Genomic DNA, 57671 nt, shown 5'->3' on the forward strand with positions numbered 1-57671 from the left:
CGCAAGCGCCACTAATTACAAACGAGAGCACCCTCCCACCAAGCTCGCCCGATCAGGGCGCTGGCGGAAGGGTGCCATTAGTGCGGCTTGGCAGTGGCCGCTAGGTGAAGCTTTCGGCTTTACTTGCCGAGCTTACGACGCTGAACGCGGGTACGGCGCAGCATCTTGCGGTGCTTCTTCTTGGACATACGCTTGCGGCGCTTCTTAATAACAGAACCCATTAGGTTTCCTCACTTTTCGTCTGTCGTACGTACAGTTCCTGCCGTGTCCGCCGCTTTTCAGAGGCGCGCCCGGGGTGCACTCCCGGATCGGAATCGAGTAAAACTCGACGCACGGCACGAATACTGAAAAAATTCTACCGACGTGACAAGGCGAAACAAAAACTGCCCCAGACAAAAAGAAAGCAGCAGCCAAAAAAGGCTGGAGACTTATCCCACGTCGTAGACGGAGGACTCCAGGTATTCGCTGACAGCCGTCTCGTTCACGCGGAACGAACGACCCACGCGCACTGCCGGCAGCTCACCGGAGTGGACGAGGCGGTAAACCGTCATCTTGGAAACACGCATGATTTCCGCAACTTCGGCCACGGTCAGGAACTTGCCTTTATCTTCATTTGCCATGTGTTAATCAACCTCCAGCACTGTGGCGCGCTGTAGGCTTCCCCTCCCACAGGACGTACACGCACGTGCCTTGAACAGCCTAGCGTGAAACCAGTGTCACATGCGACTCAAAAGCTGGAAAACTTTAACATTCTTCACAGAGATCTCTCGGCCCCCTGCCGTCGCTAGTTCCCCTGCCAGCACAAATGCCGTCTTAGGTCCCGTCAGATTTTTTGGGGATTATTTGCCCATTTCTGCCGCACGCGACGCAGCAGCCTCGGTCGCACGGTAGAACGCACCGCGCAGACCGGACTCCTCAAGTTCGCGGATCGCCCGCACCGTGGTGCCCGCCGGCGAGCTAACACCAGCACGCAATTCAACCGGGGACTTGCCCGAGTGCGCAAGCATCGCCCCAGCACCCTCAGCAGTGCCGGAGGCAAGCAACTGTGCCACATCGCGTGGCAGGCCAAGACTCACACCAGCATCCACGAGTGCTTCGGCCATGAGGAAGAAATAGGCGGGGCCGGAACCAGAGATGGCGGAGGCTGCGTCGATAAGCGACTCAGGCACGACGACAACCTGGCCGGCCGCTCCCAGCAGATCAGTCACGAGCTCTTGCTGGTCTTCCTCCACGAAGCGACCGAAGGAAACCACACATACGCCCTTGCCCACCTGCATCGGCGTATTCGGCATGACGCGCGCCACCGGAGTACCCGCGCTATGCGACGCATCGGACATTGCCTCCAGCGTCACCCCCGCTGCCATGGAGACGAGCACAGTCGACGTGTCATTGCTAGCGACCGCCTCAGACAACTCTTCGATCATCTCGCCGATCGCATACGGCTTCACGCACAAGAAGCACACGTCGGCGTCCGTCACCGCCTCGATATTGTCATCGGTGGTGATCACGCCATAACGCTGCGCAAGCTCCTCACGACGCGATTCCGTACGGTTCGTCGCCGTGATCATTTCTGGATTGACACCAGAAGAAACAAGGCCGGAAATCAGGGCTTCCCCGATATTTCCGGCACCGATAACTGCAATAGAGGTGCTCATGCACCTAAGAGTGCCACAGCAGCCCTCGTGCGGGCCACTGTGGCGAGACGTTTATTACGCCAGCGCGATGAGCGCCGGACCAAATGTCATGGCTGCGCCCGCGATCGCGGCAAGCGTCATCGTCAAAGCATCGCGGCCCGTCTTCATTGCGCGAACGAGCAGCACCGCACCGCCAGTTGCCACAAGCGCGAGCACACCAACGAGGATCGGGTTGAACTGGCCCCACAGGTACTGGAAGCCCAGGAAGACCAGCACGCCGACGGCCAGGCCAGCGAAGACGAGCAGCACCAGCAGGATCGGGTTGACGCTGACGTCCTCCTCGTACTCCTCAACGGAGCCATCGTATGCAGGCTCATCAGCAACAACAGGGTGCTCCTGTGTCGCTTCCAGGTCAGCATCAGTGCCAGGCTTATCGACGACCGGGATCTCCCCCGTCTCCTCCACCTGCTTCTGCTTCGCATCATCCAGCGACACGACCCGCGAGATCGGCCCAGTCTGCTCCGTCTGCTTCGGCTGCGGAGCAACTGCCTTGAAGCTGGAGCGGCTCAGCGCCTCTTCCTTCTTGGCTGCCGGCTTCTGATCGGCGGGCTTTGCTACCTCCGGCTTCGGCTGTGCCGGCTTCTTTACCTCAGGCTTCTTCACCTCAGGCTTTGCCGGCTCAGCCTTCTTTTCCGCAGGCTTCGGGGTAGTCTGCTTCGGCGCAGGAGCTTCCTTCTTGTCCTGCTTCGGCTTCTGCGGTGCCTTGGGCTTCTCGTTTTCAGCATCGATCGGGACAGAGGAGTGCTTCACCTCGGCCGGACGCGCATCCACAGCCTTGAGTGAACCGGTCAGCTCAGCGACGGAAATACCGCCCTCGTCCAAGCTGCGGCGGCGACGGCGCCGTGGCTGAGCATCCGGGTTCTCCTTCTGAGCCCGGGCCATCAACTCGGCAACGGTTAGTTGCTTATCGGCCATCTCGTCGTCTTCTCCTTAGTTCTGCCCTTTATCGATCTGCCTCAGAATCACGCCTTCACGCAATGCCCAGGGGCAGATCTCTAACTTATCAAGATTAAGGGCTCGCATCGCTGCTTCAGCCACTAGGGCCCCCGCAACGATCTGGTGGGAACGATCAGAACTGACTCCCTCAAGCTCCGCACGGTCCGAAGCAGTCATGCGTGTAATGAAGGCAATGAGCTGACGCAGACCCGGCGCAGTCAACGTTCGCTTCACGTACGGGCCAGCCGAAGAGGGGGCCGAACCAGTCAGTCGTGCCAGGGTACGCAGCGTTTTTGAAGTGCCCACTGCAAGACCAGCCTCGCCCTCATCAAGGAAGTCATCGGCAACCGCGGCGAGCTCCGCGTCGATGTAATCGCGCAGAGTATTCACAGTCTTCTTCTCTGGCGGGTCGGTGTCGAACCACTCGTGGGTCAAGCGACCAGCGCCAAGATCAAGCGAGACTGCGACATCCGGAACTTCGTCGGTACCAGTGGACATCTCCAAAGAGCCACCGCCGATATCCAAGTTGGTGATCTTGCCCGCAGACCAGCCGTACCAACGGCGGGCAGCGAGAAATGTCAGACGGGCTTCATCTTCACCGGAGAGGACCTGCAGCTTCACACCGGTCTTCTTCTCCACATGGTTCAAAACCTCTTCAGAGTTCGTGGCAGAACGCACTGCAGAGGTAGCGAAGCCGAGTAATTCCTCGCACTTCAAATTGTCAGCCAGGGCCGCTGCTTCTTGGACAGCTTCTACGAGCTTCTTGACACCTTTATCGTCAATCGCACCCTTTTTATCCAACATCTCCACGAGCCGAAGCGACTGTTTCCAGTCACTCATGGGGGTCGGACGTCCACCACTACGGGCATCTACTGCCACGAGGTGGACAGTGTTGCTGCCCACGTCCAATACACCTAGTCGCACAGGTTCAACCCTAGACCGTCTACCGTGTTTCAGTGTGAACCAACCTGTATTTCTCGGGTTTCCAAAAAACTCGCCCGCTGGAAAATCAATCCGCGCCGGTCATGAATTGCCACCGGATTTTCCGCGTGAATGGTTCGAATTCACGCATCCAGATGACCCGCACCACTACTTCAGCATCGACCTGACCTGGCTGGAATCTACCTGGTCATGCCGTTTTGGCACCTCGCAGTGCCGTGGCATCTCGGAAGATCTGCCCGTCGTCGGCTGCTGCATTCACGGCGCGTACCTCTCGGATGAGACCGACCGCGATGACCTCTACAACGCGGTCGCTGAAATGCCTGCAAAATTCTGGCAGCTTCGCCCCGATGATGTGGACAGTTACATTGCGGCCGCTGATCCAGTCGAGCTCGAACCGTGGCTCGAATGGGACGACGATGAAGAAGAACCGTCATTGAAAACAACAGTCGTCGACGGGGCCTGCATCTTCGCTAACCGCCACGGCCACCCCACCGGCCCTGGCTGCGCACTGCACCAGTGGGCAATGGCGGAAGGACGCAACATCATCGGCTCTAAGCCCGAAGTGTGCTGGCAGGTGCCTTTCTCACGCGAAGATGAATGGCAAGAGCGTAGCGACGGCCAGGAGATCCTCCGCACCACCATCGGCGAATACGACCGCCGCCAGTGGGGCGACGGTGGCGAAGACTTCGACTGGTGGTGCACAAACGACCCGACCTGCCACTCCGGAAACAGCACCCCGGTGTGGAAGTCCATGCGCGATGAGCTGATTCAGCTGATCGGCGAGAAGCCCTACGCGATCGTCGAAAAGCACTGCGAAGCGCGAGCAAAGATGCCCGCGGACGCGAAATCCGTGCACCCGGCAACCCGGGCAGCTAATTCGTGATCTCGCGTCTAGGTCGGAAGAATTAAGCCTCGAATTTGTAGCCCAGGCCACGGACAGTGATCAGCTGCTCTGGGCGGGACGGCTCCTGCTCAATCTTGGTGCGCAGACGCTTCACGTGAACATCAAGGGTCTTGGTGTCGCCGACATAATCCGAGCCCCAAATGCGATCAATGAGCTGGCCACGAGTGAGCACGCGCCCAGCATTGCGCATCAGATACTCCAGCAGGTCAAATTCCTTGAGAGGCATCGGCACAGGCGTGCCATCGACGAAGACCGTGTGGCGCTCTACGTCAAGGCGAACGCGGCCACCCTCAAGCACGTTTTCAGATGCCGCCTCTTCCGCGGAATCCCCCGACCCGGTACGGCGACGCAACACCGCGCGGATACGAGCAATGAGCTCGCGCGTTGAATACGGCTTAGTCACATAATCATCCGCGCCGAGCTCAAGGCCGACGACCTTGTCAATCTCCGAATCACGCGCGGTGACCATGATGATCGGCACATCAGAGGTCGCGCGCAGTTTCTTGCACACATCCGTGCCGGACATGCCCGGAAGCATGAGGTCCAACAGAACCAAGTCAATGTCATTGGCCGCGAAATCCTTCAGAGCAGTCTGCCCATCAGGCGCGATGAGGGCCTCGAAACCTTCCTTTTGCAGGAGGTAAGCAAGTGGATCGGCCAGCGATTCCTCATCCTCAACAATCAGGATGGTCGTTGTCATTGCGTTTCCTTAAACCCTCTCTAATCTTCTTTGCCCTCAGCACGCCCCACTAAACGGCCCGCCAAAGAGATCATTTTCGGCTGCGACTCGGCGGACTCCCCACTGGCTAACTCGGCGATTTCTGCCGGCACGACAGTGGAAGCCTCCTTATCCGGCGCGAATACCGGCAACTCGATCGTGAACGTCGAGCCAGTACCCAGCCGCGACCACAACTTAATATTACCGCCATGGTTTGCCACCACATGCTTAACGATGGCCAAACCAAGACCCGTTCCACCTGTTTGTCGCGAACGTGCCTTATCCACCCGGAAGAAGCGCTCAAAGACTCGCTTCTGGTCCTCCGGAGCAATCCCCATTCCGCGGTCCGTAACGCGAATGAGCACCACAGAATCACGCACGATCTTCTGGGTCACGCTTACCGGGCGGCCCTTCGGTGAGTAATTGATCGCATTCGAGATCAGATTCGACACAGCGGTGACCAGCATTGACCTATCGCCGACCACATAGGTATCGGACCGTTCGCCCCGAGTCAGCTCAATCTCGTGCCCTTCCGCTGCGAGCTGATTGCGTTCCACGGCCTCGTCGATAATGTCATCAACGCGCACCGGCGCCATTTCCGGAAGAGCCTCCGCGCCCTGCAGCTTGGACAGGTTGATCAGATCCGCGATCATCGCGCCCATTCTGTGAGCTTCACCGAGAAGCTTCTCGCCGAAGTACACCACGGTCTCCGGATCGTCAGGATCTTCCAGCAGTGCTTCTGCCAAGAGCGACATGCCACCCACAGGTGTTTTCAGCTCGTGCGAAACATTAGCGACGAAATCGCGCCGTGCGGATTCCATGCGTGCGTTTTCGGACTCATCCGTCGAGTACACAATGATGTGCTCGGTTTCAGACATCGTCAACGGCTGCACGACAGCACGAACATTGTTCACTCGGCTACCCGTGGAACGGTGCTTGAGATTCATCTCCAGCACTCGAGTCTCCTGGTCCTCGAAGACCTCTTTACCCACGCCCCACACCTCAGGGTTCAGCGTGCGGTCATGCACGATCGACATCTGGTGCGATGCCGCATTCGACAAGATCACCTCACCCCGGCGACCGATAACGGTGATTCCTGTCGGTGAACCCTGGATGACCAAATGCAGGATGTGGCTAACCGTGCGGGCTTGATTCTCTTCTGAAGAATCGTGCGCACGACTGTGCCCCCGCCACTGCCGAAATCGTTCAATTCCAGCGGCAGCGAGGGCCGCTACCAACGCTCCCGCAAGGAAGACGTAAATGGTGCTCACGGAAGGGACTACTTATTCCCCTGGTTTGCCACAGCAGCAGCACCAGCCGCAGCTGCCTCCGGGTCAAGGTAGGTGCCACCTGGGTTGGTCACCTTGCCGTCAGCATCGAATTCGTAGACCAGCGGCATGCCCGTCGGAATGTTCAGGCCAGCGATCTCCTCATCCGAAATATTGTCCAGGTACTTCACCAGCGCGCGCAGGGAGTTGCCGTGCGCAGCCAGCATGACAGTCTTGCCAGCGAGCACCTCCGGCAGCACGCAATCGATGTAGTACGGAGTGAAGCGCTCCACAACATCCTTCAGGCACTCGGTGCGCGGCACCTCCGGCAGGAAGGAATAGCGGGCATCATCGGTCTGCGCGTACTCGTTGGCCGGATCGATCTCTGGTGGCGGAGTGTCGTAGGAACGACGCCATTGCATGAACTGCTCTTCGCCGAACTGTTCGCGGATCTCAGCCTTGTTCAGGCCCTGCAGTTTGCCGTAGTGACGCTCGTTGAGGCGCCAGTTGCGCACAACAGGGATCCAGTGCCGGTCAGCGGCGTTCAGGGAGATATTCGCAGTGCGGATGGCACGGCGCAGCAAAGAAGTGAACACGATGTCGGGAAGGATGCCCTTCTCCTTCATCAGCTTGCCGGCATTCACCGCTTCAGCTTCGCCCTTTTCGGTCAGGTCGACATCGACCCAACCGGTGAATTGGTTGGATTCGTTCCACTGGCTCTGTCCGTGACGGACAAGAATTAGCTTTCCGTTGCTCATGGTCCCCAGCATGCCATTTTCGGTGAGATTCTGCCGTAAAACTTGCATGAGAAGCAGCGACGCAGATTCACAGCTATTCACTGCCACATATGGGGTCAATGTGGTCTACATTGACTTGTGTGATTGTGCGTCGAATTGTGTCCCCTGTTGCCCTCCTCAGCCTCGCGCTGAGCATCCTCCCAGCTGCCCTGCCTGTGGCTCAGGCAGCTCCGACCACGGGCCCCGCCCAATCACAGGGGGCACTAGCCGCACCTGGCGCACCTTTGCGCGTCCGCCCGTTTGATCCGGAGCGTCCGTTCGGCCCGGATCAGCCGACGACAGAAGAACTGACGGGCCTTAAGACCCACCCCGAGACGTACAGCACGGCGTGTTCGCAGGGCCCGGTTGGCGATGTCGCACTTGGCAACGGCAAGACGCAGCGCATCATGCTCACTTCCGGTCACTGCGTCGTGGGTATGTCCGACCAGGGCGTGCTAATGGGCCAGGACGTATACACCCCGGCGCGCGGTGGCTACGAACGCATCGGAAACGTGGGCATCGTGCGCACGGTCAACGTTCCAGGTGGCTATGACGGCTTATCGACGTCCCTACGCAAAGCCCGCAACTCCACCGACTGGGGTGTCGTAGTGCTGGATCCTTCTACTCCCGTCGATGGCGCTGCAGCATCCCGCGATAAATTCGGTGGCCAGCCGAGCCGCCCAATCCCCCTGACTGGCGTGGAGGACTTCCGTACCTTGGCTCCTGGCCAGGTCCGCCTGGACAATTTTGGCAAACCAATTTGCAAGGACGGTTCGATCGGTGCCCGCAAGTGCGGCATCCAGCTCCTCTACACATCCGACACCGTGTGGAACTGGGGCTTGGACTACGCCCCGGGGGATTCCGGCGGAGTGAATTTCGACCCGAAGACTGGTCACATCATCGGTATGACATCCATGGGCATTGGCCCGCTCGGTGCTGCACAGCGCGCTGACCGAGCACTGGAAGAGGGCTACGGCATTGCCGACGGCAAGGTCAACGAGAATTTCACTCCGGCATCGGCTTCCGGAAAGCGCGCTGATGTCGTGCCCGCCGCTGAAGAAGAAGCTGAAATCAAGCAGTACCTCGTGGACAACAACCCATCTGTCACACCGGAAGACTTGGTTGAGCCGACGCCGAAGCAGCAATTCGATTCTGCAGTCCACGCAGCCCAATCTGATGCAGCTGTGATTGCCGGAGACACCCGCGTCTTCGCTGCATCTGCGGCAGTGGCCCTCGCCACCGGTGCTACTACGCCTGGCGAAGTCGGCGCCGCTGCGAACACCTTCGGCAATGCCGTGGGCAGCTACGCTGCGGCACACGCAGACAATGTCGCCGGCGCTGGCTTGAACTGGGCCCTGGCAGAACTCGGCTACTAACCCTTTTAACAGCGGGAGTCTCAGTCCCCTGTTGCGTGCCTGCGTTGGATCGCAGGCACGAATTCTTTTTGTGCCTCTTCATAGACCTGCGTCAGCGCCGCAGCTGATTCAGACCAGCTGAACTTCGCCGCTCGCTTCACGGCAGCCTCGGCCATGGAGATGCGCAGTGCGTCGTCATCAAGCAGCTCCATGATTGCATCGGCCCAGGCTTGCGGCTCATGCCCGTCGACAAGCCGTCCTGTCTCTCCATCCGCGACAGCCAACGGCAACCCACCCACGCGTGCTGCGATCACCGGGGTGCCCGTCGCCTGCGCCTCAACCGCAACGAGCCCAAAAGACTCGTTATAGCTGGGCACCGCAACAAGATCGGCTGCCTGGTAAATCGCCACGAGCTCCTCCGGCGGGCGCGGCCCCAAAAAACGCACCTTGCGGCTCAATCCCAGTTTGTGGGCAAGCGCGCGGTAATAATCCACCGACGCATCGCTTCCCGACGCCCCACCGCACATGATCACCCGCAGATTCCTCCCCGGATCCCGGTCAACCAGCTCAGCCACCGCCCGCAGGAGCACCTGCGGACCCTTGAATTCCTGCATGCGTCCCACAAATGCCACCACCTGGCTATCCACCGGGATGCCCAGATGGCGTCGCGCCAATTCCGTATTCCGGTTCGTGCCGGGGGTGTACATCCGCGTATCTGCACCAGGCGTGACTACACGAATCCGCGATGGATCAACGTCATAATGTCTACTCAGCTGATCAATCTCATCATCAGTATTGACCACCAGTACATCAGCATTATCCACGAGCTGCTGCTCACAGATCCGGCGCGCCTCCGTCTCCGGCGAATCACCGCCCGCATCCTTGTGCGCCGCATTCTTCACTGCTGCCCACGTATGACCAGTGTGAATCAATGGCACACGCGCCAGATCACGCAACAACCAGCCCACCTGGCCCGACAACCAGTAATGCGAATGGATCACGTCATACGAAAGATCTTCACATCGCACGAACTGCACAATTCCACCAGCGAATGCGGCCAACTGAGTCGACAGCTCTTCCTTCGCCAATCCCTCATACGGGCCAGCCACGATATTGATCACCCGCAGCCGGTCACCAACCTGCACGACCTCGCCCTGGCTGGGACGGGTCGCACGAGTGAACACGTCGACTTCTACTCCCGCAGCAGCGAGCTCCCGCGCAGTATTGAGGACATAAACATTCATTCCACCGGCATCACCGGACCCCGGCTGTTCAAGCGGGGAGGTGTGCATGGAGATCATCGCAACGCGCATGCACCCAGTCTAGAAAGAATCAACAGTTCACTGCGCGCCTAAGACGTGGAGGAAAAATCCGCAGCGATCGTCGCAGCCAAATTCCGGTAGCACCGCAGCGTATTGTTTCGCAGTCGATCTATATCCACCACTGCCCCTTCCGCGAGGTGTGGATCATAAGGAATGACATGCACAGCACGGGTGCGGGCCGCGAAGTGCGCGATCACACTATCCATATCCACCGTGGGCTTTGGCGAAGACGAATCTGAAATGACCACCACAGCATTGGCCGCCAAACGGCCATAGCCGTGCAATTCCAACCAGTCCAAGGTGGCGGAAGCGGATTGCGCACCATCCAATGCCGGGGAACTGACCAGCACCAACGTGTGCGCCAGATCCAGCACGCCCGCCATCGCCGAGTGCATTAACCCGGTGCCACAGTCCGTCAGAATCAGGTTGTAATGGTGCTGCAAAATATCCACAGCACGCCGGTAGTCCTCCTCGCTAAAAGCTTCTGAGACCGCCGGGTCACGCTCACTTCCAATCACATCCAAACGCGAATTCCCCTGAGTGGTGAACGCCTTCACCTGCGCATACCGCGTCGTGTCTTCCGCGGTGAGCAAATCACGGATCGTCCCCGGCCCCGGTGTTGCCACCCGCTGCGCCAACGTTCCGAAGTCCGGGTTTGCATCAATCGCGATCACCCGGTCCCCACGTGTTTGTGCGAGCACAGAACCGAGCGCCACCGTCGTCGTGGTCTTACCCACTCCACCCTTGAGCGACATCACCGCGATCCGGTAATCCCCATGCAAAGGCGTCCGAATCGCTTCCGTCACCCGCGCGCGCTGTTCCTCCCGTCGCGACTGCCCCGGATTGAATTTTCCACCTGTTGCTTCATGCACGAGCTTTCGCCACCCCTGCCGCGGCCGCGCCTTCACTGACCGCACTACATCGATCTGCTCAAGCGGGAGCGCAGCCTGGTTGCTCGGCACTGGTTGCGCCTGCGTCGGTGGTGCACTCGGCGCAGGCGGCGCGGATGGAGCAACTGGCACCGACTGTGCAGCTGGATTTACCGGAGTTACCGGAGCTAGCGGCGCTTCCGGAACTACCTGAGCTGCCGGTGCCGGTGAAATCGAAGCAGTCGCCGGCCCTGCAGTATCAGGTCGGTGCCGCGCCATCCCCATTTCAGGCACCCACTCCCCCAAGCCTGTATTGGCATACCTGCGGTACTGCATATCCGTCATGTGTTTAAACCCCCCAAAGGCATCGTGGTCATCACTTTTCGTGATGAGAGTCCTCGTGGGAGCGACTTTACGTGGATAAGCAAGCGCGGTGGGGGTAAGAATGTCCACTTTAGTGAGCATCACAAACACGTTTCCGTGACCAAGATCATAAATTATCTGACAAGCCGCTCAAATCACTTATATACTTAGCCAAGGTAAATCAATCGGGGATTTACTTATGACCGAAAAACAACCAGACACATAATCTAAACGGAGGGCAGAATATTGTCGGCATTCGAAGAAAAAGCCTGGCTGTCAAGCTACGCAGAGTGGACCCCGCCCGAGGTCGAGCTGGGCAACGACACGCTCCTGGACCTTTATGAGGAAACTCTGTCCAAGCGTTCCTACAAGAACGCAATGTGGTTCTTCGGCCGCACAATGACCTACTCCGAACTGGACAAGCAGGTCCGCAGCTGTGCCGCAGGCCTGAAGGCATTCGGCGTCCGCCCCGGCGACCGCGTCGCGCTCGTTATGCCGAACTGCCCCCAGTTCGTTATTTCCTTCCTGGCAGTGCTGCGTCTTGGTGCTTCCGTCGTCGCGCACAACCCGCTGTACACCGCACACGAGCTGCGCGGCCAGTTCAACGACCACGGTGCACGTGTGGCCATCATCTGGGACAAGGCAGTTGAAAACCTGGCTGTCCTGCGCGGTGACACCCCGCTGGAGACCATTGTCTCCGTCGACATGACCAAGGCCATGCCGAAGTACATGGAGCTGGCCCTGAAGTACGTGCCGCTGAAGAAGCTGCGTGAATCCCGCAAGAAGCTCACCGGCCCGGCCCCGGATACCATCCCCTTCGAGAACCTGCTGTCCGCCGCGATCGGCGGCGAAGGCCACAACCTCGAGCAGCCGGACATCGACCAGGACACCACCGCTGTCATCCTGTACACCTCCGGCACTACCGGTGAGCCGAAGGGCGCACAGATCACCCACGGCAACTTCAACCACCAGATGAAGGCCGGCAGCGCCTGGATGAAGGACCTGGGCAAGGAAGACGAGAAAGTCCTGGCGGTTCTGCCGCTGTTCCACGTCTACGGTCTCGCACTCAACCTGGGCCTCGGCCTGCTGGTCGGTGCAGAAATCACCCTGCTGCCAGCTCCGGAGCCGGACCTGATCCAGGATGCGCTCAAGCGCAACCCGCCGACCTTCGTGCCGGGCGTGCCTACGCTATACCAGCGCATCGCTGCTTCGGCAGCTGAGAGTGGCAAGAAGCTGTCCTCGATTCGCAACTCCTTCTCCGGCGCTTCCACCCTGCCGGTCACCACGATCGAGTCCTGGGAGAAGATCACCGGCGGCAAGCTCGTCGAAGGCTACGGCCTGACCGAGACCGCCCCGATCGTCACCGCGAACCCGATGGACGGCAGCCGCCGCCCGGGCTACATCGGTGTCCCATTCCCGAATACCCTGGTGCGCATCGTCGACCCGGATAACCCAACCGAGCTGCGCCCCGATGGCGAGCCAGGCGAGCTGCTGGTCAAGGGCCCGCAGGTGATGAAGGGCTACCTGAACAAGCCTGAGGCCAACGAGAAGGCATTCGTTGATGGCTACTTCCGCACTGGTGACATGGGTGTCATGGAGGAAGACGGCTGGATCCGCCTGGTCTCCCGCATCAAGGAAATGATCATTACCGGTGGCTTCAACGTCTATCCGGACGAGGTCGAAGGTGTCATGCGTGAGCACCGCGATATCGCAGACATCGCCGTCGTTGGTCGCCCGCGTAAGGACGGTTCCGAGGACGTTGTCGCGTGTGTCACCCTCGAGGAGGGCGCCGCGCTGGACCCAGATGGCCTGCAGGCTTACGCCCGCGAGCGCCTCACGCCGTACAAGGTGCCACGCACCTTCTACCACTTCGAGGAGCTCAACCGAGACATGACGGGCAAGATCCGTCGCCGCGAGGTGCAGCAGTCCCTGATCGATCGCCTGAATGCAGGCACCGCTGCCGACGGTGAGAATTCCGCTGGCACTCCGGAAGCGCCGTCACCGGAGAAGGTCGAGCAAGGCGAAAAGGAAAACGGCTGGTCCCTGGATAAGTCGCCTGATGCTGGTGCGAAGGGTGACGACGCTGGCCGCCACCGCCTCGACGAGGACAACTAGTCCAGTGACAGCCCGATCCACACAGGTTCGGGCACAAGCTCGACACCGAAGCGGTCGCGCACCCCATCACGGACGGTGCGCGTCAGCTTAACGACGTCACCGGCCCCCGCCCCTCCCCTGTTCGTCAACGCCAACGTGTGTTTGGTGGACAGGCGGGCGGGGGCTTTGTCGTCTGGGAAACCCTTGTGGAACCCGGCGCGCTCAATCAGCCACGCTGCAGACAGTTTCACCTTGCCGCCGGGCTGCGGGTAGCGGGGCATGCTGTCGCCTTCGCCGGGGCGTGAGGTTTCGACGGTGCGCGCGATCTCGTCGGCAAGCTCAGGCGCGACGACGGGGTTGGTGAAGAACGATCCGGCCGACCATGTGTCGTGATCATCCGGGTTGAGCACCATGCCCTTTAAGGCACGCACGCGCAGAATCTCTTCTCGTGCTTTCGCGAGCGGAAGCTGCTTGCCGTCCAGATGGCGTAGCGGAATGGAAAGCTCGGCAGGAGTGAGCTGCAATTCGATGTCCAGGACTACCGCACGGCCAGTGAATTTCAGGTTGGAATAGCGGTACGCCAAGTCCAAGTCACTGGCTGGCACCCACGCGGTTTCACCGGTCTTGCGGTTGTACAGGTGAACGCGAGTGAGCACGTCACCGACCTCGGCACCATACGCACCGACATTCTGTACCGGTGTCGCACCTGCGGAACCGGGGATGCCGGACAGAGTCTCAATGCCAGACAGGCCCGCTTCAACAGCAGCTGCGACCACGTCATCCCACACAGCACCGGCGCCGGCACGCACCAAACCGTCGGCGCGCACCTCAATGTCATCATTGCCTGCGACCACAACGGTCAAGTCCAAATCACCGTCGGCGACCACGAGGTTCGAGCCGCCGCCAACGATGAGGAGGGGGTCACCGGCGGCGTCGAGAAGCGAAACTGCTTGCGCAAGTTCCTCCGCCGTACGTGCGCGCCACACTGCGCGCGGCGCACCGCCAATGCGCAACGTCGTCAAATCCTTCAGACACACACCGTCCAAAGGCTCCAAATCCAGATGAGTCGCAGATGTTTCAGCCACGACAACAACGGTAGTCTGTGACACATGGCTACTCATAGCGAAAACACCGTTACCATCAACCAGCCCGCCGACAAGGTGCACAAGGCGTACTCCACCCGCGAATACTGGGAGTACATTGCACAGCACCTTTCCCCTGAGCCGGGCGAGGTCAACGAATTCACCGACAACTCCGTGACCCTGTTCGAGGTTCTCCCGCAGACTCTTCTGCCTGAGGCTGTGCGCGCCATGGTTTCCCAGGCGCTGAAGGTCAAGCGCGTCATCAACATCGGCGCACTCGAGGGCGATGCTGCCGAGCTTTCTTTCACCGCTGATGTGAAGGGCACCCCGGTCGACTTTGGCGGCTCCATCAAGCTCGCCGGCGAGGGTGAAACCACCAAGCTGAATTACGAGACTGAGACCACCGTGAACATCCCGTTCATGGGCCCTGCCATCGAGCCGAAGGTCGCCGAGGCACTCGAGGATCTGTTCAACCAGGAAGGCGAGCTCACTGAAAAGTGGATCGCTGAAAACCTGTAATTCCAGATACTTTCACTATGGCCGATCATGCCCACAACCTGCGCGCGCAGGGCGGGAATGGTCGGCCATACGGCGTTATTACCCGAGGAACAACCGGGTATAACCGCTTGCGTCGCTCCGACCGGTGGACACGTTTCAACCCGGATGTGCAGTCGCTTCTGCGCAGTGAGCCCGAACCGTTAGCCATTGATGTCGGCTACGGCGCATCCCACACCACCACCGTCGAATGGGCAGGCTGGCTGCGCCAAATCAACCCGGCAACGCGTGTCATCGGGCTCGAAATCCACCCGGACCGGGTTCTGCCGCCACGCGATGGCGTCACCTTTGAGCTCGGCGGTTTTGAGCTCGCTGGCTACCGTCCGCACCTTGTCCGCGCTTTCAATGTGCTGCGCCAATACGATGTCAGCGAAGTCAGCGCTGCATGGGAAACGGTCGCCTCCCGCCTCGCGCCCGGCGGATTATTCATCGAAGGGACCTGCGATGAGCTTGGCCGCCGCGCCGCATGGCTGCTCATCGACACCACCGCCCGCCCCCGCTCCCTCACTCTCGCTTGGGCACCCGACGATGTCGAGAAACCCAGCGACGTCGCCGAACGCCTCCCCAAAGCACTCATTCACCGCAACGTACCCGGCGAACGCATCCACGCTCTGCTCACCGCCGCCGACGAAGCATGGGAGCGCTCCTCCGGCTGGGCACCTCACGGCCCACGCGTCCGTTGGCGCGAAGCACGCCAGATGCTTATCGACGCCGGATGGCCCCTCGAACCTGTGCGTCGCCGTATACGCGACAACACATTGACTGTGGATTGGTCTGCGGTAGCCCCGAACAGCTGATTTCCTGCGCGTTTTCGCACCACACGGAGCCAAGAAAGCTTGTCAAACGTGCAAAGACTCACGCACAATAGACGTTTATGACCCGTACTTCTTCTGGCCGGGGTTGGAAAATCGCCCTGGGGATCATCGCTGGCATTCTCGTGCTGCTTTTCATCGCCGAGATCGCCGTCCGTGGGCTGATCGCGCAGCAGTTGCGTTCGTCGTTAAGCGATACTGCCCCCGACTACGCCGCGATGCAGGAGGACGCATCGGTCCATTTCGGTGCCTCCCCTGTGCTCTTAGGGCTTGCCCGTGGGAAGCTCCAGCATTTGAACATCGATATCCCCTCGACGCTCATTCCGGACAGTGACGAGATCGTGGGCAATCCGCCCGCCATCATTGATGCGACTGGTTTCACTCTCGACCAGGATGACCCGCATGCAGACGAACTCATTCTTCACACCGAGCTGCCGCAGGCATTGATGCGCGACATGCTGCAACAAGAGCTGCGTCGCTCGCTGAACGAGTCGCAGGATGGGCGCTTCGCGGAATACGACGAGATTCTCACCGTCTCCGATGTGAGCACCAACCCGGCCGCGGGCACTTTCACGGTGACATTTTCCAATGGCGCATTTGCTGTCGAGCTGCGCCCTGAGATCAAGGACGATCAGCTGTCTTTCGCCGCGGAATCCACTCAGATTTTGGGCCGCAATTTGCCGGACTTCTTCTCCGAGGCCGTGAGTAATGCGCTCAGCAATGGCCTGAATGAAGACGTCGTGGGGCCGCTGCAGGTTCAGCAATTCGAGATCATCGACAATGGCTTCCGCATCATTGTTGGTGGCCACGATGTGCACCTCAACGAGTTGCCTTAAGCAACCGGGTACACGCGCGAAGCGCCAGATAAGAGGGCATCTGCTGCCTCATCAAGAGATGACACGCCTCCGTGCACCGCAATCTCACACGTGACATCCGGCAGTGCAAGATGCCCTTCTCGCTTTTCGACGCCCACCACGTCCACCCCCGCCTTCTGTGCCCCCTCGGCAACCTCTTGCAGGGAGGCTGCATCCAGCCAACCGGGCAGCGTGATACCGAAACGAGTAGGGCTTTCAATCACTTGGCTAACCGCGATGACATCAGCGAGCACCGCATTGAGGTCATAGGTGCCGTTGTGGCGGATATCAGCGGCGACCCACACTTCCCCGGCGCCGTCATCAACTGCCAATCGTGCCTCTGCTGCCTTGATCAGGCTATGGTGCCGCCCTGTCGGCCAACCTATCAACGCGATCACATGAGAGTGCGAGTTCTTCATGTGCGCCACTGCTGTGGGTTCGCATACGACGCCAGCACCTGATTGCTCAACGAGCCCGTTCAACGGCTCCTCTAACGCAGGCGCTGGTGCTTCATAGGAAGCCCTGCCGATGCGTCCGGCCAGCCAGGTGAGGTCGTCTTGTTCAGACAATGCTCGTTACCAGCCGTAGTTTCCACGCAGAATATTGTTCAAATGCGGGCGCACATCGAAGAAGTACAGGCCGATGAAGATGCAACCAACCAGGCCCAACAAGCCGAAACCGCTGACGCATGCAAGACCACTGACAAGCAAAATCGCCGCCCATGCCCACTTGGGCATGCGGTCGCCCGCGTCGAAAGCATCCGGGCGGGTCAGTCCCACCATGACAGCGCCCACAAAGCCGGCGATACCAACGAGCAGCATGACGAGCATGCGCAGGATCGTCGGCGCGAGCATGATCCAGTTCTGCAGGGAGAGATCTGTCAACTGCAACAGCGTCATCGGTGAATCGAACCTGCCTTAAAGATGTGAAAGATGTGCTTAATTATCCTCGACTACTTCGCCGTCGATGATATCGGAGGGGCCTTCGTCCTCAGAGTCGAAGGTCGATCCGAGGCGGTTCAACAAATCATCAAGACGCGAGCGCATATCTGCGATGGTGGACTCAGCCGAAGAATCCTCGCCCTTTTCATCACCACGGTTACGCACCTGGTTGACCGCGACGTTGAATGTTTCGCGCACCTCACCCGCGGCATCGCGGAAGGCAGACTTCATCTGGTCAGCCTGATCAGACTCACGAGCAGTATCCGCCGCACGGGTAACGCTGCCGGCGAAATCACGGAAGATCGACTCCGCATCACCGGCCAAAGAGGCAGTTGCGGCGCGGAAATCACGGTCATTCTCTGCACCCTCGTATGCCTGGCGAGCATTCGCAATAGCTGCCTTGAACTGGTCCGTGAACCCGGCGTGATCGTCAGTCAGGTCCTCCGTATCAGCAGCATGCGCGCCTGTGGAAACATCCGCGTCACGGTCAGCGCGGAAATTCCGGCCGAATTCCCCAGCCAAATCCCCCAAACGGGACCACGCAGCTAACGACGCCTCCCCCGCGCCTTTCAGCGTATTCAGCAAGCTGTCGTCATTATTGTCAGCATTATTTTCAGCGGATTTATCGGTCATTGTGCTCTCCCGTAACTAAAACAGCATCTGCGTCACAGTGTAAATAACCAGGCCCGCAAGCGCACCGACGATCGTGCCATTCACGCGGATGTACTGCAGGTCCTTGCCCACCATCAGCTCGATTTTCTCCGCGGCCTCCTGGCCGTCCCACCGCTCAATCGTGTCGGAGATAATCGCGGTGATATCCGATGCGTAATTATCAGCAATAAAGCGGGCTGCACCCTGAATGCGCTCATCCAAAGCGGCACGCAATTCTGGTTCCGCGACAATGCGCCCGCCCCATTCCTGCGCCAGTTCGGCGACGCGGCGGCGAAGGTGGGAGGAGGGGTCAAAGGAGGCGTCGATAAGCGATTGCGAGACAGTGCCCCACATCTCTCCCGCGACTGACTTGGCGGCCGTGGAACCCATGATGTCGCGCTTGATGCCCTCTACGCGCATGATCATCTCACCATCAAACTGCAGGTCAGCGGCAAACTGCGAAATCCCGCGACGGATCGCCTGGCGCGCCGCATGGTTCGGATCCCGGTCGATCTCCTCCATAAAGCTCACCAGCTCGCGGTACACCCGCTCGCCCACGAGATCCTTCGCAAATTTCGGCGCCCACGCAGGCATCCGCTCATCAATCATGGTCACGACGGATTCCTCCATCGTGCCCACCTTCACACGCCCCCACGCGATGATGTCTTCGACGACCGGCTCCGCCTTGCCGTCCGCGACCAAACCATCAATCATGCGGCCCAACGGTGGCCCCCACGCAGGTTCCGCCAACCGATCCAGCACCTGATTGTTGATCAACGCCTCCGCGTCTTTCGGATCAATCGCTGCGATCGCATTGCCTGTGAAACGCCCCGCTTGCTCCGAAACCTTCTCCGCATTCTCCGGCCGCGACAACCACGCGCCAGCACGCTCCGGGAGCTTCGCCTCCGCCACTTTCTCGGTGATCAGCTCCGCATTGAGGAAGTTCTCTCCCACGAATTCGCTCAAGGCCTCACCGATCTGATCCTTCTTCCGCGGCACCAGAGCCGTATGCGGAATCGGGATCCCCAACGGGTAACGGAACAACGCCGTCACAGCGAACCAATCCGCCAGACCACCGACCATGCCGGCCTCAGACGCCGCACGCACATACGGCACCCACCCCGGCGCCTGCCCCTGAGTGATCCACCACTCGAACGCGATATACACGATCGCCGCTAGCACGAGCAGCCCCGTCACCCATGCCTTATGAATCCGCAGAGAGCGACGACGCTCCGCCTCCACCTCAGGCGAAGGACCAGGCACCGCAAGCCGATCGCTTATCGACGCCGCACCCCGGCCCCTCTCCTCCATCGCATGCTTTCCCATGATCCGTATTAAAGCGCAAAAGAACCTCCCGCTCACGCACGCGCGCGAGAAGGAGGTTCTACAGGTCCCCTAGGCGAAGATATTAGTTACGACGACCGGTTTCCTTGCGGTACTTGCGGTAGCCGGAACGGCCAACGCGAATCGCAACAAAGCCACCGATGACCGTCACTGCAGTCAGGATCGCACCAATGATCAGCAGGGGCTGTGCCAGGTCCGGGCTAGCGCCGTGACCCCAAATCGAGGTGGCCGCACCGTAGATGAGGGTGCCGAAGCCAGCCAGGGAAGCAAGGACCAGAGCCATACCAATCCAGGTGATGTGACGCACCAGCGAAGAGTGCGGTGCAGCCAGCGAGTTCGGATCGTAGCCGTCGACATAACCATCCTGGATGGTCGCGCCGTACTCCGGGAAGCTCTCAGTAGAAATATCCGCAACAGGTGCGGGTCCTGCGTGTCCACTCATGGAACTAACTCTCTTTCCTAATACCTAACCAGGGTGCCCGTGAAAATCTTGGCCGTACCGGGCCACTAGTTCTTGATTATAAACCGGCCCGATAGCGGCTGTCCCGCCCCGGCCAGCTCCTAGTCGGAGACCAGCCCGGGCGGCCACAAGCGATGAGGCTTTTAGTCGTCCTTGCCACGGAACGCTGCACGTGCGCGCTCCTTGTTGATGGCACCGACAGCCTCGAGCGGAATGCCTGCCGGGCAGACATCTGCGCACTCGCCGTAGAGGGTGCAGTGACCGAAGTTGGTCTCCAGCTCGTCCACCATCTGGCGTGCACGCTTGCCACGCTCCTGCTGGCCCAGCGGAAGCAGCTTCAGGTGGCTCAGCTTTGCACCGGTGAACAGGTGAGCAGCACCGTTCGGGCATGCAGCCACGCAGGCACCGCAGCCGATGCAAGCAGCGAAGTCGAGTGCCTTCTCAGCGGTCTGGTGGTTGACGTGCAGGGTGTCTGCATCCGGAGCCGTACCAGCCTGGATGGAGACGTAGCCACCCTGCTCCATGACGCGGTCCAGCGCCGAACGGTCCACAGTGAGGTCCTTGATCACCGGGAACGCAGCGGAGCGGAACGGCTCGATGCGCAAAGTGTCGCCGTCCTTGTAGTTGAACAGGCGCTGCAGGCAGGCAGTGGTGTTCTGGCCAGCACCGTGCGGGCGGCCATTGACCGAAACACCACAGGTGCCACAAATGCCCTCGCGGCAGTCGGAGGCGAAGGTGAACGGTTCCTTGCCTTCCTCAACGCGCTTGTTGTTCACGTGGTCCAGCAGCTCCAGGATCGACATCTGCTCAACAGCATCGTCGACCTGAACGGTCTCGAAGTTTCCTTCGGCGTCGGGTCCGGCCTGACGCCAGATCTCAAGTGTCAGTTTCATTACTTGTAGTTCCTTGTCATCAGCGGGATCGAATCGAAGTACAGGGGCTCAGCGTGGCGGATGAACTTCTCATCGCCGCCCGGCTCCCATGCGGAGACGAAGCACCAGTTCTCATCATCGCGCTCAGCCTCGCCATCCTCAGAGAGGTGGTCCTCGCGGTAGTGAGCACCACAGGACTCGTCGCGGTCGAGAGCGTCAATGATCATGAGCTCACCCAGGTTGATGTAGTCCGCCACGCGGATGGCATTCTCCAGGGTCTGGTTCATGTCCATCGCATCGCCCGGGATGTTCACGTTTGCCCAGAAGTCACGGCGCAGCTCGCGAACAGCCTTGAGGCCCTTTTCCATGAGCTCGACGTTACGTGAAACACCGCACGATTCGTAGAGAATCGCACCGAGCTGCTCGTGGTAATGGTCCGGGCCGTGCGGGTCCGAGCCCTCGATGTTCATCAATCGGTCGATGAGCTCCTGAGAGCGGGTCACAGCTGCGGTGACCTCCGGCGCCTCGAGGCTCAGAGCCTCTTCATTGAGGTGGCCAGCCAGGTAATTCGGGACCGTGAACGGGAGGGTGAACCAGCCGTCGACGGAAGCGGACAACAGCGAGTTCGCCCCCAGGCGGTTAGCACCGTGGTAGGTCCAGGAGCACTCACCGGCAGCAAACAGGCCGTCGATGGATGTCATCTCGTTGAAGTCCGTCCACAAACCACCCATGGTGAAGTGGACGGTCGGGGCGATGCGCATTGGCACCTCGTACGGGTCCTCACCGATGGAGTCTTCGTACATCTCGAACAGGTTCGAGTAACGCTCCTTAATGGTGTCCTTGCCCAGACGCTCGATCGCATCGGAGAAGTCCAGGTAAGCAGCGTTGTTCAGCGGGCCAATGCCACGGCCGGCATTGATCTCCTTGGAGATTGCACGGGACGCCACGTCACGCGGGACGAGGTTGCCGAATGCCGGGTAGCGACGCTCCAGGAAGTAGTCGCGCTCCTCCTCCGGAATATCAGCCGGGTTACGGTCGTCGTCCTGCTTCTCCGGAACCCAAATACGGCCATCGTTACGCAGGGACTCCGACATCAGAGTCGTCTTCGCCTGCCACTTCGCGTTGACCGGCAGACCCGTCGGGTGGAACTGCACGAATGCCGGGGAAGCCAGATATGCGCCGTGCTCGTACGCACGCATGATGGCCGAAGCATTCGAGTTCTTCGCCAGGGTGGTCTTGTGGTACACGTTGCCGTAACCACCGGTAGCCAGAACCACAGCGTGGCCGGTGAACGGCACCAGCTCGCCGGTGATCAGGTTACGGGTGACAATGCCCTGGCAACGCTTCTTGCCGTCCTTCTCAGTGACGATGAAGTCGACCAAGTCGTTGTGGGTAAAGATCTCCACGTTGCCCAGGTGGATCTGGCGCTGCAGCGCAGATGCCGTGGACAGCTGGAGCTGCTGACCTGTTTGGCCACGGGTGTAATAGGTACGAGAAACCTGGACACCACCGAACGAACGGGTTGCCAGGGTGCCGCCGTACTCACGAGCGAACGGTGCGCCGATCGCGTTCATGTGGTCGATCACGCGGACAGACTCAACAGCGAGACGCCAGCAATCAGACTCACGGCAGCGATAGTCGCCGCCCTTGACGGTGTCCTTGGTGTGGCGGTACGCACCGTCGTTGTCCACCTTCTTGCCGCGGGCAGAGTTCACGCCACCCTGAGCAGCAATGGAGTGCGCACGACGCGGGGCGTCGTGGTAGGTGAAGCTCTTCACGTTGTAGCCCAGCTCGCCGAGAGCAGCTGCTGCTGCACCACCGGAAAGGCCGGTACCGACAACGAGGACGGTGAACTTACGACGGTTCAGCGGGGAGACGAGCTCCATGTGGTCCTTCTGGTAGGTCCACATGTCACGCATCGGGATGCCCTTGGGCTCATTGCTCTCCAGGATGCTGCCCGGGGTGACGCCGGCCGCCTTGGACTTCGGGTTAGTGAAGCTCTTGTTAGCTTCGTTGGCTGCTTGTTGTGCAGTAGTCATTGACGTTCCTCCAGCCGTTCCTAAGAGACCATTCCAAATGCGATGGCCAAAGGCATCACGATGTTGCCGATAACGACGATGGCCGGGATCCAGTACGCGAGCACGACCATGATCGCGCTGCCACGCTTGCCCAGCCAGCCCAGGTCAGACACCGCCAGGTACACACCGTGGGTGAGGTGCATGAACAGAGCGACCATTGCGATGACGTAGAACAACGTCACAGGCCAGCGCTCCGGGGCGAAGGTTGCGATCAGGTTGTCCTTCACTGCGCCAGCGACGAAGGCGTCGGAGGCAACGACCTCACCAATGGTCAGGTCCAGCAGGTGGAAGATGATGAACAGCAGCAGGATGACGCCCGTAGCGATCATCCAGCGAGCAGCAGTGGACTGCAGGCCACCCATCAGGTTGGTGCGACGGAACTTGCCGCGAGACTTACTCGAACGCGCCTTCAGCGCGAACGCGCCCCAGACGTGCAGGACGAGGCAAGCAAGCAGGACAATACGAATAATCCACAGCAGCGAGCTGCCCGGGAACAGCGGCTGTCCCATCTCGCGCAGGAACTCGCCATACTCGTCGATCGCGGCGGTCGGGCCGTGATCAGGCATGAAGATCTTGAGGTTACCGACCATGTGGCCGATGACGAACAAGAAGAAAAACAGGCCGGTCACGGCCATAGTGAGTTTGAGCGCCCAGGTCGGCACTCCGGGCCGTTCGCGAAGCGGCTCCTCAGTGATTTTGCCGTGACGAATTGCGTCACGATCTGCATGTTGAACAGTCATGGCACCTCCAGTGTCGATTTAACTTTACGGTTAACCGAAGGTTCCTCACTAGTTGAACGTGTGCGTCACCCCCGCTCAGGGCCCGCATTTCACACCACCAGCCCCCACGCGACCCGCAACACGCCAGTTCACATCAGTCACAGCTTTTCGACGCCCACCCCAACCCCCAAAATGTGAAATAGAGCACCCACACCTGCCTCGGACATTCTGGCGCACATTCACCACCCCGAAGGGTGTCGAACTTTGGTTTGTTAGTTCACCCTTAATTTCTTGTGCTCGCGAAATCCGAGTCTTCGTTACAGTGGACCCCATGACTGACACGAATTCTGCAACACGAGTAATTGACGCTTCCGCCAACGACATCTTCGCAATCCTGTCAGATCCATCCCGCCACGCCGAGACCGATGATTCCGGCATGGTTGTCTCCGCTGACACCGATGCAAAGCTGGAAAAAGTTGGCGACATCTTCGTCATGAACATGACCAAGGAAGACGGTGACTACCAGACCCGCAACGAGGTCTTCGCCTTCCAGGACAACAAGATCATCGGCTGGAAGAACCTGAAGAACCTCACCGCTGACGTCGAGGTCGGTGCGAAGTGGCTTTACGAGCTCGAATCCGAAGGCACCGATTCCACCCGCGTCACCCTCACCTACGACCGCAGCGAGATCGCATCCGACGCAGTGCGCAAGATGTCCGAGAACTTCGACGACTCCGTGATGGAACAGTCCCTTGCCACCCTGGCAGCCGCAGTCGACGGCACTGATAACCCGACACAGAAGAGCTAAACCAGCCACACGGCCGTCGTGCCACAGAAAAATGCCCCGAGCGAAAAGCTCGGGGCATTTTGACGTCGATAAGCGTCTTAAAGGTTGATCATGTGACCTTCGACGCCGTGCGCAATCTCCTTGAGCACCTCCGACAACGTCGGGTGAATGTGCACGTTGCGCGCAATCTCACCAGCAGTGAGGTCGAAGCGCTGCGCCAAGTTGATCTCCGGAAGCAGCTCAGACACATTCGGGCCGACCAGGTGCGCACCGAGAATCTCGCCATACTCCCCATCGACGACCAACTTGCCAAAGCCCTGCGCCTCCGCAAGCCCCAGCGCCTTACCATTCGCGGAGAACGGGAAGGTAGCGACCTTGATCTCCTTATCCGCGAACTTCTCGCGAGCCTGCTCCTCGGTGTAACCCATCGAAGCGACCTGCGGGTTGCAGAACGTAGCACGCGGCATCATCTGGTAATCGCCGAGCTCCATCGTCTCAGCATCCGCGATCGTCTCAGCCGCGACGATGCCCTGTGCCTCAGCGACGTGCGCAAGCTGCAGCTTCGCGGTGACATCGCCAATCGCGTAAATGCCATCGACATTGGTGCGCATACGCTCGTCGACGTCGATCGCACCGCGGTCCGTGAGCTTCACGCCCGTGTTCTCCAGACCGTAGCCCTCAGTGCGCGGCTGGAAGCCAACAGCAACCATCACGCGATCCACCGTCAGAGTCTCCGTATCATCGGAGCCCTTCTTCTGAATGTCCACCTCGACAGAGCTGCCGTTATCGCGCACAGCCGTCGTCGCGTGGCCCGTCAAAAGCTTCACGCCGAGCTTCTTGTACGCGCGGGCGATCTCCTTGGACACGTCCTTGTCCTCATTCGGCAGGACACGATCCATGAACTCGACGACCGTGACGTCCACACCGTAATTAGACAGCACGTACGCGAACTCCATACCGATCGCGCCCGCACCAACGATGACCATCTTCTTCGGGGCCTCCGGGTTAAGGATCTGCTCCTCGAAGGACACCACATTCTCCGACAGTTCAATGCCCGGCAGGGTCTTCACCACAGAACCGGTCGCAATAATGCAGTCATCGAACGTGACAGTTTTGCCCTTGTCATCGCCCTCAGTGATCTCGAGCGTCTTCGCATCCTTGAAAGAACCAAGACCATTGATCTCCGTGATCTTGTTCTTCTTCATCAAGTAGTGGACACCACCGACGATCTTCTCCGAGACCTTGCGCGAACGCTTATGCGCGTCCCCATACTCGAATGAAACATCGCCCTTGATGCCGAACGTCTTCGCCTCGTGGTTGAAAATGTGCGCCACTTCAGCGTTCTTAATCAACGACTTCGACGGAATGCAGCCCACATTCAGGCAAACTCCGCCCCAATACTGCTTCTCTACAACCGCGACCTTCTTACCCAACTGGGCAGCGCGAATTGCGGCGACGTAGCCACCTGGGCCAGCGCCGAGTACAACAACGTCAAAATGTTCATTAGCCACGAAACCTAGGATACGTGCGCTTCCAAATAATCGCTGCGATGCCTCTTCCACTTCAAAGTTCCCGCCAGTTTTGGCATGATGAACGCAGCCAAAATTCAGATTTCAGTCAAGGATCTTTCACACAATGAAGCTCTCCCGCCCCGTCATCGCCTCCGCTGCTGCGATCGCGATCGCCGCCGGATCGCTATCTGCCGCCAACGTGGTCAACGCCGAAGACAAGGCACCGCTTGACGACGTCGCCGTCGCCCCCGCCGAAGCGCCCACGCCGGCGGAAGAGCCCGCACCGGCCGAAGAGCCTGCAGACGAGGCCACCAACACTGAGACCGCTGACGTTGCTGAAGCGCCTGAGGCTCCTGCCCCGGTTGGCGCCACCGCCGACGGTGCAGCTGCACCTTCCGATGTCGACTCCGCCGTCAACGGCTTGCTCCAGCAGGGCGATGTCGACCCCGAAATCGAAGCTCTTGCCCAAACCGAGCCCGAGCACAACACTGAGCCGACCGAGATCGCTGACATGCGCCGAATCAACGGCCGGGCCGATGCACCGCGCAAGGTCTACGGCAACACCAAAGAAGCTCAGGGTTGGTACGGCCAGAAGAATGTCGAAGGCTGGTACGTCCAGTCCAAGTCGATGGAGCGCGAAATCCCCGTTGCACTGATCCGCGCCACCGACGCCGATGGCAACCGCGTCGATAATGCCCCGACCCTCTACCTCCTCAACGGCGCTGGCGGCGCTGAGCAGGACTCCGACTGGGTCAGCCCCGGCCGGGCCAACGAGTTCTACGCCGGCAAGGGCGTCAACGTTGTCATCCCGATGGAAGGCGCATTCTCCTACTACGTTGACTGGCTCACCGACGGCGAGACCCTCAAGTCAAAGTCCCGCTACTTCAAGGGCAAGCAGATGTGGACGACCTTCCTCGGCGAGGAGCTCCCGCCTGCCGTCGAAAACGAGCTCAACGCGAACGAGGAGAAGCGAGGCGTGCTCGGCTTCTCCATGTCCGCCACCTCGTCCCTCCTGCTCGCTGAGCACTTCCCCGGGCGTTACGCCGCAGTCGCTTCCTTCTCCGGTTGCGCCGCCACCTCCACCCCACTTCCGTGGGCATTCGCAGCGCTGACCGTGAACCGTGCAGCCGATACCCCCACCTACACGTCCATCACTCCCGCCCACATCTGGGGCCCGATGGGCAGCCCGTACAACCGCTACAACGATGCACTCGTCAACGCCGAGAAGCTCCGTGGCAGCAAAATCTACATCTCTAACGGCTCCGGCACCGGATCGCAGTCCGACATGATCGGGTTGAACCGCAACACTGACAATATTGACTGGGCCAAAGCCATCAGTGGATCTATGACCACCACCGTCGAAGGTGGCGTCATCGAAGCAGCCACGAACTCCTGCACCCACGACCTGCGCGCCAAGCTCAAGGCCAACAACATTCCGGCGCACTACGAGTTCCGCAAGGCCGGTACCCACTCCTGGGGTGTCTGGTACGCCGACCGTAACCGGTCCTGGAACACCACCTTCGGCCCCGCATTCTTCGGCGAGGGCAACTTTGTCAAGGCCCAAGAATTCAGCACGACAAGCCCGACTTGGAACGCTGACGACTCCAGCAGCTAAACACCCATGAGGCACCTCCCCTGTGGATAGTTTTGAGTTATCCACAGGGGTTTTGTTGTGCGCTTTTCTTGGGGCCCTCGTCGGTTTAGGTTTTGGGGCATGACACCTTTTACCGCGATGTTGGCCCCGCTTGGTGGGCCGCTTGATGCCCTGGCGCATTTTGACCGCCAGGAAGCCATCGATGCTGGCATCGATCCGGTCGCGGTAGACAAATGGGCCGAGCTTCACACGGTGTATTTCGGTGCGACGCGTGCGACGCGTAAGCAAGCCCAAGCTCTTCGTATTGCGCGTTCGACGTCGAAGTCGTTGGATCAGCTGGTGTTTATTGAGCAGCAGGTCAAAAAGGCCAAGGATCCGTGGAAGACGCGTTTGGCCCTGTTGTCGGTGGAGGGGAACTACGCGACGTTGAAGCGTCGTGCGAAAGACATCGTGGAGGTCCCGGAGAAGCCTGCCCCGAAAACGTCGGTGCGGTTTACCAAATCGCGTAAAGGTAAGCGGTCGTTTACAGCTACCGGTTCCGAGCGTGATATCGCTGCCCTTGAACACGCCCTGCGCCAGAACCTGGATGCCACCCGGCCGGAGGGTCCGCAGATGTATGAGGCGTTTGCCCGCCTGCTGCGTTCTGGTGGTGGGGTGGCCTTAGCGGTGCCGCGGCCGTTGGTGGTCGTCCCGCTGGCAGATCATATTTCCATCCTCGGTGGCCGCGGCGATGAAACAATTCTTGGGTTGTCGGATGGCACCACGATGACCGGTGCGGAATACCTTGCGCAGCTTCATGGTGCTGAGCTTGAGGTGGCACTGTTCCACCCGGCGGAAGGTGCGGTGAACCTGTACCGCACCCAACGCTTCGCCAACAGCAAGCAAAGAGACCTAGCCCGAGCAACACTCACGACGTGTCCGGTGCCAGGGTGCCGGCATGCTGCGGATCATTGCGAAATCCACCACATCACTGCCTGGAGCCGTGGTGGTGAGACGAATATGGCCAATTTGGCGCCGGTGTGTAGGTATCACAACCGCACCAATGATGATGACCCATGGCGCACACACCGCGGGCGCATACGAAGACGACGCGGAAGCCCAATCTGGGTATCACCACGCGGAAAACCGGTACCGAATACCACCCACCGGTACGGAGCCATGCACCTACTCTTCGGAAGCTAGCACAACGCTGCCCAAAAAACTCACCCGCCCACACAAGACGCCAACACAAACACACCCAAAACAAAAACCGGACGCTACAACGGCGTCCGGTGATGAAGCGATGGCTGGGGTCTTAGAACATGCCCAGGCCGAGAGCGATCGTCGAAGAAGTTGACGAAAGCTGGTGCAGAATCCCACCGAGGAACTCGTTGAATGCCAGCTGTGCCTGCTCGATCGGGTGAAGCGGATTTGCCATGAGGGATCAGTCCTTTTCTGTAATTTTCGGTTCACGCTATCTTTCGCGCTTATCGACGCCCTCGTTACGCCACCAGCTTCCGCCCGACGTTCCGCGCGCCTCAGCAGGATCAAAACACACGTATTCTCGCGCGCTTTGTGTGTCCCGCAACGCACACCGGATCGTAACATGTTTAACTCTATTAACAACTGAGATGGTTTTTTCGGTTGTGCAGCAGCTAGGCCACCGATAAAGTCAAGTCCGTTCCAAGGTTTCTCCATGTAGTTACGGGCAGTGAAGCATTGCGGTAACGCATCGCATGATCGCAACGAAAGACTGCAGTGAAACCACCTTGTTGGAACTGTTTCGACTGTGCGGCTTCGCTGCTTAGTTGAAAAACCATATTTAGCTTTCCCGGCTTGAAGGAATGTTGACATGAAGCTCTTCCGCTCCGTCGTTGCAGTCGCCACTGCCACGGCTCTCACTTTCGGCGCAGCGTCTGCAGTCGCACCTGCAGTTGCTGACGCTGCCCCGGTCAATGCTCGCCAGGCGGCCGGCAATGCACCGGTCGGAACGGTAAAGAATTGGAACACCCACCCAGCGCCGACTGCCGTCATCACAGGCAAGACCGCTGAGTGGGTCAAGCAAGTCGACCACAATAAGGTCTGGGCTTTCTGGGTGAGCTCCCCGTCGATGGGCCGCGATATTCCGGTAGCCGTTATCCCGGCGCGCAATGCGCAGGGCCAGCTGGTCAAGAACGCCCCGACGATTTACCTTCTCAACGGCGCAGGCGGCGCGGAGCAGAATTCTGACTGGCTAAGCTACGCCGAAACTCAGAAGTTCTACGAGAAGAAAGGCGTGAACGTCGTCATCCCGATGGAGGGCGCGTTCTCCTACTACACGGACTGGCTGCACACCCCGAAGGCGGAGTACTTCCGTGGACCGCAGAAGTGGGAAACCTTCCTGACGAAGGAGTTGCCGGGCCCGATCGAGAATCGCCTCGGCGCGGATAACCGTCGCGCAATCGTCGGTTTCTCCATGTCGGGCACCTCCGCGCTCGTGCTGCCGGAAAAGGTCCAGGGCTTCTACGACGCAGCAGCTAGCTTCTCCGGCTGCGCAGCTACCTCGACCCCGGCGCCGTACAATTTCGCTCGCCTGACGGTTAACCGTGGTGCGGGCTCTGCCGCCAATTTCCAGACGGTCACCCCGGAGCAGATGTGGGGCCCGATGGGCAGCCCGTACAACCGTGCGAATGACGCATTGGTCAACGCCAACAAGTTGCGCGGCACGAAGCTGTACATCTCCACCGCCACCGGTCTCGCCGCGAAGGAAGACATGGTCGGCTACATCGCTTCCCAGGGTTATTCCCAGGCGGCAGCATCCGGCGCGGCGCTCACGCTGCAGGTCGAAGGTGGCGTTATCGAGGCTGCGATCAACTCCTGCAACCACGATCTTCGCGCGAAGCTGACCAAGCTGAACATTCCAGCGCACTACGAGTTCCGCAACACCGGCACACACTCCTGGCCGGTGTGGCGCAAGGACCTGGAGAATTCCTGGTACAAGACCATCAAGCCAGCATTCAACATGTAGCTAGCGCTTCCACACCACGATCGGGCATACTCGCCCCACTCTCAGCGATAGGGTGGCGGGTATGCCCGATTTCTCTATCGACCCAGCTTTACTCGACGACATCGACGGCGACGCCGCGCTCACATGGGCCGCGGCCTGGTCGAACGAGACAGAGCAACGCACAGCAGCCTCCCGCGACACAGCTCGCTTATCGACGCACATCCGCTCCCTCCTCGACACCGACTCCCGCATCCCTTACGTGTCTCGGCGCGGCGATTACCTGTACAACTTCTGGCGCGACCAGGAGCACCCACGGGGGTTGTGGCGTCGCACCACCACGGATGCCTATCTGGAAAATGAGGGGTGGGAGGTGCTGTTGGACGTCGATAAGCTTGCTGCCGATGAGGGCGAAGACTGGGTGTTCAAAGGTGCCTCCGTGCATCCTCTCGCGGGCGACCGTGCGCTCATCCGCCTCTCGCGCGGCGGCGCAGACGCGGTAGTCGTACGCGAATTCGACCTGGCCACCCGCAAATTCGACGGGTTCGAAATCCCCGAAGCGAAAACCGACACGAGCTGGGTCGACCGCGACACCCTACTCGTCGGCACGGACCTTGGCGGCGACTCACTGACCACCTCCGGCTACCCCGTCGAAGTGCGCCTGTGGCGACGCGGCACCACGCTTGCCGACGCCCCCGTCCAATTCCGCGGCGACCGCAACGACGTCGCCGTTGGCGCACACTACGACCCCACCCCCGGGCACGAACGCACCATCTTCACCCGCGCGCTCGACTTCTACAACCAACGCACCTTCATCGACGACACGCTTATCGACGTCCCCACCGACACCACCCCCATCCCCCACCGCCAGTGGCTCTTCCTGCTCCCCCGCACCGAATTCGCAGGCCTTAACCCAGGCGAACTGGGCGTGATCGAGCTCGACCGCTTCCTCGCCGGCGACCGCGACGTGCACACCCTGGTGAGCGGGACCGCCGTTGAGAACATCTCTTTCACCGCATCGAGCGTTCTTGTGACCACCCTCGACGATGTTGCGACGCGAATCAGCTCATTCGACCTGGGCACATGGGAACGCACAGAGGTCGAGCTGCCGGACGCCGCGACAGCTCACGTCGTTTCCACCAGCCCGCTCGACGGCGATGAGGTGTGGATCAACAGCTCTTCCTTCACCACACCATCGACGCTGCTGCGAAACGGCGAGGTCGCGCGACGTGCGCCGTCGCTTTTCGACGCCTCCACCCTCCAAACCCGCCAACACTGGGCTACCTCTGCCGACGGAACGAAAATCCCCTACTTCATCACCGGCGATTTCTCCCGCCTCTCCACTCCTGACGCCCCTGGCGGTGGCCCACGCCCCACTCTCGTCGGCGGATACGGCGGCTTCGAAGTTTCGCTGACTCCCAGCTATTCCGCGGTCCGCGGTGCCGCCTGGCTGGAGCGCGGCTATTTCTACGTCCAACCCAACCTGCGCGGAGGTGGCGAATTCGGGCCTGAGTGGCACTCGCAGGCAGTGAAAACGAACCGGCACAAGGTATGGGAAGACCATCGCGCGGTTCTCGAAGATCTCGTGGCTCGCGGCTACACCACCCCTGCCCAGCTGGGTATTCGCGGCGGATCCAACGGTGGGCTTCTCACGTCCGGCGCGCTCGTCCAGTACCCGGAACTGTTCGGGGCAGCTGTCATCCAGGTGCCACTAACCGACATGCTGCGCTACCACACCCTTTCCGCCGGCGCGTCTTGGATGGCTGAGTACGGCGACCCCGACGACCCGGAGGAACGGGCGGCGATCGAGACGTGGTCACCGCTGCACAACATCGCGCCCGCATCCAACGCGACGTACCCGCCGGCACTCGTGACCACCTCAACTCGCGACGACCGCGTCCACCCCGCCCACGCACGTACCTTCGCACTTGCCCTCGCGAAGGCAGGCCACCCCGTCAACTACTTCGAGAACACCGTCGGAGGACACGCAGGCGCCGCCGACAATGAGCAGGTCGCACGAGTTGAAGCACTCATTTACAGCTGGCTCGACATTCACATCGGAGACTGACGGGGAACCGACGGGAACTATCCAACACCAACTTCCGACTACCCCTGAAACACAACTTTTCACGAAAGGGACCCCCATGCACAAGAAGATCAGCGCTCTCGCAGCGACCGTCTTCGCCTCCACCCTCGTCTTGGCAGGTTGCTCCAGCGACGGCAACGGTGACACCAAGGCTGCCGACACCACTGAAGCCACCGCCGCAACCACCGGCGAAACTGCTGCCGAAACTGCCACCGAGCAGAGTTCGTCTGCCCTCACCCTGACTGATGGCTACTGCCGCGCCAAAGCCGCCGACTCCGACATGACGGCTTGCTTCGGGACCCTGAAGAACACCTCTAACGAAGACATCACCGTCGAGTCCTTCAGCGCACCAGAACTTGAGGGCGCATCCGCTGAGCTCCACGAGGTTGTCGACGGCATGATGCGCCAGAAGGAAGGTGGCTTCACCATTCCCGCCGGCGGATCCCAGGAGCTCATGCCGGGTGGCGAGCACCTGATGATCATGAATTACCCCGACCCGATCGAAGCAGGCGACACCCTGAAGTTCACCCTGTCACTGAGCGACGGTACGGAGATCACCTCCGAATTCCCAGTCCGCGAGCAGCCGTCCGGCGAAGAGGACTACGGCGATCTCGACCACGCAGGCCACGGCGACCACGCGGGCCACGGCGAGCACGCAGACCACGGCGAGCAGGGCGAAGAGGCCGAACACAGCGATCACGCTGCACACTAGAGCTGCCGACACCCCCGCCAGCGACGAGTAACGAATAACGACTAACGAGCACAGAAAGCGAAACCGTGAATAACAGCGTCTCAGAGTCAACCGACATCGAAGCCCCAACTGGCTCTTCTCGCCGCCAGTTCCTGCGTGGCGTCGGGGTGGCCGGGGCTGCTACCGCGGTGGCGGCGGGGGCGAGTGCGTGTGCGGGGGAAGAGGGGGGCGTCGATAAGCCTGCTGATGCGTGGCCCGGCCAAGGAACCTCGGACCATAATGCGACGGTGGCGTTTGATGGGCCGCATCAGGCGGGAATCGCGACGCCGGAGCAGTCGTTTTGCAAGCTGATCGCGTTCAATCTCAAGGGTGATCGAGAGTCGACGGACGATGTCATCCGTCTCATGCGGTTGTGGACCGACGATGCGCGCCGCATGTGCAGTGGCCGTGCGGGACTCGCTGATCTCGAGCCGGAAAATCTGCGCTCGACCGCAAATCTCACGATCACAGTGGGTTTCGGTCGCAGCTTGCTGGACAAACTCGGCCTCGACGGGCAAGCCCCTGAATGGCTCGATGACCTGCCGAAATATAGTCGCGACGAGCTCCGCGAAGAATGGTCCGGCGGCGATATCTGCCTGCAGATCTGCGCGGACGACCGCTTCACGGTCGCGCACGCCGCACGCTTCATGGTCAAAGGCGCACGCACGTACACCGACGTCGCGTGGGTCCAGGACGGCTTCCTGCACGCACGCGGCTCGATCGAACCGGGTGAAACGCCGCGCAACCTTTTCGGCCAGCTCGACGGCACGGGCAACCCGAGCGTCGAAGAATTCGACGACGTTGTCTGGATCGACGAGGGCCCCGCATGGTTGCAGGGAGGTGCGGCGATGGTGGTGCGTCGAGTAGCAATGCTTCTCGACGAATGGGATATCCTCGACCGCCCCTCCCGCGAAGTCGTCGCTGGTAGACGCCTTGACAACGGTGCCCCTCTCACTGGCTCCGAAGAATTCGACGAACCCGACCTGGAGGCACGCGACGAATACGGCCTGCCCGTCATCGATCCGAAATCGCACCTCGCGCGCGCGAAGTCGAAGGACCCCGCCGAACGCATCTTCCGCCGGCCATACAACTACGACATGCCGCCCGGCCCCGACACACGCGGAACGTCCAACTCGGGACAGATGTTCATCTGCTTCCAAAAGAACCCGCTGCGCCAATTCGACCCCATTCAAAAACGGCTTGACGACGTCGACCGCCTCAACGAATGGATCACCCACATCGGCTCCGCCGTCTTCGCCATCCCCCACGGCACTGCCGACGGCGAGTATTGGGGCCAGGACCTCTTCGAGGCCTGAACCATCTTGTAGCTCTCGAGACTCTTGTAGCTCTTCCCTTCTTGCAGCGGCGGGTAGAGTTACGCATCGATGAAATCCCTGTCTTTCGCGACTCTATTCGCAGCACTCTCCGGCTTCGTGGTGCTGTGGGTCGCGTCGTGGACGCTCGATGCTGCCACCCAGATGCCACTGTTCCAGGCGTACTGGAGCTTATTCTTCGCATCCGCCGGGTTCATTGACGGCATCACCCAAGAAACCACCCGCGCGGTGGCCAGCTCGCGCGAATCAGGTGCGCGCGGAACCGCGAATCCGTGGCGCCTCGGCGGGATCGCCGCAGCCGTAGTGGCAGCGGGGACCTTGGCTGTCGGCGTGCTCACCATGAGCCACTTCATACCGCCGAACCCACAGCTGGCTACCGGGCTGCTCATTTTCGGCCTGGCCAGCTATGTTTTCCAGGCAATTCTCTCTGGCATCTTGAGTGGTGCGCGACTGTGGAACCAGTACGCCAGCCTCGTCGCACTGGATTCTGGAATCCGTCTCGTTCTCGCAGGAATCGCCTGGTGGGCAGGCTGGGGGCTGCCTGCTTTCTTGGCCATTACCGTCATCGGTGCTGCGTCGTGGCTGGTCATTCTCGGGGCGTCTTCTCAATCACGGGAACAGATCCGCGCCACCCTCGACGTCGACCGCGCGATATTTGTGCATCGCGTGATGTCGGCAGTCGTCGCGACGGGCGCATCAGCTCTTCTGATCACTGGTTTTCCGGCGATGACCACCTTCGTTTTCGCAGCTAAACCCGAGATCAGTGGTGGCGCAGCCGTCGCCGCGATCAATCAGGCGGTGTTGCTTACCCGCGCTCCGGTGCTGGTGCCGTTGCAACGTTTCCAATCGGCACTGGTGGTGCGTTTCGTGGAGCAGCGTGAACGTATCTATTCTTCGCTCGCTGTACCCATCGGCGCGATCTTGAGTGTCGGTGCGCTCGGCTTCGTCGCAGCGTGGCTTATCGGACCGTGGATCCTACGGGCGTTTTTCCCGCCGGAGCTCTTCGTCCCGGGTGTGCCACTTGGCCTGCTGACTTTCGCTTCCGCGATCATGGGCGCACTGATCATCACGGGTACGGCGGTGCTGGCCTTGGAAAAGCACGCGTGGTACGTCGCCGGCTGGGTCACTGGCGCGGTCGCTGCTTTCGGGCTGCTTTTCGCGCTGCCGGAGGCACTCGGCACGGACGTGACGGCAACGGTGATTCTCGCGCTCACTGTCGGCCCGCTCGTCGGCGCGGCGGTCCACCTTACTGGTTTGCGTCCCCGCAGGTCGCCGGAGCTGCACAGCGAAGCACGCCGCACGGGCTAGCATGACCCCCATGACCCACGCAGGACACGCAGGACACGCAGCACACGCGACAGACCCGACAACGCAAACCTCGCCGACAAGCCACCAGCAGCAGACGATGCTCGTGACCGGCGGCGCTGGTTTCATCGGCGCGAATTTCGTGCGGATGGTGGCTCGCCGCCAGCCGGAGACGAAGATCGTGGTGCTGGACGCGTTGACGTACGCGGGTAACGCGGAGAATCTGGCTGGCCTCGACGAAGGCAGGGTTGAGCTGGTCAGGGGGAGAATCGAGGATCAGGTGCTCGTCGATAAGCTGTGCGCGGATGCGGACACGGTGGTGCACTTCGCGGCGGAGTCGCATAACGACAATTCGTTGCGGGACCCCTCGCCTTTCGTGCAGACGAATCTGGTGGGCACGTTCACGTTGTTGGAGGCGGTGCGTAGTCACGGCAATCGGTTCCACCACATCTCTACGGACGAGGTCTTCGGCGACCTCGCCCTCGACGAGGCAACGCGGTTCACGGAGGAGACTCCGTATCACCCGTCGTCGCCGTATTCTGCGACGAAGGCTGGGTCGGATCATTTGGTGCGCGCGTGGGTGCGCTCGTTTGGAATTGATGCGACGATTTCGAATTGCTCGAATAATTTCGGTCCGTATCAGCATGTGGAGAAGTTCATTCCGCGGCAGATCACGAACCTGTTGACGGGCCGTCCGGCAAAGTTGTACGGCACGGGTGAGCAGGTGCGCGACTGGATTCATGTGGATGACCACAATGACGCGGTGCTGGCAATCCTGGAGCGTGGCCGAAAAGGCGAGACGTACAACATCGGCGCCGACGGTGAGCATTCGAATAAGGAGATCATTGAGCTGATCTGCGAGTTGATGGGCGGCGAGTATAAGCATGTCGCGGACCGCCCGGGGCACGATCAGCGGTACGCGATGGACGCGTCGAAACTCGCACGTGAGCTCGGCTGGCGGCCGCAGACACGCTCGATGCGCGAAGGCGTGGAGCAGACGATCGCGTGGTACCGCGACAACGAGGCGTGGTGGCGCGACGCGAAGGATGCTGTTGAGCAGGGCTACGCCGCGCGCGGCCAGTAAGGTGGCGGGCATGACGGCTACGCGCATCGAAGGGCTCACTGTCCATCAGCTCACGGTTCATGGGGATAACCGCGGGTGGTTCAAGGAGAATTGGGCTGGCACGCCGCCGCTGCGCGTGGAGCAGAACAACGTGAGCTTCAATGCGTCGCGCGGTGCGACGCGGGGGATGCATGCGGAGCCGTGGGATAAGTACGTTTCGGTCGCCACGGGTCGGGTGTACGGCGCGTGGGTGGACATGCGCGAAGGTTCGCCGACGTATGGCGAGAAATTCGGTTGCGAGATCGGCCCCGATACGGCGGTGTTCGTGCCGCGTGGGGTGGCGAATGGTTTCCAGGCGCTCGAGGACGCCACGACCTATATATATCTGTGCAATGCGCGCTGGTCGCCGGACGCGCAGTACGCGTTCTGCTCGTACAAGGAGATCGACTGGCCGCTCGAGCCCACGGAAGTTTCCGCAAAAGACGAGCAGCACCCACCGCTTATCGACGCCTCCCCCGTCCCTCCCCGTCGCCCCCTCGTCCTCGGGGCGAATGGTCAGTTGGGCTGTGCTTTGCAGGGGATCTTGCCAGGTGCGGAATTCTGCGGGCACTCCGATTTCGACCTGACGTGGCCGGTGGAGAAGATGTTGGAAGGCCGGGACTGGTCGCAGTATTCGGCAATCATCAATGCGGCGGCATTCAACGACGTCAACGGGGCTGAAACAGCGGAAGGTAGGACCGCTGCGTGGGAGGTCAACGCGCTCGGCCCTGCGAAGCTGGCGCAGGTGGCTAACCGGTTCGACCTGACGCTTGTGAATGTCTCCACCGATTACGTCTTTGATGGGACGGTGGCAGAGCACACTGAGGGGGAGGTGCCGAGTCCGTTGGGGGTGTATGGGGCGTCGAAAAGCGCGGGAGAAGCGGCAGCTGCAGCAGCGGTGAAGCACTATGTTGTGCGCACGAGCTGGGTGTTCGGCGATGGTGGCAATTTCATGGCCACGATGGAGCGGCTCGCGCGCGAAGGTGTGTCGCCGAAAGTGGTCAACGATCAGCGCGGACGTCCGACGTGGGCTGAGGACCTGGCGAAGGGAATCGTGCACCTGCTCGATGTCGGTGCGGAATATGGGATTTACAACATCACCTCTAGAGGCGATGCGGCGACGCGCGATGAGATCGCCATGGCTGTTTTCGTCGCAGCTGGCGGCGACCCCGCTGATGTACACCCGGTGAGCTCTGCGGACTACCAGGCCGAATTCGGCCCTGAAGCGCCACGGCCTGCGGAGTCGACGCTGACGTTGGACAAGATCGAGGCGACCGGCTTCACGCCGACGAACTGGCGCGTGGCACTCGCCTTGTATGTGGGGTAGCTAGAATCCCAACCATGAAAGGCATCATTCTCGCCGGCGGGTCGGGCACGCGGCTGTACCCGATTACAAAGGGCATCTCGAAGCAGCTGATGCCGGTTTATGACAAGCCGATGATTTACTACCCGCTGTCCACGCTGATCAGTGCGGGGATTCGGGAAATTTTGATCATCACAACGCCCGAGGATCAGGACGCATTCAAGCGCCTGCTTGGCGACGGCTCCGCTTGGGGCCTCATGATCGATTACGCCGTCCAGCCCTCCCCCGACGGACTCGCCCAGGCTTTCATCATCGGTGAGGATTTCATCGGCGATGATTCCGTGGCGCTCGTGCTTGGCGACAATATCTTCGAAGGCGCTGAACTCTCCCGCCTGATGGGCGAAGCCTACGACCCAACCGGCGGCGCTATTTTCGCTTATGAGGTCTCCGACCCAGAGCGTTACGGCGTGGTCAGCTTCGATGAATTCGGCACCGCCACCGCCATCGAGGAAAAACCAGCGGACCCGCGGTCGAATTTCGCGGTGGTGGGGCTATATTTCTATGACAACGACGTGGTGGAGATCGCTAAGACCATCACCCCGTCTGAGCGCGGGGAACTAGAAATCACCAGCGTCAACGACGCCTATCTGCAGCGCGGTGACCTCAAGGTACACCGCCTCCACCGCGGGGACGTGTGGTTGGACACCGGCACCATCGACTCGATGAGCGAGGCCAGCTCATATGTCGAGGTGATCCAGAAGCGCACCGGCACCATCATCGGTTCACCTGAGGTCGCAGCATTCCGCCAGGGCTTTATCGATGCAGCTGCACTCGAGAAACTTGCCGAACCAATGCTGAAATCCGGCTACGGCCAGTACCTTCTCGACGCAGCCCGGGAGCGCGCATGACCACCCACCTACAACCCGGCGCGGTGACAGTTCTCATGTCGGTCTACCGCAACACCACGGCCGCTGAGCTCAAGTACGCCTTGGACAGCATCAGCGCCCAAACACGCCCGCCGGAGCGGGTGCTGGTGGTGAAGGATGGGCCGGTGGAAGGGGACGTCGATAAGCTGCTTGAAACTGTGGACACCCTGACTTTGCCCGAAAACCGAGGGCTCGGCATCGCGTTGCGCGAGGGCTTGGCGGCGGTAGACACCGAATTTGTCGCGCGCCTCGACTCCGATGATGCGGCCTTCCCGCAGCGACTGGAAAAGCAACTCGCGTTCATGGCCGCGCACCCCGAGATCGCCGTAGTGGGCACGGCCATGCAGGAATTCGACGGCGACACCCTCGGCGGCGTGCGACGCCTACCCGAAACCCACGATGCGCTCGCGCGCTACGCGAAGATCAACTCACCGTTGAACCACCCGTCGGTGCTCATGCGCACCGCTGACGTGCGTGAAGTCGGCGGGTACCAGCCCATGCACAACATGGAGGACTACGACCTCTGGGCACGCCTCATCGCCGACGGGAAGAAGCTGCACAACCTACCGGAACCGCTGACCTACTTCCGGGTCAACGATGCCCAAATGAAGCGCCGCACCACCCCCGAAACACGACGCGCAGAACGCGAAATGCAACGCGCGCTCGTACGATACGAGCTGGTCTCACGCCCACGAGCCGTAATGAATTACGCCGTGCGCAACCTCTACCGCGCACTTCCCTTGGGTGCGATGCGGCGCGTATACGCCAGTCTTTTTCACCGCGGGGACTAAAGTCTCGTTCATGACTTCGCAGCGCGCCTTCGACGACACGTGGCTCGTCGTACCCTGCTACAACGAAGGCCCCGTCATCGGGGATGTTCTGCGTCACGCACTGCAAACTTTCCCCAATATTATCGCGGTCAATGACGGCTCCGCCGATAATTCCGCAGCTGAAATTCACGCCGCTGGTGCGCACCTGGTCAACCACCCAGTCAACCTCGGCCAAGGCGCGGCGATCCAGACTGGCGTGGAATATGCGCGGGCGCAGCCAGGGGCGAAATACTTTGTCACCTTCGACGCCGACGGGCAGCACCAGGTCAAAGACGTCGTTCGCATGGTGGAGCGTCTGCGCACGGAACCGGTAGACATCGTCGTAGGCACACGCTTCGCCGACGGGGCTGCCACCGACAACGTCCCGTGGCTTAAGCGTGTCGTGCTGAAAACTGTCGTGTTCCTTTCACCGCGTAACCGCAAGCTCGGGCTTACCGACGCCCACAACGGCCTCCGCGCCTTCAACTCCCTTGTCGCCAACGAGATGAATATCCGGATGAACGGCATGTCTCATGCTTCGGAAATCGTCGCCATGATGGACAAGCAAAACTGGCGTGTGGCGGAAGAACCCGTGGATATCCTCTACACGGATTACTCCATGTCCAAGGGCCAGTCACTGGTCAACGGCGTGAATATTCTTGCCGACGGACTCGTCGCACGGAGGCTCCCATGATCCAGATCCTGCTCCTGCTCGCCGCATTCGCGCTCGTGCTGTACTTCTTCACCAACCGCAAGAAGGCCAATGCCAAAGCGTGGGTAAAGCTCGGATTTGTCCTGTTTGTGCTGGCTGCCGTGTGGGCGATTCTGCGGCCTGACGACGTCACCGTCCTGGCCAACTGGCTCGGCGTTGCCCGCGGCACCGACTTGATGCTGTACACGCTGATCATCGCGTTCTTCTTCACCACCATCTCCACGTGGGTGCGTTTCCGCGAGCAGGAATTGCGCTACGCCCGACTCGCCCGCGCAGTGGCGTTGCAGAATGCGGTCCGGCCAGCACCAGATGCGCCAAGCACCCCAGCCCAGGAGAATTCCTAAAACCCCAGCGCGCTAGACTTGTCCCCCATGAGCGCGACGTCGACTGAGGCCAATAAGAACAACGACCACAACCGCAGCGGTGCAAAGATCCCGCCTTTAATGTGGGCTTTCACTGCTGTGCTGGCGTTGGGCACGGGTGTGGGTGGCTACATCATTGGTGAGAACCATGGTTACGAGCGTGCGGTGGATGCGTTGGCTGCGGGCGAGCTTCCGGGCGAGGAAGATTCCGCACCGGTGACGGAGATCCCAAAGGATGCCACCCCGGGCACGGATTTCACTGAGGCGAAGGCTTCGGAGGAGGCCGCCATGATTCACGGCCCTGGTTCGGAGATCACGTCGCGGGAGGAGATTTCTAATTCGGCGCGTCGTGACGCGAATGATCCGTTCGCGATCGGTGCTGTCGACGCTCCTGTCGTGATCGCGGAATTCACTGACTGGGATTGTCCGTTCTGTATCCGCCATGCAGTGGAAACGGAGCCGGACTTGATCAAGGAATATGTCGAGCCGGGTTACGTGCGCATTGAGTGGAATGACATGCCGATCAATGGCGAGGCTGCTCACAATGCGGCACGTGCTGGTCGCGCTGCCGCGGAGCAGGGCAAGTTCAAAGAGTACAAGGATGCTTATTTCGCGGAGGCCCGTAACGCGGAGGGCCACCCGGGCTTCGGTCTTGAGGACTTCGTGCGGTTCGCCGAGGAGGCGGGCGTGCCGGACATGGATAAATTCCGCGAGGATGCGCAGAGCGATAAGTACGACAAGGCCCTCGAGGAGTCGCTCGATTATGCCCAGGGGCTCGGTATCACCGGCACCCCTGGGTTCATCGTGAACAACGAGTTCATTGGTGGTGCACTGCCGATCGATGATTTCCGCAAGGTCATCAACGGCGAGCTACAGAAGACCATCTCAAACTAGCGCGCTTATCGACGCCGCCAGCGCCACCCCAGCCCTAGTACCCGCGCCGAATCCACTCTTAGAAGTGCGGTGCTTCGGAGCCAATGGTGGTGTTGTCGCCGTGGCCGGTGCGCACGATGTCCGTGACCTCTACCTCTGCGCCCTTTCGCGGGCGATAACGCCTGTTACTGTCTATTGCTCGGTATTTGTCATTCCCGAGCCGAGGGAAACCTGCTCTAGGACGCTGCGACGATGCCTGCAATGCGGTTGTGACCGCGTTGCGTTACGTGGATCGGCGCGTTGCCTGGACCTGCGTAGAAGTCGATGAGACCAGCGAATTCGCGGTCTTCATCTCGCGCGCACATGCCGTGCTTCGCGGTACCTGGCTTCAGGTCAACGAACTGGGTGCCGGTTGCACGCGCAAGGTCGACGTTCATCCACTGCGCGAGGTTCTCCCAGTAAGCGACTTCCGGCATCGGGGTCGCGTCGTACATATTCGGACCAATGTGGAAGAGGCAGACGCGGTCGCCGCCCGTGATGGTCGGGTAGCCGACAATCTGGATGCGCGCATTCGGCGCAGCGCGACGGATCTTCTCTACCTGTGGGCGCATGTAGTTCACGTAGTCGCGGCGCACCTTCTTGGGGTCTTCGCCACGGTGGTTGTACGTGTCGTTGAAGCCTGTCTGCAAGATGACTCGTTTGGTGCCGCGGTCTAGGCCGCCGCGTTCGCGTACTGCGCGGTTGATTTGAGCGGAGATATTCGGACCGCGGGAAATGCTGACGGCACCCGGGCACGAGTAGTCACGCGGCTGGAGGCCGAGGCGGCGTGCGGCTTGCTTGCCAAAGTTATTGCCGCTGGTCGGGCACCAGCGTGCTGGATCGGATTTGCCGTTGGGGTGTAGGCCAACGCGGGCGCCGAGGTATTCGATGGAATGAGCATCCGCGGTGACAGAGTCGCCAAAGATGACCATGTTGCCGTTTTGCGCTTCAGCGCTTGGGGTAGCTGGTCCGGCGATGACACCGGCTCCCATTAAGGCTGCGACGACGAGGCCGGTCACGCGGCGGCGGGTTCGGTTGAACATCATCTCTCAACTTTCTTGGGTTCCGTGGTGGATGTTTTCACGTACTTCTGAAGCGTGTCCGCAATGGAGGGTAAGTTTTACGGTGCTTCATAGTTGTGTCGTCGGTTACATTACGCCGAATGTTACATCAACAACTACCCCACCAGTCACAATTTTCACATTGTTAACCCAGGTGAAACTTTTAACCTGCACGAATAACGAAATATCCCCCTCGAAACGATATTGCTATCGTACGGCTAACTACACAGGCTTATATCTTCCCGATATTTTCGTCTACTAATCTAAATTTCTCAAGGAGCTTTGGCATGGCAAACCAAATCAGCTACTCTCCCATCCAACGCGTTGGCGCTTTCTTGGAGCTCGCATCGCTGATCGTGCGTCGTCGCATCGTCAGCTTCGAAGGCGGCCCCGGTGTGTTCATCCGCGGTTTCGGTGACCTGCCACGCTGGGGAATTACCGCCGCACGCGAGGTCGAGCAAGGTGCACGTTGCTGCCCGGAACGCAACGCGCTTATCGACGACTGCGGTGTCCTCACCTACCAACAACTCCGCGACGCTTCTCGCAAAATGGCTCAGTGGCTGCTCAAGCACAAGCGTGAGGCTGGTCTGAAGGAACTGCGCATTGGAATCATGGCGCGCAATGGCCGCCACTTCGTCATTCCTTTCGCCGCGAAGAGCTACGCCGGTGGCGCGGGCTTCTTGCTCAATATCGGTTCCTCCCCGGAACAGCTCGTCGGCTGCATTGAGGAAAACGATATCAATGTGCTGTTCATTGACACTGAATTCACCGACCGCATCCCGGCCGATCACCCGGCAATGGACAAGGTCGCCGTGGTGTGGGGGCATGGGGGAACGGGTGAGGCAAGCGTCGATAAGCTGCTTGTTTCTGATGCTGACCTGCCGAAACTGCCGCTGATTCCCACCCAAGGCGACATCGTGCTGATGTCATCCGGCACGACCGGCGTACCCAAGGGCATCTTGCGCACCGAACCGAAAATCCCGTACGTGCTCACCGGCCTACTGTCCGCCGTGCCGTGGTACGCAAACCAGACAGTGCTGCAATCCGCCTCGATGTTCCACACATGGGGCTGGGCAACGCTGCTCGTCGGACTGGGCTCGCGCTCCACGATTGTCACCCAGCGCGAATTCGATCCGGCAACCGCGATGCAGCAGATCCAAGACTTCCGCGTCGACGGCCTGATCTCGTCTCCGATCTTCTACAAGCAAATGCTTGACCTGCCGGATAACGAGCAGTGGGACACCTCCACCCTCAAGTGGATCGCATCATCCGGCAACTCGCTGACCCCCGATGTTGTTGCGCGCGTCCACGAACGCTTCGGCCCGATCCTGGCGAATATCTACGGCTCAACCGAACTTTCCCTCGCCGCCGTCGCCACCGCCGACGACGTTGCGCAGCACCCCACCGCCGCCGGCCACGTCGTCCCCGGAAGCACCATCAAGCTTTACGACGACGACGGCAACGAAGTCCCCCAAGGCCAAACCGGCCGCATCTTCCTCAACAACGAGACCGCCTTGAAGGGCTACTCCAACCCGGAAACACCCCTGGTCATGATCGATGGGCTCATTGAGATGGGCGACCGTGGCTACTTCGATGAAAAGGGCCGCCTGCATGTCCTTGGCCGCAACGACGACATGATCATCATCGGCGGCGAGAACGTCCACCCCCAGTCCGTCACCGAAACCCTCGAACCCATGCCCGGCATCGCCGATATCTACTCCGGCGGTGTCGACGACGAAGACACCTTCAAACGCGTCGCCGTCTGGGTCGTCCGCTCCGACGACGAAACCGGCCGCAACCTCACCGCCGACGCCATCCGTGACTGGGTCCGCGACAAACTCGCCCACCACTCCATCCCCCGCGACGTCAACTTCGTCGATTCCCTCCCCCGCAACCCAACCGGCAAGGTCGTACCGCGGTTCCTCCCCGAGTCCCGCCGCGACGACTAGGCTTCGCGCAAACTCGGACCACGGCCCGCGTATAGTTTTGGACGCTCGTGAACTAGACCACACTTCCCCGATACGCATAGGAGCACTCAACCGTGGCCCATTTTTCCGCGCGACAGCTGAAGAACTTCATGCAATTCTGGCCCCCACTTCTCGGCGCCGGCGTGAAGATCAAGGAATTCACCGACGACGGCACCCGCGTCGTGGTCACCCACAAGCCGAACATCCTGACCAAGAACGCCATGGGCGTGGCCTTCGGCGGCACCATGTCCGCCATGACTGACCCGTTCTTCATGCTCGCCTCCATGCACCGCCTGGGCAAGGAGTACAAGATCTGGGACACCGCCGGCGAAATCAAGTTCATCAAGCCCGGCCGCGGCAAGATCACCGCCGACATGCGCATCCCGGATGAGACCTACGAGCTGATCAAAGAAAAGACAGCCAACGGCGACAAGTACCTCCACTGGTTCGAAGTAGACATCGTCGATGAGGAAGGCGACACCGTCGCACACGTACGTCGCCAGGTGTACTACCGCCGGAACCAAAAGAAGTAGCGGCAATCACAGCAAAAAACGAACAAACCCCAGCTAAAACACTGTTCTAGCTGGGGTTTTGGTGGAGCCGCCTGCGAGAATCGAACTCGCGACCTTCTCATTACGAGTGAGACGCTCTGCCGACTGAGCTAAGGCGGCGGGACCGTCACGCAGGTATGCGTGACTTCTTCCGAGGGGATAGCTTAATCCACGAGTGCGCCACTGCAAAAACTGCAGGTGGAGGTTAGCTTGCGCGGCAGGCTTTTCGGATGCGGCCGAGCATACCGTTGAAGGCGATGACGGGCAGGACGGATTGGCCGAGGCGTTCGCGGCATTGGGCGATGGCGTCGAGGCATTCGGTGAGTCCGGCAAGGTCGACGCGGCCAGCGATCTCACGAGACAGGCCTTCGTAATCAGGGTGGATGAGCTCAAGGCCACCGCCGGCGCCGAGGACCATGGCATCGCGGTAGATGCCGGCGAGGTCGACGAGGGTGAGGTCGAGGACATCACGAAGCCGTCGCGTGCCACGGGCTTTTTGTTTAGCTTCGAGTTCCTTCAGCGACCCGGACGCGCCCTTCAACGCACGCGCGGCACCTTTGCCTTTCGCGCCCATGCCGAGGGCGTTTTCAAGCTTCTCACGTTCTTCTTCATCGGCTTCGGCATAAGCATCTTTAGCTTCGGCGTCGGCAGACTTCACCAGCGCGGCGACAGCTTGAAATGCCTGATCACCGTGAAAAACAAGCTCAGCCAGGTTGATCGCGCTCGCGCGGCGGTGCTGTGCGGCCTCACTGCGTACCAGGCGTCGCGCACGCCCAACATGGTGCAGCGACGTCGCAGCTGCCAGCCGTGCGTCCCCCTCAGAGGCGCCTTCCTCACTCACCAGCAGCCGGACAATTTCGCTTGTCGACGGCGCCGGCACGTACACATGCCTACACCGCGACCTCAGCGTGGTTGAGAAATCCTCCGGATCTGTGGACGGGGCACACATGATGATCACGGTGGACTCGGGTGGTTCTTCGACGGTTTTCAAGAAGGCGTCGGCAGCGGCCGTCGAAAAGCGATCTGCGTCGTCGATGACCACGACCCGCCACTTGCCTACCGACGGCAACCGCGCTGCCTGCTGAATGATCCCGCGGACCGTTTCTACCTTGATGCCCAGCTCCTGCGGCACGATGTGCACGACATCTGTGTGCGAACCCGCCAACGCATCGCGGCACGCCTGGCAACGACCGCACCCAATCTCATTCGGGTCGGTGCACATTAGTGCCGCGGCGAAAGCGAGCGCCGACGTCGAACGCCCTGCCCCCGGCGGGCCGGTGAAAAGCCATGAATGCGTCATTGCATGCGCATCCGCCCCGTCCACACCGCGTGCGGCAGCGGCGGCAGACATGATTGTGTCGCGCACCGTCGGGATATCCGCCAAGCGCTCAGACACACTGCGTGGTGGCGCTGGCTGGGTGGAAGCAGTCGGGACAGTCACGCGCACTAGCCTACTGGCAGCACCGAACCAAGGATCGTTGACGGTAGTGGGACTAAAGCGACAGCAGGCCACGTAAAGTAGTGCAACGTGAATAGTTTTTGGCGCGGTTTCCGTTGGCTCATGGGCACCCCCTGGCCGCTGTACGCGTCTGTCCTGCTCTTCACAAACGTCGCCGCCGCGATCGCGATCATGGCGTTCGTGCGCTACCTGATCCCGATGCCGGAGGCACGCCAGCTCGCCAAGGTCGCTGCTGGCTTCGCACCCGTTGGCATTATCTATTTGGTGGTAGCCGTCATCGTCGGCGGTCTCGTGTCGTATTGGCTCTTCCGGCCGGTCCTTCTGTACCAACGGCGACCCGATGATTTCGATCCGTATGTGGTGCGCAACCTCGTGCTGCGCATCCCGGTGCTGCAAACCTTGGTCGTGGCCTTGATCTGGTTCATCGGCATCATCATCGCCACCGCTGCTGCGTCGCGTACCACGGGCAGTCTTGCGCTCGTGGTCGCTGTATCGACGCTTATGGCTGGGTTGGTCACCGCCGTGCTCACCTATGTGCAGGCAGAAAGGCTCGTGCGTCCGATCGCGGCGAACACGCTGTCTCGACGCTTCGCTGACACCACGCTCGAACCACCCATCAAGCAGCGTTTGTACATGACCTGGTTCATGACATCGGGCGTGCCTTTGATCGGTATTCTCTTCCTACTGCTTGCCCAGAACAACGGTTTCTTCGGGCACACGCCGGGCGAGCTGATGCCGTCCATTTCGGCTCTGGCTGTCACCGCGATCGTGACCGGCATGGCCGGCACGGCATTTGCCACGATGAGCGTGGTTGACCCGATCAAGGAGCTCCAAGAGGCGATCAACCGGGTGCGTCGCGGCGAAACCGACACCCAGGTGGATATTTACGATGCCTCCGAGCTTGGTGTACTCCAGGCCGGCTTCAACGAGATGATGCGTGGGTTAAATGAGCGCCAACGAGTGCGCGATATCTTCGGCCAATACGTAGGCAGTGAAGTCGCACAGAAGGCGCTCGAGGAGAAACCGGAGCTCGGCGGTGAGGACCGCAAGGTCGCGGTTGTGTTCGTCGATGTGATCGGCTCGACCAACTTCGCGGTCAACCACACGCCGGAAGAGGTCGTGGATGCTCTGAATGAGTTCTTCGAGATCGTCGTGGACGTGGTCCACCGCAACCGTGGCGTGATCAACAAATTCGAAGGCGATGCTGCACTGGCAGTGTTCGGTGCCCCGCTGGCGGTCAACGATTCCACGTCGCACGCCCTTCAGGCAGCACGTGAGCTGCGTCAGGAGCTCGACGGACTTGAGCTGGAAGCCGGCATTGGTGTTGCTTCCGGCCACGTTGTTGCTGGCCACATCGGTGGCCAGGACCGCTTTGAATACACCGTGATTGGCGACGCGGTGAATACTGCTGCGCGCCTCACCGAGCTGGCGAAGGACTCCCCGGGCCGGGTGCTCACTAACTCCTCAACACTCAAGGGCGCCAACGAAGTCGAGCAGGCCCGCTGGACCGTGATGAAGTCCATCGAGCTGCGTGGCCGCAACAAGATGACGCAGCTGGCCCGCCCCGTCCGCGCGACGATGGCGGACAAGTACTGAATCCCCGGCCTGCGCCCGCCAGTCCGCCACTAGATGCGTTTGCAGCCCCATTACAAAACCCCAGGTGAAATGTTACGAATGTTGCGCCTGGGATCCGAATTCCATACGCATCTAGTGGCCCTGTAAAAGGGTGGCGCGAACGACCCCGCCGGCCAACCCCGCCGGCCACCCCAGGGAGCGGGCCTACCTGCGGCGGGAGCCGGCCTTAACCACGCGCTTGGTGGTCTGCGGCGGCTTCTTTGCGGTCTTCTTGGCTGATTTTTTGGCAGTTTTCTTCGCCGTCTTCTTCGCAGATTTCTTGGTCGTCCGCTTCTTGGTGGTCTTCTTCGCGCCACCAGCACCCTCTTCGGCCTCGCGGGCACGACGAGCTGAGAGCAGCTCGTTGGCGCGCTGGTCAGTCATAGTCTCCGGGGTGTCGCCACGCTGGAGAGACGCATTGGTCTCACCGTCGGTGACGTATGGGCCGAAGCGGCCGTCCTTCACGGTCATGGGCTTGCCGGAGACATCGTTGTCGCCGAGCATCTTCAGCGGCGGCTTCGCAGCAGCGCGACCGCGGCGCTTGGGTTCGGCGTAGATGCGACGAGCCTCATCCAGGGTGATGGAGAAGATCTGCTCCTCATTCGCCAGGGAACGGGAGTCAGAGCCCTTCTTCAGGTACGGGCCGTAGCGGCCGTTCTGGGCGGTGATCATCTCACCATCGGCAGGGTCTTCGCCGACCTCGCGGGGCAGGGACAAAAGCTGCAGTGCCTCGTCCAGGGTGACCGTGGACGGCTCCATGGAGCTGAAGAGGGAGGCGGTGGCGGGCTTGAGTTGTTCGTCGATAAGCTGCTCGACCCGCTTTGCCTTCTGGTTGGCTGCAGTCTTTGTTTCCCAGTTCTTGGCGCGCTTGCCTTCAGCGGCGCGTTGGGCGTCTTCTTCGGCGCGCTCCTGCGCGATGATCTCCTCCGCGCGAGACTCGGCGGTGGCGCGCTCATCGTCGCGCACGAGCTCGGTGACGTACGGGCCGTAGCGGCCTTCCTTGGCCACGACGGTACGGCCGGTCTTCGGGTTCTCGCCGAGTTCGCGGCCGGTCGGCGGGGTAGCAAAGAGCTTCTCCGCCATCTCCTTGGTCACTTCGTCCGGGGTGGTGGACTCAGGCAGGTTGGCGCGCTGGTACTCCGGCTCGCCTTCGGCAGTCGTGCCCACCTGGCGTTCCAGGTACGGGCCGTAGCGACCAACACGGACGTAGACCGGGCGATCCTCGTCGTCGTGGAAGAGCTCGAGCGAGTTCACGCGACGTGCGTCGATGGATTCGAGGTTGCTCTCGATGATGGACTTCAAGCCACCGCGACGCGCAATAGCCTCGGCGGTGGACTCATCGGCATCGGCGTCACCGAAGTAGAAACCAGTGAGCCACTGGGTGCGGTTCTCGTTGCCGCGGGCGATTTCGTCGAGCTCGTCCTCCATGGACGAGGTGAACTCATAATCGACGAGCGCATCAAAATTCTGCTCAAGCAGGCCCACGACAGAGAACGCGACCCATGTGGGCACGAGTGCATTGCCACGGGGTGCGACATAGCCACGGTCCTGGATGGTCTTGATGATCGACGCGTACGTCGACGGACGACCAATGCCGAGTTCTTCCATCTTCTTCACCAAGCTGGCCTCGGTGTAGCGGGCCGGCGGGTTGGTGGAGTGGCCGTCAGCGGTGACCTCGCGGGTAGCAAGGCCATCGCCCTCAGCGAGCTGCGGCAGGTGCTTTTCGTTCTTGTCCTGCGTGTCCGAGTAGGCGCGCAGCCAGCCTGGGAAGGTGATGGTGCGACCGGAGGCGGACAGTTCGACATTCTCACCGGTGGTCGCGGTACCTGCGATCGTGGCGGTGACGGACGTGCCGCGGGCATCTTCCATCTGGGAGGCAACGGTGCGCTGCCAGATGAGCTCGTAAAGCTTGAATTCCTCTGCGTCGAGGGAGCTGGCCAGCTCACCGGGGGTGGCAAAGCGCTCACCCGCTGGGCGGATCGCCTCGTGCGCCTCCTGCGAATTCTTCACCTTACGGTCGTAACGGCGCGGGGCGTCGGTGACGTAATTAGCACCGTAGAGTTCGCGGGCAGCGGATCGTGCGGCGTCGAGGCCCTGCTTGGACAGCGAGGTCGAGTCCGTACGCATATAAGTAATGTGGCCGTTCTCGTAAAGGCGCTGCGCAATACGCATTGTGCGGGCGGACGTGAAGTGCAGCTTCGCGCCTGCAGCCTGCTGCAGCGTCGAGGTCATGAACGGCGGGTACGGCCGACGGGTGTACGGCTTGGACACCACCTTGGTGACCGTCATGTCCTGGCCGGTCAGACCGTCCGCAAGGGCGCGGGCATCCTGCTCGTCGACCACGACCAGCTCGTCGTTTTTGAGTTTTCCGCGGTCGTCGAAGTCTTTGCCTTGGGCGATGCGGGAGCCGTCGATAAGCGTGAGCTTTGCGTCGAAAGTCTCGCCGGAACGCTCAAGGGATGCGGTGAGGTCCCAGTATTCCGCGGGAATGAACGCCATGCGCTCGCGTTCACGCTCGACGATGACGCGCGTTGCCACCGACTGCACGCGGCCAGCGGACAGGCGCGGCATGACCTTCTTCCACAGCACGGGCGAGACTTCGTAGCCGTACAGGCGGTCGAGAATGCGGCGTGTTTCCTGCGCGTCGACAAGATCCATGTCCAGCTCGCGCGTATTTTCCGCAGCCTCTCGGATCGCGGATTCAGTGATCTCGTTGAACACCATGCGTTCAACCGGCACCTTCGGCTTCAGCACCTCAAGCAAGTGCCATGCGATCGCTTCGCCCTCACGGTCCGGGTCTGTCGCGAGCAGCAGCTTGTCGGACTGCTTCAGCTTGGCGCGCAGGTCCGTGACCTTCTTCTTTTTGTCCGCGCTGACCACGTAAATCGGCTGGAATTCCGCCTCCGGGTTCACGCCGAGCTTCGCCCACGGTTCCTTTTTGTACTTCGCCGGAATATCGGCTGCGCGGCCCGGAAGGTCGCGGATGTGGCCCACAGACGCCTCGACGAAATAGGCATCGCCCAGATATTTCTGGATCTTCTTCGCCTTCGTCTGCGACTCCACAATGACCAGGGTCTTGCCCTGTCCGTTCTGCTCAGCCACGCCGGGTGACTCCTTAAACCTTCGGCTCAACGATTCTCTAAAAAGACAACTACCACTATTTTCACGGCTGCGCGTAAACAAGGGGTAGCGCCATTTCGCTTATCGACGTTAACACTCCCCTCCCCCAACCCCTCCCGTCCCACTACACTTTCCGCAAGAGGTCACGTCTAAAGCACACTAAAAACTGCTGCGGCGGACAGGAAGGACGGAAGCTGTGACAGAAATTGTGGACTCGCTCATCGGGTTCTTGGAACAGCTCATGACCACGCCGTTGTTCTATCCCCTACTCAGCCTCGTGATCATGCTCGATGCGTTGTGTCCGTTGATGCCATCTGAAACAGTGCTTAACCTCGCCGGTGCCTTTTCTGGTTCGCAGGGTGTGCCGGATGTGCGCTGGATTTTCGGCGCCGCAACAATCGGCGCGATCATTGGCGATAATTTGTGCTTCATGTTGGGCGGGCGCCTAATCGGGGTGGTCAACCGCCTCGACCCTGAATCCCGCGCGGGTAAGACCATCAAGTGGGTGCGCGCGAACCAGAACAAACGCGCTGGGGTGACCATCATCGTCGCCCGCTTCCTGCCGTGGGCGCGGTGGGTAGCCACGATCGTGCTGGGCTCAGTTCGTTATAACTGGTTCTTGTTCTTCATCTACGACACCATCGGCGTGCTGCTGTGGGTCACCATCGGTGTGGGCGTGGGCTATATCGGTGGCTCGATCATGTCCGATTACCCACTTCTAGCGATGATCGTGGGCGTGACCCTCGGTTCCCTGGTCGGCCTGGCTATCCAGAAACTGCAGACGAATCTCTCCGAATGGAACGACGTGCGCCGCGGAACTTCGGTCATCTAAAAGCATTCCGGCATGAGAAAACCCCGGCTCATTCTGGTCTTCGACCAGGTAGCCGGGGTGAATAGTTCTTAGAGCGCGCGCACCTGCTGTGCCTGCGGGCCCTTGCTGCCTTCGCCCACCTCGAATTCAACCTGCTGGTTTTCTTCAAGGGTGCGGAAACCGCTGCCCTGGATCTCGGAATAGTGGACGAAGACGTCCGCCGAGCCATCTTCCGGGGCGATGAAGCCGAAGCCCTTTTCGGCGTTGAACCACTTCACTGTTCCAGTAGCCATTGTGATTTGTACCTTTCGTGTTTTCCGGCCTGTGACCGGTTGTTCGCGGTCGTGCTTGCAAAACTCGCGAGCACCCCGTGAAAGGCGCACACAAAATCTGCGACCATTGATTATTTTGCCATGAATTAGGGTTTTACGTCGGATATAGATTTTGAAGTGAGGAGATCACGTTGACACAGCCGTCAGCTTTCGCCGCCGAGCTTATCGACGGCCTTTCATCCTCCCTCCCCTCCGCCACCCTCACCCATGTGCGCACTGTGCCTGCTCAACCATCCCAAACGGTTGAGTGGCCCGCCTGGGTGGACACCGACCTGCGCAGCACGCTGATGGAGTCTGGCATTTCTGACCTTTATATCCACCAACGCCAATGCGCTGACCTCGCATGGGCTGGGCATAACGTCGTTGTGGCCACAGGCACGTCCTCCGGTAAGTCATTGGGCTACCAGCTGCCTGTGCTGAGCACGCTTGCCCATGACCCAACCGCTTGCGCTTTGTACATCACCCCCACGAAAGCTCTGGGCTCCGATCAGCTGTTGGCGGTGAGCGATCTGATCAAGGGCCACCCCAAATTGAGTGGCCCGAAAGGGATCAACCCCGCTCCCTATGACGGTGACACTCCCACCGAGGCGCGCTCGGCAATTCGGGAGACCACCCGCTTCGCCTTCACCAATCCGGACATGCTGCACGCGGGCATTTTGTCCTCGCACGTGCGATGGGCGCGCTTCTTGCGACACCTGAAATATGTCGTGGTCGATGAATGTCACACCTACCGCGGTGTCTTCGGCGCGAATGTGGCGCTCGTACTGCGCCGTCTGGATCGCCTCGCGCGCGCCTACGGTGCGGAGCCGACATTCATCTTTGCTTCTGCAACAGCTGCTGATCCCGCGGCTCATGCCACCAGACTGTGCGGCCGCGACGTCACCCCCGTCACTGAAGACGGCGCCCCCACCGGCGAGCGCACTTATGCCCTATGGGAACCCGGGTTCATCGAGGGTGCCGAAGGAGAAAACGGTGCCCCCGTCCGCCGCGCCGCCACCACTGAAGCGGGCACGATGATGGCGAATCTCGTTGCCTCCGGCGCCAGAACCCTGACCTTTGTGCGGTCCCGGCGCGCTAGCGAGACCGTGGCCATGCGCGCTGCTGAAGACCTTGTTGCTGCTGGTCGCGCTGATTTCGCCCGACGTATCGCCTCCTACCGCGCCGGCTACCTCGCCGAGGACCGCCGCGCGCTCGAGCGTGCCTTGGACGATGGCGATCTCCTCGGCATGGCCACCACCAATGCCCTTGAGCTGGGCATCGACGTCGGTGGACTCGACGCGGTTGTCATGGCTGGCTTCCCCGGCACCGTTGCTTCATTCCGGCAACAGGCAGGCCGTGCTGGTCGCCGTGGGCAATCTTCTCTCGTGGTCATGATCGCTCGTGATGAGCCCATGGACACCTACCTGGTCCACCACCCGGAAGCCCTTTTGGACAAACCGGTGGAAAACAGTGTGTTCAACCCGTCGAACCCTTATATCCTGCGGGGACACATCTATTGCGCCGCCGTGGAGAAACCACTCACCGTGGCGGAGGTGGAAGAACTGGGGGCGCAAGGGGTCGTCGAAAAGCTTGAAGCCAAAGGGCTGCTGCGCAAACGCCCGCGTGGCTGGTTCGCAGTCCCGCAGCTCGAGGGCGAGATCTCCCCGGAGACCGCCCACGGCGCGGTGTCTCTGCGTGGCGGTGCTGGCGAACAAGTCATGATCGTCGACGCCACCGACGGCCGTCTGCTCGGCACCGTCGATTCCGCCCGCGCCGCCTCCCAAGTCCACGACGGCGCCGTGTACATCCACCAGGGCGAATACTTCATCATCGACGAACTCGACCTGGACAATTACATCGCGCTCGCCCACCCCGAAGTGCCCGATTACAGCACGATGGCTCGCTCAACCACCGACATCCGCGTCATCGGTGAAGCCCACGCACGCCGCAATCCCTCGCCGGGTCTGTGGGTGGCAAGCGTCGACGTCGAAGTCACTGACCGCGTCACCGGCTACGCGGTCAAGCTTGCCGACGGCACCACCTCCGAACACATCCCCCTCGACCTCCCCGAGCAAAAACTGTTCACCCGGGCCGTCGCCTACACCATTGATCCGCTTGTTCTGGACAAGATCGGGGTGGCTGCCGGTGATATCCCCGGCACCTTGCACGCTGCCGAGCACGCCGCCATCGGTCTGCTCCCCCTCCTTGCCACTTGCGACCGGTGGGACATCGGCGGTGTCTCCACCGCACTTCACCCCGACACAATGCTGCCCACCGTCTTCGTTTACGACGGCCACCCCGGCGGCGCCGGCTTCGCCGAAGAAGGCTTCACCCGCTTCCACCATTGGATATCCGCTACATACGAAGCCGTGAAGTCCTGTGGCTGTGCTGCTGGCTGTCCCTCGTGTGTACAGTCACCCAAGTGCGGCAATGGCAACCAGCCACTGGATAAAGCCGGAGCTTTGAAACTGCTCGGCGCTCTGGTCACCATGACTGCGGAGGTTGAGCAGCCAGATGTTTAAATCGGGCCGGCCTTCGCCACAGCCTCCGCTCGCCTAAGTGTCACGGTGACGGTGACGTCGGGACCTATGATCTGACAGTCAGCGATAGCTGCGCCGTTGAGCTCTGCGGTTGTGCGCGCTGCGGCGCAAGCATCTGCATCACCTTGGGCGGTGTATAAAGCAGTCGCGCCGGCAATAGCGGCGAGGTCGGCGGCGACCTGTGCACGATGCGAATCCGCGGTCCGGCTGACTAATGCAGCAACCACCAGGGCTAATGCCACCACCGCAGCGACGATGCCGGCGGAGAGGATGGTGGCGTAGCCGTGGTCGTCGCAAAGCTTGGCCCGGGCGCGCGAGGCAGTCGCTGTCACGGCGCCTCCACTGGGAACGCGGCAGTCGCGGTCATCGGGCGGACGGGTGCTGGAACTGTCGCGGTCACCCGCACCACTCCAGCGGACTCCGCCACTGTGACGGTCGCACCATCTCGTGGTGGCTCATAATCCACCCCGATGGCATGTGACCGGGCAGCCGCACCGGCGATATCCACCGCTGAGATATAGGCACCCAGTGTCGCGATTCCAGCCACGATCGCTGCTGCCACTGTGACCAAAACGGCTAGGGCAAGGGCGGCTTCGATGGTGACGGAGCCTCGTTCGTCGAGAAGCGAAAAGCGCTGTGACATGCTGCGACCTAGGACGGAGTGTTGGACAGGGCGTCGGTGATGATGCCTTCGATGGCGTCCACCACCCCGTTACCGTTGATCACCATGTAGAGCACCGCGGCGAGTGCTGCTGCCGCGAGGCTGCCCATGGCGTATTCGATTGTCGACATGCCGTCATCCCGGCGCAGAACAGCCGCGCGAGCAGCGATTTTGATGTAAATGCGGGCCAGGAAAGAGTTGACGGAATGGGTGGTCGTGATTGCTGCGGTCATTGTTTTAACTCCTTGTTTTTGTTGTGAATTTCGCTGTGTGTGAGAAGTTCAGAAGTGTCGTGTGGTCAGGTCGATGAAAAATCGCTTGTTTTTTCGTGCCTCCTTACTGCCCGCCGAACATTTGTGACCCCAGGCCGATGACCACGGGTGCCAGCCCGAGGACGAAGAAGGCCGGAAGGAAGAATGCGGCGAGCGGAATGCTGATTAAGACCCCGGCGCGTTCGGCAGCGGCGGTTGCATCATCGGCGGCTTCCTCACGGAGGGTTGCCACGATGCGTTCGCAGCCTTCAGCGACGGCTGATCCGGATGCGTGTGACAGGGCGACGAGCGAGGCGAGTTCTTCGCACCCAGGTACCCCGTCCATGGCGGACCATGCGCGTTCGGGTTCAACGCCGAGCTGGTGGTAGGCCACTACTCGTCGCCATTTGTCGGCGAGTCCCCCTTCAAGCCCGTAGCTGTTGGCCGCTGCCTCCGCGGCTGCAGAGACGGGTAGCCCGGCGCGGAAGCAAGCGGCGAAGAGCTCGATGTCGCTGGCGATCCGGTGCCGATCTGGTGGGCCGTCGCGCGGGGCCTTCGGGCTGTTCAGAGCCGCACCGGAGGGGTTATGTGCAGAAGAATCACTAAGCCGACTACGAGGTGGAGCTGCGGGCATGGCTAGCGCGGCACCAAGCAGGATTGCTGTGGGCACGGTGATCATGCGGCGGCCCTCCCGATGATGAACTGTGAGGTATAAAACCCGGCGCAGACCAGCGCGGTGCCGCCAAGTAGCAGGAGACTTCCAAAGCCGCCGCCGGTGAGCAATGCGATGGGACGAGCGCCCATTGCTTGGCCCATGAGAATGCCAGCTAGCGGGAGGACGGAGAGCACGACTGCGGTGGCGCGGGGACCAGCGAGCGCAGCGTTGGTGGCTTGGCGGTGGCGGAGGGCATTGTCGATGCGTGAGCGGGCGCTTTCCAGAAGGTCAGCCATGGGAATCCCCAGGCGGGCGGAGAGTCCCCATAGCGCACCGACGTCGCGGAGTTCGTCCAAGTGAGATTCGGCGAGGATGGAGGCCCCATTGCCCCCGCGACGTAAATGAGCGGCGGCGCGTTCGAGTTCGCGGGTCAGCTCCGCGGGGGTTGCGTCGGGGAGCTGGTTAACAGCTCGAGCGGAGGCGTCAGCCACGGTCGACCCGGCGCGAAGTGCGGCGACGAGGTGGCCAAGATAGGTCGCTGTGGCTTCCAGTCGCAGGGTCGCAGCTTTCTTTCGCTGGGAGCGCACCAAAGTGTGCATAGCGGTGGCACAGGCGACCCCCGCAGC

General features: G+C 60.8%; 56 protein-coding genes and 1 tRNA gene (1 of these 57 running past the window's edge). 26 read left to right on the plus strand and 31 right to left on the minus strand.

The features are described from left to right. Positions 1–119: 119 nt before the first annotated feature. The 5 genes from Q0X21_RS03365 to Q0X21_RS03385 all read right to left on the minus strand — a co-directional run bounded on the left by Q0X21_RS03365 (position 120) and on the right by Q0X21_RS03385 (position 3554). Positions 120–221 (minus strand): 30S ribosomal protein bS22, encoded by a 102-nt coding sequence (locus Q0X21_RS03365; RefSeq protein WP_003855542.1) that lies wholly within the window; start codon positions 219–221, stop codon positions 120–122. A 207-nt stretch (positions 222–428) separates the two neighbouring features. Beyond that, positions 429–620, minus strand: coding sequence for a helix-turn-helix domain-containing protein (locus Q0X21_RS03370; RefSeq protein ID WP_076598083.1), 192 nt, complete (start codon positions 618–620; stop codon positions 429–431). Between the two features lie 219 nt (positions 621–839). Beyond that, the gene (gene proC / locus Q0X21_RS03375; protein ID WP_297850333.1) at positions 840–1655 is read right to left on the minus strand and encodes a pyrroline-5-carboxylate reductase; all 816 of its coding nucleotides are present in this window, start codon (positions 1653–1655) and stop codon (positions 840–842) included. Positions 1656–1709: 54 nt separating this feature from the next. Further along, on the minus strand, positions 1710–2609 hold the full coding sequence (locus Q0X21_RS03380; protein ID WP_297850334.1) for a hypothetical protein: 900 nt from the start codon (positions 2607–2609) through the stop codon (positions 1710–1712). Between the two features lie 15 nt (positions 2610–2624). Next, positions 2625–3554 (minus strand): Ppx/GppA phosphatase family protein, encoded by a 930-nt coding sequence (locus tag Q0X21_RS03385; protein ID WP_297850335.1) that lies wholly within the window; start codon positions 3552–3554, stop codon positions 2625–2627. A gap of 34 nt (positions 3555–3588) precedes the next feature. On the opposite strand from Q0X21_RS03385, the gene Q0X21_RS03390 reads away from it, so the two are divergent. Next, on the plus strand, positions 3589–4455 hold the full coding sequence (locus Q0X21_RS03390) for a hypothetical protein (protein ID WP_297850336.1): 867 nt from the start codon (positions 3589–3591) through the stop codon (positions 4453–4455). Between the two features lie 22 nt (positions 4456–4477). Here Q0X21_RS03390 and Q0X21_RS03395 read toward each other — a convergent pair whose 3' ends face one another. Genes Q0X21_RS03395 through Q0X21_RS03405 form a run of 3 tightly spaced genes read right to left on the minus strand, consistent with a single transcriptional unit; the run spans position 4478 to position 7220 of the window. Then, the gene (locus Q0X21_RS03395; RefSeq protein WP_297850337.1) at positions 4478–5176 is read right to left on the minus strand and encodes a response regulator transcription factor; all 699 of its coding nucleotides are present in this window, start codon (positions 5174–5176) and stop codon (positions 4478–4480) included. Positions 5177–5196: 20 nt separating this feature from the next. Next, positions 5197–6465: a cell wall metabolism sensor histidine kinase WalK gene (locus Q0X21_RS03400; RefSeq protein WP_297850338.1), complete on the minus strand. Its 1269-nt coding sequence runs from the start codon at positions 6463–6465 to the stop codon at positions 5197–5199. A gap of 8 nt (positions 6466–6473) precedes the next feature. Continuing rightward, a complete protein-coding gene (locus Q0X21_RS03405; RefSeq protein WP_297850339.1) occupies positions 6474–7220 on the minus strand; it encodes a phosphoglyceromutase in 747 nt (248 codons plus the stop codon). A gap of 119 nt (positions 7221–7339) precedes the next feature. Between Q0X21_RS03405 and Q0X21_RS03410 the strand changes: the two genes are divergently transcribed. Continuing rightward, positions 7340–8614, plus strand: a complete 1275-nt coding sequence (locus Q0X21_RS03410) for a hypothetical protein (protein ID WP_297850340.1) — start codon at positions 7340–7342, stop codon at positions 8612–8614. Between the two features lie 20 nt (positions 8615–8634). Here the strand turns inward: Q0X21_RS03410 and mshA are convergent, their stop codons facing one another. Together mshA and Q0X21_RS03420 are read right to left on the minus strand one after the other, a co-directional pair. Continuing rightward, positions 8635–9906 carry a D-inositol-3-phosphate glycosyltransferase gene (gene mshA / locus Q0X21_RS03415; protein WP_297850341.1) on the minus strand — a complete coding sequence of 424 codons (1272 nt, stop codon included), beginning with the start codon at positions 9904–9906 and terminating at the stop codon, positions 8635–8637. A gap of 38 nt (positions 9907–9944) precedes the next feature. Beyond that, a complete protein-coding gene (locus tag Q0X21_RS03420) occupies positions 9945–11129 on the minus strand; it encodes a MinD/ParA family protein (protein ID WP_297850342.1) in 1185 nt (394 codons plus the stop codon). A 264-nt stretch (positions 11130–11393) separates the two neighbouring features. Here Q0X21_RS03420 and Q0X21_RS03425 point away from each other — a divergent pair, with 264 nt between their 5' ends. Continuing rightward, positions 11394–13262: a long-chain-fatty-acid--CoA ligase gene (locus tag Q0X21_RS03425; RefSeq protein ID WP_297850343.1), complete on the plus strand. Its 1869-nt coding sequence runs from the start codon at positions 11394–11396 to the stop codon at positions 13260–13262. On the opposite strand, the gene Q0X21_RS03430 is transcribed toward Q0X21_RS03425, so the two are convergent. Continuing rightward, positions 13259–14362: a UDP-N-acetylmuramate dehydrogenase gene (locus Q0X21_RS03430; protein WP_297850344.1), complete on the minus strand. Its 1104-nt coding sequence runs from the start codon at positions 14360–14362 to the stop codon at positions 13259–13261. The genes Q0X21_RS03425 and Q0X21_RS03430 overlap by 4 nt on opposite strands. On the opposite strand from Q0X21_RS03430, the gene Q0X21_RS03435 reads away from it, so the two are divergent. The 3 genes from Q0X21_RS03435 (at position 14351) to Q0X21_RS03445 (ending at position 16526) form a co-directional block, all read left to right on the plus strand. Then, positions 14351–14842, plus strand: coding sequence for a DUF2505 domain-containing protein (locus Q0X21_RS03435; protein ID WP_297850345.1), 492 nt, complete (start codon positions 14351–14353; stop codon positions 14840–14842). The two genes, Q0X21_RS03430 and Q0X21_RS03435, sit on opposite strands and share 12 nt — an antisense overlap. A 17-nt stretch (positions 14843–14859) precedes the next feature. Further along, positions 14860–15675, plus strand: a complete 816-nt coding sequence (locus Q0X21_RS03440) for a class I SAM-dependent methyltransferase (protein WP_297850346.1) — start codon at positions 14860–14862, stop codon at positions 15673–15675. 77 nt (positions 15676–15752) lie between these two features. Next, complete coding sequence (locus Q0X21_RS03445; RefSeq protein WP_297850347.1) at positions 15753–16526, plus strand: LmeA family phospholipid-binding protein; 774 nt, start codon at positions 15753–15755, stop codon at positions 16524–16526. Here the strand turns inward: Q0X21_RS03445 and Q0X21_RS03450 are convergent. The 8 genes from Q0X21_RS03450 to Q0X21_RS03485 form a co-directional block, all read right to left on the minus strand. Beyond that, positions 16523–17113 (minus strand): hypothetical protein, encoded by a 591-nt coding sequence (locus tag Q0X21_RS03450; protein WP_297850348.1) that lies wholly within the window; start codon positions 17111–17113, stop codon positions 16523–16525. The two genes, Q0X21_RS03445 and Q0X21_RS03450, sit on opposite strands and share 4 nt — an antisense overlap. Before the next feature lie 6 nt (positions 17114–17119). Next, positions 17120–17398 carry a DUF2516 family protein gene (locus Q0X21_RS03455; RefSeq protein ID WP_297850399.1) on the minus strand — a complete coding sequence of 93 codons (279 nt, stop codon included), beginning with the start codon at positions 17396–17398 and terminating at the stop codon, positions 17120–17122. Positions 17399–17482: 84 nt separating this feature from the next. Next, positions 17483–18118: a CGLAU_01105 family protein gene (locus Q0X21_RS03460; RefSeq protein WP_297850349.1), complete on the minus strand. Its 636-nt coding sequence runs from the start codon at positions 18116–18118 to the stop codon at positions 17483–17485. A gap of 15 nt (positions 18119–18133) precedes the next feature. Next, complete coding sequence (locus Q0X21_RS03465) at positions 18134–19447, minus strand: DUF445 domain-containing protein (protein WP_297850400.1); 1314 nt, start codon at positions 19445–19447, stop codon at positions 18134–18136. A 97-nt stretch (positions 19448–19544) separates the two neighbouring features. Then, positions 19545–19922: a hypothetical protein gene (locus Q0X21_RS03470; RefSeq protein ID WP_297850350.1), complete on the minus strand. Its 378-nt coding sequence runs from the start codon at positions 19920–19922 to the stop codon at positions 19545–19547. Between the two features lie 161 nt (positions 19923–20083). Beyond that, positions 20084–20833, minus strand: coding sequence for a succinate dehydrogenase/fumarate reductase iron-sulfur subunit (locus tag Q0X21_RS03475; RefSeq protein WP_297850351.1), 750 nt, complete (start codon positions 20831–20833; stop codon positions 20084–20086). After that, positions 20833–22851, minus strand: a complete 2019-nt coding sequence (locus Q0X21_RS03480; RefSeq protein WP_297850352.1) for a fumarate reductase/succinate dehydrogenase flavoprotein subunit — start codon at positions 22849–22851, stop codon at positions 20833–20835. Before Q0X21_RS03480 ends, Q0X21_RS03475 begins: the two co-directional genes overlap by 1 nt. 20 nt (positions 22852–22871) lie before the next feature. Beyond that, positions 22872–23630: a succinate dehydrogenase cytochrome b subunit gene (locus Q0X21_RS03485; protein WP_297850353.1), complete on the minus strand. Its 759-nt coding sequence runs from the start codon at positions 23628–23630 to the stop codon at positions 22872–22874. Positions 23631–23940: 310 nt separating this feature from the next. Between Q0X21_RS03485 and Q0X21_RS03490 the strand changes: the two genes are divergently transcribed. Further along, positions 23941–24417, plus strand: a complete 477-nt coding sequence (locus Q0X21_RS03490; RefSeq protein ID WP_297850355.1) for an SRPBCC domain-containing protein — start codon at positions 23941–23943, stop codon at positions 24415–24417. 77 nt (positions 24418–24494) lie between these two features. On the opposite strand, the gene lpdA is transcribed toward Q0X21_RS03490, so the two are convergent. Beyond that, complete coding sequence (lpdA, locus tag Q0X21_RS03495) at positions 24495–25907, minus strand: dihydrolipoyl dehydrogenase (protein ID WP_297850356.1); 1413 nt, start codon at positions 25905–25907, stop codon at positions 24495–24497. Positions 25908–26031: 124 nt separating this feature from the next. Between lpdA and Q0X21_RS03500 the strand changes: the two genes are divergently transcribed. Next, the gene (locus tag Q0X21_RS03500; protein ID WP_297850357.1) at positions 26032–27522 is read left to right on the plus strand and encodes an alpha/beta hydrolase family protein; all 1491 of its coding nucleotides are present in this window, start codon (positions 26032–26034) and stop codon (positions 27520–27522) included. A gap of 99 nt (positions 27523–27621) precedes the next feature. Beyond that, the gene (locus Q0X21_RS03505; RefSeq protein WP_297850358.1) at positions 27622–28683 is read left to right on the plus strand and encodes an HNH endonuclease signature motif containing protein; all 1062 of its coding nucleotides are present in this window, start codon (positions 27622–27624) and stop codon (positions 28681–28683) included. 112 nt (positions 28684–28795) lie between these two features. Here Q0X21_RS03505 and Q0X21_RS03510 read toward each other — a convergent pair whose 3' ends face one another. Then, positions 28796–28918, minus strand: coding sequence for a hypothetical protein (locus Q0X21_RS03510; RefSeq protein ID WP_297850359.1), 123 nt, complete (start codon positions 28916–28918; stop codon positions 28796–28798). 414 nt (positions 28919–29332) lie between these two features. Between Q0X21_RS03510 and Q0X21_RS03515 the strand changes: the two genes are divergently transcribed. From Q0X21_RS03515 to Q0X21_RS03570, 12 genes are all read left to right on the plus strand, one after another. Beyond that, positions 29333–30487 (plus strand): alpha/beta hydrolase family protein, encoded by a 1155-nt coding sequence (locus Q0X21_RS03515; protein ID WP_297850360.1) that lies wholly within the window; start codon positions 29333–29335, stop codon positions 30485–30487. 61 nt (positions 30488–30548) lie between these two features. Further along, positions 30549–32531 (plus strand): prolyl oligopeptidase family protein, encoded by a 1983-nt coding sequence (locus Q0X21_RS03520; RefSeq protein WP_297850361.1) that lies wholly within the window; start codon positions 30549–30551, stop codon positions 32529–32531. Between the two features lie 76 nt (positions 32532–32607). Further along, positions 32608–33261, plus strand: a complete 654-nt coding sequence (locus Q0X21_RS03525; RefSeq protein WP_297850362.1) for a copper chaperone PCu(A)C — start codon at positions 32608–32610, stop codon at positions 33259–33261. Between the two features lie 65 nt (positions 33262–33326). Then, positions 33327–34595, plus strand: coding sequence for a Dyp-type peroxidase (locus Q0X21_RS03530; protein ID WP_297850363.1), 1269 nt, complete (start codon positions 33327–33329; stop codon positions 34593–34595). 69 nt (positions 34596–34664) lie between these two features. Further along, positions 34665–35921, plus strand: coding sequence for a hypothetical protein (locus tag Q0X21_RS03535; RefSeq protein WP_297850364.1), 1257 nt, complete (start codon positions 34665–34667; stop codon positions 35919–35921). A 97-nt stretch (positions 35922–36018) separates the two neighbouring features. Next, positions 36019–37002, plus strand: a complete 984-nt coding sequence (rfbB, locus tag Q0X21_RS03540) for a dTDP-glucose 4,6-dehydratase (protein ID WP_297850401.1) — start codon at positions 36019–36021, stop codon at positions 37000–37002. Positions 37003–37012: 10 nt separating this feature from the next. After that, complete coding sequence (locus Q0X21_RS03545) at positions 37013–38347, plus strand: sugar nucleotide-binding protein (RefSeq protein ID WP_297850365.1); 1335 nt, start codon at positions 37013–37015, stop codon at positions 38345–38347. A gap of 14 nt (positions 38348–38361) precedes the next feature. Beyond that, positions 38362–39231 carry a glucose-1-phosphate thymidylyltransferase RfbA gene (rfbA, locus tag Q0X21_RS03550; RefSeq protein WP_297850366.1) on the plus strand — a complete coding sequence of 290 codons (870 nt, stop codon included), beginning with the start codon at positions 38362–38364 and terminating at the stop codon, positions 39229–39231. Beyond that, complete coding sequence (locus Q0X21_RS03555; protein ID WP_297850367.1) at positions 39228–40040, plus strand: glycosyltransferase; 813 nt, start codon at positions 39228–39230, stop codon at positions 40038–40040. Before rfbA ends, Q0X21_RS03555 begins: the two co-directional genes overlap by 4 nt. A gap of 10 nt (positions 40041–40050) precedes the next feature. Next, on the plus strand, positions 40051–40752 hold the full coding sequence (locus Q0X21_RS03560; RefSeq protein ID WP_297850368.1) for a glycosyltransferase family 2 protein: 702 nt from the start codon (positions 40051–40053) through the stop codon (positions 40750–40752). Continuing rightward, complete coding sequence (locus Q0X21_RS03565; protein ID WP_297850370.1) at positions 40749–41114, plus strand: DUF2304 domain-containing protein; 366 nt, start codon at positions 40749–40751, stop codon at positions 41112–41114. The genes Q0X21_RS03560 and Q0X21_RS03565 overlap by 4 nt, the downstream gene beginning before the upstream one ends. Positions 41115–41141: 27 nt before the next feature. Continuing rightward, positions 41142–42026, plus strand: coding sequence for a thioredoxin domain-containing protein (locus tag Q0X21_RS03570; protein ID WP_297850371.1), 885 nt, complete (start codon positions 41142–41144; stop codon positions 42024–42026). A 215-nt stretch (positions 42027–42241) separates the two neighbouring features. On the opposite strand, the gene Q0X21_RS03575 is transcribed toward Q0X21_RS03570, so the two are convergent. Beyond that, positions 42242–43090: a GDSL-type esterase/lipase family protein gene (locus Q0X21_RS03575; RefSeq protein ID WP_297850372.1), complete on the minus strand. Its 849-nt coding sequence runs from the start codon at positions 43088–43090 to the stop codon at positions 42242–42244. A gap of 302 nt (positions 43091–43392) precedes the next feature. Here Q0X21_RS03575 and Q0X21_RS03580 point away from each other — a divergent pair, with 302 nt between their 5' ends. Both Q0X21_RS03580 and Q0X21_RS03585 read left to right on the plus strand, forming a co-directional pair. Then, positions 43393–45054, plus strand: coding sequence for an AMP-binding protein (locus Q0X21_RS03580; protein ID WP_297850373.1), 1662 nt, complete (start codon positions 43393–43395; stop codon positions 45052–45054). Positions 45055–45146: 92 nt separating this feature from the next. Then, positions 45147–45605 carry a DUF4442 domain-containing protein gene (locus Q0X21_RS03585; protein ID WP_297850375.1) on the plus strand — a complete coding sequence of 153 codons (459 nt, stop codon included), beginning with the start codon at positions 45147–45149 and terminating at the stop codon, positions 45603–45605. 62 nt (positions 45606–45667) lie between these two features. Here Q0X21_RS03585 and Q0X21_RS03590 read toward each other — a convergent pair. Further along, positions 45668–45743 (minus strand) — tRNA-Thr (locus Q0X21_RS03590). Between the two features lie 85 nt (positions 45744–45828). Next, on the minus strand, positions 45829–47064 hold the full coding sequence (locus tag Q0X21_RS03595; RefSeq protein WP_297850377.1) for a DNA polymerase III subunit delta': 1236 nt from the start codon (positions 47062–47064) through the stop codon (positions 45829–45831). A gap of 87 nt (positions 47065–47151) precedes the next feature. Between Q0X21_RS03595 and Q0X21_RS03600 the strand changes: the two genes are divergently transcribed. Beyond that, positions 47152–48678: an adenylate/guanylate cyclase domain-containing protein gene (locus Q0X21_RS03600; RefSeq protein WP_297850379.1), complete on the plus strand. Its 1527-nt coding sequence runs from the start codon at positions 47152–47154 to the stop codon at positions 48676–48678. 183 nt (positions 48679–48861) lie between these two features. Here the strand turns inward: Q0X21_RS03600 and topA are convergent, their stop codons facing one another. Then, positions 48862–51798, minus strand: coding sequence for a type I DNA topoisomerase (gene topA / locus Q0X21_RS03605; protein ID WP_297850381.1), 2937 nt, complete (start codon positions 51796–51798; stop codon positions 48862–48864). Positions 51799–52012: 214 nt separating this feature from the next. Between topA and Q0X21_RS03610 the strand changes: the two genes are divergently transcribed. Then, on the plus strand, positions 52013–52648 hold the full coding sequence (locus Q0X21_RS03610; protein ID WP_367172687.1) for a DedA family protein: 636 nt from the start codon (positions 52013–52015) through the stop codon (positions 52646–52648). Positions 52649–52716: 68 nt separating this feature from the next. Here the strand turns inward: Q0X21_RS03610 and Q0X21_RS03615 are convergent, their stop codons facing one another. Beyond that, entirely contained in the window at positions 52717–52920 is a 204-nt protein-coding gene (locus Q0X21_RS03615; protein WP_297850382.1) for a cold-shock protein, read from the minus strand. Between the two features lie 170 nt (positions 52921–53090). On the opposite strand from Q0X21_RS03615, the gene Q0X21_RS03620 reads away from it, so the two are divergent. Then, positions 53091–55460: a DEAD/DEAH box helicase gene (locus Q0X21_RS03620; RefSeq protein ID WP_297850383.1), complete on the plus strand. Its 2370-nt coding sequence runs from the start codon at positions 53091–53093 to the stop codon at positions 55458–55460. On the opposite strand, the gene Q0X21_RS03625 is transcribed toward Q0X21_RS03620, so the two are convergent. From Q0X21_RS03625 to Q0X21_RS03645, 5 genes are all read right to left on the minus strand, one after another. After that, positions 55457–55810 carry an Rv3654c family TadE-like protein gene (locus Q0X21_RS03625; RefSeq protein ID WP_297850384.1) on the minus strand — a complete coding sequence of 118 codons (354 nt, stop codon included), beginning with the start codon at positions 55808–55810 and terminating at the stop codon, positions 55457–55459. The two genes, Q0X21_RS03620 and Q0X21_RS03625, sit on opposite strands and share 4 nt — an antisense overlap. Beyond that, positions 55807–56121 carry a hypothetical protein gene (locus Q0X21_RS03630; RefSeq protein WP_297850385.1) on the minus strand — a complete coding sequence of 105 codons (315 nt, stop codon included), beginning with the start codon at positions 56119–56121 and terminating at the stop codon, positions 55807–55809. Before Q0X21_RS03630 ends, Q0X21_RS03625 begins: the two co-directional genes overlap by 4 nt. Positions 56122–56129: 8 nt before the next feature. Then, entirely contained in the window at positions 56130–56372 is a 243-nt protein-coding gene (locus Q0X21_RS03635; RefSeq protein WP_297850386.1) for a DUF4244 domain-containing protein, read from the minus strand. Positions 56373–56475: 103 nt separating this feature from the next. Beyond that, entirely contained in the window at positions 56476–57069 is a 594-nt protein-coding gene (locus Q0X21_RS03640; protein ID WP_297850387.1) for a type II secretion system F family protein, read from the minus strand. Beyond that, positions 57066–57671, minus strand: partial view of a type II secretion system F family protein gene (locus tag Q0X21_RS03645; protein WP_297850388.1) — the 3' portion only. It continues 165 nt past the right edge of the window; only the last 606 of its 771 coding nucleotides appear in the window; its start codon lies off the right edge, out of view; it ends in the stop codon at positions 57066–57068. The genes Q0X21_RS03640 and Q0X21_RS03645 overlap by 4 nt, the downstream gene beginning before the upstream one ends.

Origin of the sequence: uncultured Corynebacterium sp. (assembly GCF_947253065.1) — a bacterium.
GTDB lineage: Bacteria > Actinomycetota > Actinomycetes > Mycobacteriales > Mycobacteriaceae > Corynebacterium.

Coding starts and splice junctions, on each gene's coding strand:
- Q0X21_RS03615 (WP_297850382.1), bottom strand. CDS start 52,920: ATGGCTACTGGAACAGTGAAGTGGTTCAACGCCGAAAAGGGCTTCGGC.
- rfbB (WP_297850401.1), top strand. CDS start 36,019: ATGCTCGTGACCGGCGGCGCTGGTTTCATCGGCGCGAATTTCGTGCGG.
- Q0X21_RS03575 (WP_297850372.1), bottom strand. CDS start 43,090: ATGATGTTCAACCGAACCCGCCGCCGCGTGACCGGCCTCGTCGTCGCA.
- Q0X21_RS03465 (WP_297850400.1), bottom strand. CDS start 19,447: ATGGAGGAGAGGGGCCGGGGTGCGGCGTCGATAAGCGATCGGCTTGCG.
- Q0X21_RS03520 (WP_297850361.1), top strand. CDS start 30,549: ATGCCCGATTTCTCTATCGACCCAGCTTTACTCGACGACATCGACGGC.
- Q0X21_RS03635 (WP_297850386.1), bottom strand. CDS start 56,372: ATGACCGCAGCAATCACGACCACCCATTCCGTCAACTCTTTCCTGGCC.
- Q0X21_RS03430 (WP_297850344.1), bottom strand. CDS start 14,362: ATGAGTAGCCATGTGTCACAGACTACCGTTGTTGTCGTGGCTGAAACA.
- Q0X21_RS03455 (WP_297850399.1), bottom strand. CDS start 17,398: ATGCTCGCGCCGACGATCCTGCGCATGCTCGTCATGCTGCTCGTTGGT.
- rfbA (WP_297850366.1), top strand. CDS start 38,362: ATGAAAGGCATCATTCTCGCCGGCGGGTCGGGCACGCGGCTGTACCCG.
- Q0X21_RS03485 (WP_297850353.1), bottom strand. CDS start 23,630: ATGACTGTTCAACATGCAGATCGTGACGCAATTCGTCACGGCAAAATC.
- Q0X21_RS03640 (WP_297850387.1), bottom strand. CDS start 57,069: ATGATCACCGTGCCCACAGCAATCCTGCTTGGTGCCGCGCTAGCCATG.
- proC (WP_297850333.1), bottom strand. CDS start 1,655: ATGAGCACCTCTATTGCAGTTATCGGTGCCGGAAATATCGGGGAAGCC.
- Q0X21_RS03445 (WP_297850347.1), top strand. CDS start 15,753: ATGACCCGTACTTCTTCTGGCCGGGGTTGGAAAATCGCCCTGGGGATC.
- Q0X21_RS03370 (WP_076598083.1), bottom strand. CDS start 620: ATGGCAAATGAAGATAAAGGCAAGTTCCTGACCGTGGCCGAAGTTGCG.
- Q0X21_RS03510 (WP_297850359.1), bottom strand. CDS start 28,918: ATGGCAAATCCGCTTCACCCGATCGAGCAGGCACAGCTGGCATTCAAC.
- Q0X21_RS03420 (WP_297850342.1), bottom strand. CDS start 11,129: ATGACGGATATGCAGTACCGCAGGTATGCCAATACAGGCTTGGGGGAG.
- Q0X21_RS03555 (WP_297850367.1), top strand. CDS start 39,228: ATGACCACCCACCTACAACCCGGCGCGGTGACAGTTCTCATGTCGGTC.
- Q0X21_RS03480 (WP_297850352.1), bottom strand. CDS start 22,851: ATGACTACTGCACAACAAGCAGCCAACGAAGCTAACAAGAGCTTCACT.
- Q0X21_RS03560 (WP_297850368.1), top strand. CDS start 40,051: ATGACTTCGCAGCGCGCCTTCGACGACACGTGGCTCGTCGTACCCTGC.
- Q0X21_RS03405 (WP_297850339.1), bottom strand. CDS start 7,220: ATGAGCAACGGAAAGCTAATTCTTGTCCGTCACGGACAGAGCCAGTGG.
- Q0X21_RS03515 (WP_297850360.1), top strand. CDS start 29,333: ATGAAGCTCTTCCGCTCCGTCGTTGCAGTCGCCACTGCCACGGCTCTC.
- Q0X21_RS03435 (WP_297850345.1), top strand. CDS start 14,351: ATGGCTACTCATAGCGAAAACACCGTTACCATCAACCAGCCCGCCGAC.
- Q0X21_RS03565 (WP_297850370.1), top strand. CDS start 40,749: ATGATCCAGATCCTGCTCCTGCTCGCCGCATTCGCGCTCGTGCTGTAC.
- Q0X21_RS03380 (WP_297850334.1), bottom strand. CDS start 2,609: ATGGCCGATAAGCAACTAACCGTTGCCGAGTTGATGGCCCGGGCTCAG.
- Q0X21_RS03475 (WP_297850351.1), bottom strand. CDS start 20,833: ATGAAACTGACACTTGAGATCTGGCGTCAGGCCGGACCCGACGCCGAA.
- Q0X21_RS03500 (WP_297850357.1), top strand. CDS start 26,032: ATGAAGCTCTCCCGCCCCGTCATCGCCTCCGCTGCTGCGATCGCGATC.
- Q0X21_RS03365 (WP_003855542.1), bottom strand. CDS start 221: ATGGGTTCTGTTATTAAGAAGCGCCGCAAGCGTATGTCCAAGAAGAAG.
- Q0X21_RS03535 (WP_297850364.1), top strand. CDS start 34,665: ATGAAATCCCTGTCTTTCGCGACTCTATTCGCAGCACTCTCCGGCTTC.
- Q0X21_RS03470 (WP_297850350.1), bottom strand. CDS start 19,922: ATGAGTGGACACGCAGGACCCGCACCTGTTGCGGATATTTCTACTGAG.
- Q0X21_RS03630 (WP_297850385.1), bottom strand. CDS start 56,121: ATGTCACAGCGCTTTTCGCTTCTCGACGAACGAGGCTCCGTCACCATC.
- Q0X21_RS03525 (WP_297850362.1), top strand. CDS start 32,608: ATGCACAAGAAGATCAGCGCTCTCGCAGCGACCGTCTTCGCCTCCACC.
- Q0X21_RS03570 (WP_297850371.1), top strand. CDS start 41,142: ATGAGCGCGACGTCGACTGAGGCCAATAAGAACAACGACCACAACCGC.
- Q0X21_RS03545 (WP_297850365.1), top strand. CDS start 37,013: ATGACGGCTACGCGCATCGAAGGGCTCACTGTCCATCAGCTCACGGTT.
- Q0X21_RS03395 (WP_297850337.1), bottom strand. CDS start 5,176: ATGACAACGACCATCCTGATTGTTGAGGATGAGGAATCGCTGGCCGAT.
- Q0X21_RS03460 (WP_297850349.1), bottom strand. CDS start 18,118: ATGACCGATAAATCCGCTGAAAATAATGCTGACAATAATGACGACAGC.
- Q0X21_RS03505 (WP_297850358.1), top strand. CDS start 27,622: ATGACACCTTTTACCGCGATGTTGGCCCCGCTTGGTGGGCCGCTTGAT.
- Q0X21_RS03440 (WP_297850346.1), top strand. CDS start 14,860: ATGGCCGATCATGCCCACAACCTGCGCGCGCAGGGCGGGAATGGTCGG.
- Q0X21_RS03580 (WP_297850373.1), top strand. CDS start 43,393: ATGGCAAACCAAATCAGCTACTCTCCCATCCAACGCGTTGGCGCTTTC.
- Q0X21_RS03490 (WP_297850355.1), top strand. CDS start 23,941: ATGACTGACACGAATTCTGCAACACGAGTAATTGACGCTTCCGCCAAC.
- mshA (WP_297850341.1), bottom strand. CDS start 9,906: ATGCGCGTTGCGATGATCTCCATGCACACCTCCCCGCTTGAACAGCCG.